The sequence below is a fragment of the Pseudomonas sp. M2(2023) genome, assembly GCF_030263955.1.
In the GTDB taxonomy this organism is placed as follows: domain Bacteria; phylum Pseudomonadota; class Gammaproteobacteria; order Pseudomonadales; family Pseudomonadaceae; genus Aquipseudomonas; species Aquipseudomonas asiatica.
On the sequence record NZ_CP127114.1, the window covers coordinates 530,001 to 585,885 of the forward strand.

The 55,885-nt window shown below is 59.5% G+C and carries 59 protein-coding genes, 5 tRNA genes and 2 rRNA genes (2 of these 66 only partly in view); 63 read left to right on the forward strand and 3 right to left on the reverse strand.

What is annotated here, in order from left to right; translation table 11 throughout:
- From QN085_RS02355 to bfr, 52 genes are all read left to right on the forward strand, one after another.
- Positions 1-249: ribosomal RNA gene (locus QN085_RS02355) — 23S ribosomal RNA — on the forward strand (it extends 2,643 nt beyond the left edge of the window).
- A 131-nt stretch (positions 250-380) separates the two neighbouring features.
- Positions 381-496, forward strand: a 5S ribosomal RNA gene (gene rrf / locus QN085_RS02360).
- Between the two features lie 285 nt (positions 497-781).
- A complete protein-coding gene (gene birA, locus QN085_RS02365) occupies positions 782-1,741 on the forward strand; it encodes a bifunctional biotin--[acetyl-CoA-carboxylase] ligase/biotin operon repressor BirA (RefSeq protein ID WP_013970623.1) in 960 nt (319 codons plus the stop codon).
- Positions 1,731-2,480, forward strand: coding sequence for a pantothenate kinase (locus QN085_RS02370; protein WP_013970624.1), 750 nt, complete (start codon positions 1,731-1,733; stop codon positions 2,478-2,480). The genes birA and QN085_RS02370 overlap by 11 nt, the downstream gene beginning before the upstream one ends.
- A 7-nt stretch (positions 2,481-2,487) precedes the next feature.
- Complete coding sequence (locus tag QN085_RS02375) at positions 2,488-2,913, forward strand: hypothetical protein (protein ID WP_023662661.1); 426 nt, start codon at positions 2,488-2,490, stop codon at positions 2,911-2,913.
- A gap of 152 nt (positions 2,914-3,065) precedes the next feature.
- Positions 3,066-3,149: transfer RNA gene (locus QN085_RS02380), tRNA-Tyr, on the forward strand.
- A gap of 24 nt (positions 3,150-3,173) precedes the next feature.
- A tRNA-Gly gene (locus QN085_RS02385) sits at positions 3,174-3,247 on the forward strand.
- A 29-nt stretch (positions 3,248-3,276) separates the two neighbouring features.
- Positions 3,277-3,352, forward strand: a tRNA-Thr gene (locus QN085_RS02390).
- Between the two features lie 78 nt (positions 3,353-3,430).
- Positions 3,431-4,624 (forward strand): elongation factor Tu, encoded by a 1,194-nt coding sequence (gene tuf / locus QN085_RS02395; protein WP_013970626.1) that lies wholly within the window; start codon positions 3,431-3,433, stop codon positions 4,622-4,624.
- A gap of 54 nt (positions 4,625-4,678) precedes the next feature.
- Positions 4,679-4,754: transfer RNA gene (locus tag QN085_RS02400), tRNA-Trp, on the forward strand.
- A 44-nt stretch (positions 4,755-4,798) separates the two neighbouring features.
- Positions 4,799-5,167 carry a preprotein translocase subunit SecE gene (secE, locus tag QN085_RS02405; protein ID WP_003257081.1) on the forward strand — a complete coding sequence of 123 codons (369 nt, stop codon included), beginning with the start codon at positions 4,799-4,801 and terminating at the stop codon, positions 5,165-5,167.
- 9 nt (positions 5,168-5,176) lie between these two features.
- The gene (gene nusG / locus QN085_RS02410) at positions 5,177-5,710 is read left to right on the forward strand and encodes a transcription termination/antitermination protein NusG (RefSeq protein WP_003255501.1); all 534 of its coding nucleotides are present in this window, start codon (positions 5,177-5,179) and stop codon (positions 5,708-5,710) included.
- A 119-nt stretch (positions 5,711-5,829) separates the two neighbouring features.
- Positions 5,830-6,261 (forward strand): 50S ribosomal protein L11, encoded by a 432-nt coding sequence (gene rplK, locus QN085_RS02415; protein WP_003255500.1) that lies wholly within the window; start codon positions 5,830-5,832, stop codon positions 6,259-6,261.
- Positions 6,261-6,956, forward strand: a complete 696-nt coding sequence (rplA, locus tag QN085_RS02420; protein WP_013970629.1) for a 50S ribosomal protein L1 — start codon at positions 6,261-6,263, stop codon at positions 6,954-6,956. The genes rplK and rplA overlap by 1 nt, the downstream gene beginning before the upstream one ends.
- Before the next feature lie 197 nt (positions 6,957-7,153).
- Positions 7,154-7,654, forward strand: a complete 501-nt coding sequence (rplJ, locus tag QN085_RS02425) for a 50S ribosomal protein L10 (RefSeq protein ID WP_003257082.1) — start codon at positions 7,154-7,156, stop codon at positions 7,652-7,654.
- A gap of 78 nt (positions 7,655-7,732) precedes the next feature.
- The gene (gene rplL, locus QN085_RS02430) at positions 7,733-8,104 is read left to right on the forward strand and encodes a 50S ribosomal protein L7/L12 (protein WP_013970630.1); all 372 of its coding nucleotides are present in this window, start codon (positions 7,733-7,735) and stop codon (positions 8,102-8,104) included.
- Between the two features lie 220 nt (positions 8,105-8,324).
- Positions 8,325-12,398, forward strand: coding sequence for a DNA-directed RNA polymerase subunit beta (rpoB, locus tag QN085_RS02435; RefSeq protein WP_013970631.1), 4,074 nt, complete (start codon positions 8,325-8,327; stop codon positions 12,396-12,398).
- A 64-nt stretch (positions 12,399-12,462) separates the two neighbouring features.
- A complete protein-coding gene (rpoC, locus tag QN085_RS02440; RefSeq protein WP_013970632.1) occupies positions 12,463-16,662 on the forward strand; it encodes a DNA-directed RNA polymerase subunit beta' in 4,200 nt (1,399 codons plus the stop codon).
- 211 nt (positions 16,663-16,873) lie between these two features.
- Positions 16,874-17,245 (forward strand): 30S ribosomal protein S12, encoded by a 372-nt coding sequence (rpsL, locus tag QN085_RS02445; protein WP_003257088.1) that lies wholly within the window; start codon positions 16,874-16,876, stop codon positions 17,243-17,245.
- 106 nt (positions 17,246-17,351) lie between these two features.
- Entirely contained in the window at positions 17,352-17,822 is a 471-nt protein-coding gene (gene rpsG / locus QN085_RS02450) for a 30S ribosomal protein S7 (RefSeq protein ID WP_003246741.1), read from the forward strand.
- A gap of 30 nt (positions 17,823-17,852) precedes the next feature.
- Positions 17,853-20,000 (forward strand): elongation factor G, encoded by a 2,148-nt coding sequence (gene fusA, locus QN085_RS02455; protein WP_013970633.1) that lies wholly within the window; start codon positions 17,853-17,855, stop codon positions 19,998-20,000.
- Positions 20,001-20,027: 27 nt separating this feature from the next.
- The gene (tuf, locus tag QN085_RS02460; protein WP_013970634.1) at positions 20,028-21,221 is read left to right on the forward strand and encodes an elongation factor Tu; all 1,194 of its coding nucleotides are present in this window, start codon (positions 20,028-20,030) and stop codon (positions 21,219-21,221) included.
- A 141-nt stretch (positions 21,222-21,362) separates the two neighbouring features.
- Positions 21,363-21,674: a 30S ribosomal protein S10 gene (gene rpsJ, locus QN085_RS02465; protein WP_003186070.1), complete on the forward strand. Its 312-nt coding sequence runs from the start codon at positions 21,363-21,365 to the stop codon at positions 21,672-21,674.
- An 80-nt stretch (positions 21,675-21,754) separates the two neighbouring features.
- Entirely contained in the window at positions 21,755-22,390 is a 636-nt protein-coding gene (gene rplC / locus QN085_RS02470; protein WP_003257089.1) for a 50S ribosomal protein L3, read from the forward strand.
- Between the two features lie 12 nt (positions 22,391-22,402).
- On the forward strand, positions 22,403-23,005 hold the full coding sequence (gene rplD / locus QN085_RS02475) for a 50S ribosomal protein L4 (RefSeq protein ID WP_008089819.1): 603 nt from the start codon (positions 22,403-22,405) through the stop codon (positions 23,003-23,005).
- Positions 23,002-23,301 (forward strand): 50S ribosomal protein L23, encoded by a 300-nt coding sequence (rplW, locus tag QN085_RS02480; protein ID WP_003255484.1) that lies wholly within the window; start codon positions 23,002-23,004, stop codon positions 23,299-23,301. Before rplD ends, rplW begins: the two co-directional genes overlap by 4 nt.
- 14 nt (positions 23,302-23,315) lie before the next feature.
- Complete coding sequence (gene rplB, locus QN085_RS02485) at positions 23,316-24,140, forward strand: 50S ribosomal protein L2 (RefSeq protein WP_015268750.1); 825 nt, start codon at positions 23,316-23,318, stop codon at positions 24,138-24,140.
- A 16-nt stretch (positions 24,141-24,156) separates the two neighbouring features.
- On the forward strand, positions 24,157-24,432 hold the full coding sequence (gene rpsS / locus QN085_RS02490; protein WP_003255482.1) for a 30S ribosomal protein S19: 276 nt from the start codon (positions 24,157-24,159) through the stop codon (positions 24,430-24,432).
- 11 nt (positions 24,433-24,443) lie between these two features.
- Positions 24,444-24,776 carry a 50S ribosomal protein L22 gene (rplV, locus tag QN085_RS02495; RefSeq protein WP_003103908.1) on the forward strand — a complete coding sequence of 111 codons (333 nt, stop codon included), beginning with the start codon at positions 24,444-24,446 and terminating at the stop codon, positions 24,774-24,776.
- A 13-nt stretch (positions 24,777-24,789) separates the two neighbouring features.
- Positions 24,790-25,476 carry a 30S ribosomal protein S3 gene (rpsC, locus tag QN085_RS02500; RefSeq protein WP_003255481.1) on the forward strand — a complete coding sequence of 229 codons (687 nt, stop codon included), beginning with the start codon at positions 24,790-24,792 and terminating at the stop codon, positions 25,474-25,476.
- A 12-nt stretch (positions 25,477-25,488) separates the two neighbouring features.
- Positions 25,489-25,902 carry a 50S ribosomal protein L16 gene (rplP, locus tag QN085_RS02505; RefSeq protein ID WP_003255479.1) on the forward strand — a complete coding sequence of 138 codons (414 nt, stop codon included), beginning with the start codon at positions 25,489-25,491 and terminating at the stop codon, positions 25,900-25,902.
- Positions 25,902-26,093, forward strand: coding sequence for a 50S ribosomal protein L29 (gene rpmC, locus QN085_RS02510; protein WP_002555481.1), 192 nt, complete (start codon positions 25,902-25,904; stop codon positions 26,091-26,093). The genes rplP and rpmC overlap by 1 nt, the downstream gene beginning before the upstream one ends.
- A 2-nt stretch (positions 26,094-26,095) precedes the next feature.
- Positions 26,096-26,362, forward strand: a complete 267-nt coding sequence (gene rpsQ, locus QN085_RS02515; RefSeq protein WP_003255478.1) for a 30S ribosomal protein S17 — start codon at positions 26,096-26,098, stop codon at positions 26,360-26,362.
- A 23-nt stretch (positions 26,363-26,385) separates the two neighbouring features.
- Positions 26,386-26,754 (forward strand): 50S ribosomal protein L14, encoded by a 369-nt coding sequence (gene rplN / locus QN085_RS02520; protein WP_002555479.1) that lies wholly within the window; start codon positions 26,386-26,388, stop codon positions 26,752-26,754.
- Positions 26,755-26,765: 11 nt separating this feature from the next.
- Positions 26,766-27,080, forward strand: coding sequence for a 50S ribosomal protein L24 (gene rplX / locus QN085_RS02525; RefSeq protein ID WP_013970637.1), 315 nt, complete (start codon positions 26,766-26,768; stop codon positions 27,078-27,080).
- A gap of 20 nt (positions 27,081-27,100) precedes the next feature.
- On the forward strand, positions 27,101-27,640 hold the full coding sequence (rplE, locus tag QN085_RS02530; RefSeq protein WP_003257095.1) for a 50S ribosomal protein L5: 540 nt from the start codon (positions 27,101-27,103) through the stop codon (positions 27,638-27,640).
- A gap of 13 nt (positions 27,641-27,653) precedes the next feature.
- A complete protein-coding gene (gene rpsN / locus QN085_RS02535) occupies positions 27,654-27,959 on the forward strand; it encodes a 30S ribosomal protein S14 (protein ID WP_013970638.1) in 306 nt (101 codons plus the stop codon).
- A gap of 209 nt (positions 27,960-28,168) precedes the next feature.
- Entirely contained in the window at positions 28,169-28,561 is a 393-nt protein-coding gene (gene rpsH, locus QN085_RS02540; protein WP_009681971.1) for a 30S ribosomal protein S8, read from the forward strand.
- A 12-nt stretch (positions 28,562-28,573) separates the two neighbouring features.
- The gene (gene rplF, locus QN085_RS02545; RefSeq protein WP_009681972.1) at positions 28,574-29,107 is read left to right on the forward strand and encodes a 50S ribosomal protein L6; all 534 of its coding nucleotides are present in this window, start codon (positions 28,574-28,576) and stop codon (positions 29,105-29,107) included.
- A gap of 10 nt (positions 29,108-29,117) precedes the next feature.
- Positions 29,118-29,468 (forward strand): 50S ribosomal protein L18, encoded by a 351-nt coding sequence (gene rplR / locus QN085_RS02550; protein ID WP_009397496.1) that lies wholly within the window; start codon positions 29,118-29,120, stop codon positions 29,466-29,468.
- A 3-nt stretch (positions 29,469-29,471) separates the two neighbouring features.
- Entirely contained in the window at positions 29,472-29,972 is a 501-nt protein-coding gene (gene rpsE / locus QN085_RS02555; RefSeq protein ID WP_003255465.1) for a 30S ribosomal protein S5, read from the forward strand.
- 2 nt (positions 29,973-29,974) lie between these two features.
- On the forward strand, positions 29,975-30,151 hold the full coding sequence (rpmD, locus tag QN085_RS02560; protein ID WP_003255463.1) for a 50S ribosomal protein L30: 177 nt from the start codon (positions 29,975-29,977) through the stop codon (positions 30,149-30,151).
- Positions 30,152-30,154: 3 nt separating this feature from the next.
- Entirely contained in the window at positions 30,155-30,589 is a 435-nt protein-coding gene (gene rplO, locus QN085_RS02565; protein WP_003257107.1) for a 50S ribosomal protein L15, read from the forward strand.
- The gene (gene secY / locus QN085_RS02570; RefSeq protein WP_003257108.1) at positions 30,590-31,921 is read left to right on the forward strand and encodes a preprotein translocase subunit SecY; all 1,332 of its coding nucleotides are present in this window, start codon (positions 30,590-30,592) and stop codon (positions 31,919-31,921) included.
- Positions 31,922-31,949: 28 nt separating this feature from the next.
- Positions 31,950-32,066, forward strand: a complete 117-nt coding sequence (gene rpmJ / locus QN085_RS02575) for a 50S ribosomal protein L36 (RefSeq protein ID WP_002555468.1) — start codon at positions 31,950-31,952, stop codon at positions 32,064-32,066.
- Positions 32,067-32,197: 131 nt separating this feature from the next.
- Positions 32,198-32,554, forward strand: coding sequence for a 30S ribosomal protein S13 (gene rpsM / locus QN085_RS02580; protein WP_003257112.1), 357 nt, complete (start codon positions 32,198-32,200; stop codon positions 32,552-32,554).
- A gap of 18 nt (positions 32,555-32,572) precedes the next feature.
- Positions 32,573-32,962 carry a 30S ribosomal protein S11 gene (rpsK, locus tag QN085_RS02585; protein ID WP_003255454.1) on the forward strand — a complete coding sequence of 130 codons (390 nt, stop codon included), beginning with the start codon at positions 32,573-32,575 and terminating at the stop codon, positions 32,960-32,962.
- A 15-nt stretch (positions 32,963-32,977) separates the two neighbouring features.
- A complete protein-coding gene (gene rpsD, locus QN085_RS02590) occupies positions 32,978-33,598 on the forward strand; it encodes a 30S ribosomal protein S4 (protein WP_003257114.1) in 621 nt (206 codons plus the stop codon).
- Between the two features lie 22 nt (positions 33,599-33,620).
- Positions 33,621-34,622 carry a DNA-directed RNA polymerase subunit alpha gene (locus tag QN085_RS02595; protein WP_003255452.1) on the forward strand — a complete coding sequence of 334 codons (1,002 nt, stop codon included), beginning with the start codon at positions 33,621-33,623 and terminating at the stop codon, positions 34,620-34,622.
- A gap of 42 nt (positions 34,623-34,664) precedes the next feature.
- Positions 34,665-35,051 carry a 50S ribosomal protein L17 gene (rplQ, locus tag QN085_RS02600; RefSeq protein ID WP_003255451.1) on the forward strand — a complete coding sequence of 129 codons (387 nt, stop codon included), beginning with the start codon at positions 34,665-34,667 and terminating at the stop codon, positions 35,049-35,051.
- Positions 35,052-35,222: 171 nt separating this feature from the next.
- A complete protein-coding gene (locus tag QN085_RS02605) occupies positions 35,223-36,662 on the forward strand; it encodes a catalase (RefSeq protein ID WP_013970641.1) in 1,440 nt (479 codons plus the stop codon).
- Positions 36,663-36,825: 163 nt separating this feature from the next.
- Entirely contained in the window at positions 36,826-37,290 is a 465-nt protein-coding gene (gene bfr / locus QN085_RS02610; protein WP_003257116.1) for a bacterioferritin, read from the forward strand.
- A 116-nt stretch (positions 37,291-37,406) separates the two neighbouring features.
- On the opposite strand, the gene uvrA is transcribed toward bfr, so the two are convergent.
- On the reverse strand, positions 37,407-40,241 hold the full coding sequence (gene uvrA, locus QN085_RS02615) for an excinuclease ABC subunit UvrA (protein ID WP_013970642.1): 2,835 nt from the start codon (positions 40,239-40,241) through the stop codon (positions 37,407-37,409).
- Positions 40,242-40,370: 129 nt separating this feature from the next.
- Between uvrA and QN085_RS02620 the strand changes: the two genes are divergently transcribed.
- Together QN085_RS02620 and QN085_RS02625 are read left to right on the forward strand one after the other, a co-directional pair.
- The gene (locus QN085_RS02620) at positions 40,371-41,765 is read left to right on the forward strand and encodes an MFS transporter (protein ID WP_015268752.1); all 1,395 of its coding nucleotides are present in this window, start codon (positions 40,371-40,373) and stop codon (positions 41,763-41,765) included.
- A gap of 9 nt (positions 41,766-41,774) precedes the next feature.
- Positions 41,775-42,317, forward strand: coding sequence for a single-stranded DNA-binding protein (locus QN085_RS02625; RefSeq protein ID WP_013970644.1), 543 nt, complete (start codon positions 41,775-41,777; stop codon positions 42,315-42,317).
- A gap of 143 nt (positions 42,318-42,460) precedes the next feature.
- Here QN085_RS02625 and QN085_RS02630 read toward each other — a convergent pair whose 3' ends face one another.
- Positions 42,461-43,840, reverse strand: a complete 1,380-nt coding sequence (locus tag QN085_RS02630; protein ID WP_023662682.1) for an aminotransferase-like domain-containing protein — start codon at positions 43,838-43,840, stop codon at positions 42,461-42,463.
- Positions 43,841-44,039: 199 nt separating this feature from the next.
- Here QN085_RS02630 and QN085_RS02635 point away from each other — a divergent pair, with 199 nt between their 5' ends.
- The 9 genes from QN085_RS02635 (at position 44,040) to QN085_RS02675 (ending at position 55,085) form a co-directional block, all read left to right on the forward strand.
- Complete coding sequence (locus QN085_RS02635) at positions 44,040-44,825, forward strand: TSUP family transporter (protein WP_031325527.1); 786 nt, start codon at positions 44,040-44,042, stop codon at positions 44,823-44,825.
- Positions 44,826-44,846: 21 nt separating this feature from the next.
- Positions 44,847-45,608: an SDR family NAD(P)-dependent oxidoreductase gene (locus QN085_RS02640; RefSeq protein WP_013970647.1), complete on the forward strand. Its 762-nt coding sequence runs from the start codon at positions 44,847-44,849 to the stop codon at positions 45,606-45,608.
- 272 nt (positions 45,609-45,880) lie between these two features.
- Positions 45,881-48,949 carry a formate dehydrogenase-N subunit alpha gene (gene fdnG / locus QN085_RS02645; RefSeq protein WP_143133120.1) on the forward strand — a complete coding sequence of 1,023 codons (3,069 nt, stop codon included), beginning with the start codon at positions 45,881-45,883 and terminating at the stop codon, positions 48,947-48,949.
- Positions 48,949-49,899, forward strand: a complete 951-nt coding sequence (fdxH, locus tag QN085_RS02650) for a formate dehydrogenase subunit beta (RefSeq protein WP_013970650.1) — start codon at positions 48,949-48,951, stop codon at positions 49,897-49,899. Before fdnG ends, fdxH begins: the two co-directional genes overlap by 1 nt.
- Positions 49,896-50,552 (forward strand): formate dehydrogenase subunit gamma, encoded by a 657-nt coding sequence (locus tag QN085_RS02655; RefSeq protein ID WP_013970651.1) that lies wholly within the window; start codon positions 49,896-49,898, stop codon positions 50,550-50,552. The genes fdxH and QN085_RS02655 overlap by 4 nt, the downstream gene beginning before the upstream one ends.
- Before the next feature lie 4 nt (positions 50,553-50,556).
- Positions 50,557-51,477 (forward strand): formate dehydrogenase accessory protein FdhE, encoded by a 921-nt coding sequence (fdhE, locus tag QN085_RS02660; RefSeq protein ID WP_024086174.1) that lies wholly within the window; start codon positions 50,557-50,559, stop codon positions 51,475-51,477.
- Between the two features lie 159 nt (positions 51,478-51,636).
- Positions 51,637-53,064, forward strand: a complete 1,428-nt coding sequence (gene selA, locus QN085_RS02665; RefSeq protein WP_013970653.1) for an L-seryl-tRNA(Sec) selenium transferase — start codon at positions 51,637-51,639, stop codon at positions 53,062-53,064.
- Positions 53,061-54,983, forward strand: a complete 1,923-nt coding sequence (gene selB / locus QN085_RS02670) for a selenocysteine-specific translation elongation factor (protein WP_013970654.1) — start codon at positions 53,061-53,063, stop codon at positions 54,981-54,983. The genes selA and selB overlap by 4 nt, the downstream gene beginning before the upstream one ends.
- 6 nt (positions 54,984-54,989) lie before the next feature.
- Positions 54,990-55,085, forward strand: a tRNA-Sec gene (locus QN085_RS02675).
- Between the two features lie 126 nt (positions 55,086-55,211).
- Here the strand turns inward: QN085_RS02675 and QN085_RS02680 are convergent.
- Positions 55,212-55,885, reverse strand: the 3' portion of a protein-coding gene (locus QN085_RS02680; protein ID WP_024086175.1) for an asparaginase. It continues 316 nt past the right edge of the window; only the last 674 of its 990 coding nucleotides appear in the window; its start codon lies beyond the right edge, outside the window; the stop codon is at positions 55,212-55,214.

The following is a 55,885-nucleotide window of genomic DNA, read 5'->3' on the forward strand; positions in this document are numbered from 1 at the left end:
TACGAGAGGACCGGAGTGGACGAACCTCTGGTGTTCCGGTTGTCACGCCAGTGGCATTGCCGGGTAGCTATGTTCGGAAGAGATAACCGCTGAAAGCATCTAAGCGGGAAACTTGCCTCAAGATGAGATCTCACTGGGATCTTGAATCCCCTAAAGGGCCGTCGAAGACTACGACGTTGATAGGTTGGGTGTGTAAGCGCTGTGAGGCGTTGAGCTAACCAATACTAATTGCCCGTGAGGCTTGACCATATAACACCCAAGCAATTTGCTAGCGCAGATTGCGGTGGTGAAGACGAAACAACCGAAAGTTCGCAACATCACAAATATCGCATATCCGGATTCGCTGGGCTGTCCATTTGGACATTCTGGCAACAGAATTTCTTGACGACCATAGAGCATTGGAACCACCTGATCCCATCCCGAACTCAGTAGTGAAACGATGCATCGCCGATGGTAGTGTGGGGTTTCCCCATGTGAGAGTAGGTCATCGTCAAGATTCATTTCGCAAAACCCCTATCTGCGCATGCAGGTAGGGGTTTCGTCTTTGTGGTGCAAAAAATCCCAAGCATACGCCGCCCCTGTGGGAGCGGGTTCACCCGCGAACGCCGGCAAGGCCGGTGCCATCCACCGCGTCGCCTGCTTTGCGGCGAAAGCCCATAAGTGCGGCGCGGGTCTTCAGGGTATGCTGCAGGATCCCCATCGCCTTGCCGGCGGGCCCTTTTCCTATGCAAGCCAACGGCCCATAGCTATCATGCCTGCCTTATTCCAAGTCGAGACTGGCATGCTGAAGTTGTTGAATCTCCTCAAGGATGGTCGGTTCCATTCCGGAGAAGCTCTGGGGGCGGCCCTCGGGGTAAGTCGCAGCGCCGTTTGGAAACAGCTGCAGCACCTGGAGAGCGAGCTGAACCTTAGTATTCACAAGGTTCGTGGGCGCGGCTATCAGCTGTCGGCGCCACTGGCTTTGCTCGATGCACATGCGATCTCCGAGTTTGCCGAAGGCGAGCATTGGCCCGTCTTCATCCACGAAACCATCGACTCGACCAATGCCGAAGGCCTGCGGCTAGCCGGGGAAGGGCAGGTCGCTCCATTTCTGGTCCTGGCCGAGCGCCAGAGCGCCGGCCGGGGTCGTCGCGGTCGGCAATGGGTCAGCCCGTTTGCCGAAAACCTGTATTACAGCCTGGTTCTCCGCGTAGATGGTGGCATGCGCCAGCTCGAGGGCTTGAGCCTGGTGGTGGGGTTGGCAGTAATGCGTACCCTGCAGGCTTTTGGGGTAAAGGATGTGGGGCTCAAATGGCCCAACGATGTCCTCGTACGCGGGCAAAAGATCACCGGTATCCTCCTGGAGTTGGTGGGCGACCCTGCAGATGTTTGTCATGTGGTGCTGGGTATCGGCATCAATGTGAACATGCAGACCAACGATCAGGTCGACCAGGTGTGGACCTCGATGCGTCGCGAAGTAGGTGCGGCAATCGATCGTAACCGGCTGGTAGCGTTGCTCAATCAGCAGTTGCAGCACGAATTGGCACGGCATCGTCGCTATGGGTTTGCCGCATTCCAGGAAGAATGGGAACAGGCGCACCTCTGGCAGGGGCGCAGTGTTTCTCTGGTTGCCGGTAGCATGCGTATTGATGGCGTGGTTCTTGGCGTCGACGGGCAGGGCGGCTTGCGCCTTGAGGTGGACGGGGTGGAGAAGAGCTTCAGTGGTGGTGAGCTCAGTTTGAGGTTGCGTGATGATTCTTGAGCTCGATTGCGGTAACAGCTTCATCAAATGGCGAGTAATCCATGTCGCTGATGCAGTGATTGAAAGCGGCGGTATCGTCGACTCCGATCAGGCGCTGGTGGCCGAAGTGGCTGCACTGGCTTCGGTGCGTCTCAGCGGTTGCCGCATTGTCAGTGTGCGCAGTGAGGAAGAAACCGATGCGCTTTGCGCGCTGATTGCCCAGGCGTTTGCCGTGCAGGCACGGGTGGCGCACCCGGCCCGGGAAATGGCGGGTGTGCGCAATGGCTATGACGATTACCAGCGCCTGGGCATGGACCGTTGGTTGGCGGCGCTGGGGGCCTTTCACTTGGCCAGGGGCGCCTGCCTGGTCATTGATCTGGGGACCGCTGCAAAAGCGGATTTCGTTGCGGCGGATGGCGAGCATCTGGGTGGCTACATCTGCCCGGGGATGCCATTGATGCGTAGCCAGTTGCGTACGCACACCCGGCGTATCCGTTATGACGATGCTTCCGCCGAGCGGGCATTGGCCAGCCTGGCGCCGGGACGCTCGACGGTCGAGGCGGTCGAGCGCGGTTGCGTGTTGATGCTTCAGGGTTTTGCGCGTACCCAGCTCGAACAGGCGCGTGCATTGTGGGGGGAGGATTTCACGGTGTTCCTCACAGGTGGCGATGCGCCGCTGGTAAAGGAGGCCGTCCCCCAGGCGCGTGTCGTGCCTGACCTGGTTTTCGTAGGCCTGGCCATGGCCTGCCCATTGGATTGAGGTGCCTATGCGTTGGTTGTTTCTGCTGTTACTGGTGCTTAACGTCTTCTATTACGTGTGGCACCAGCAGGAAGCCCCGCTGAAGGTCAAGGAAGTCGCGCCCTTGTCGCTGTACAAGGGCAATCAGCAAGAAATCCGCCTGTTGCGCGAAACAGGGGTGTCGGCACCGCCCAAGCGGCGGGACGAGTGCCTGGTGGTCGGTGGTGTGATGGGGCAGGGGCAGCTCGATGCGCTGCGTCAGCGTTTGGTGAGCTTGGATATTGCCACGCTGCCGGTGGTGGGGCAGCTGCCAGGGGCGGACGGTCGTTGGCTCAAGGTTGCCCCGGAAAGCGAGCGTTTGCTGGACCAAACCGTCCTTGCGACTCTTTCCAACGATTTCAAAGACTTAAAACACAAAATTATTTTCTGCCAGGGTATTGCAACTGGCGAATAGCTTGATAGAATGGCGCCCGCTTCACAGGGAACACCACTTAGGTGGCAGAACTGGAAGCAGTGTCAAAGCAGCTAAGTTTCAGATTTGATTGAAAAAATTTGAAAAAACGCTTGACACTGGGACGGCAGACAAATAGAATGCCGGCCACATCTGGAGGGATTCCCGAGCGGTCAAAGGGGACGGACTGTAAATCCGTTGCGAGAGCTTCGAAGGTTCGAATCCTTCTCCCTCCACCAGTTTTAGCGAGAGCCGCAAGCTCCGCGGGTATAGTTTAGTGGTAGAACCTCAGCCTTCCAAGCTGATGATGCGGGTTCGATTCCCGCTACCCGCTCCAAGTTTGCTGGATTTTGCGCAAAGTGTTTCGCTCTTGTAGCTCAGTTGGTAGAGCACACCCTTGGTAAGGGTGAGGTCAGCGGTTCAAGTCCGCTCAAGAGCTCCATATAAACAAGGCAGATATGAAAATATCTGCCTTTGTTTTATCAGCGCAAGACTATTTCTTCTGCGGAGGATTGTATCGATGGCTAAGGAAAAGTTTGATCGTTCCCTTCCCCACGTTAACGTCGGCACTATCGGCCACGTTGACCACGGTAAGACCACTCTGACCGCAGCTCTGACTCGCGTCTGCTCCGAAGTTTTCGGTTCGGCAGTCGTTGAGTTCGACAAGATCGACTCGGCTCCGGAAGAAAAAGCGCGCGGTATCACCATCAACACCGCTCACGTCGAGTACAACTCGAACATTCGTCACTACGCTCACGTTGACTGCCCAGGTCACGCTGACTACGTGAAGAACATGATCACCGGTGCTGCCCAGATGGACGGCGCGATCCTGGTTTGCTCGGCCGCCGATGGTCCGATGCCACAAACCCGTGAGCACATCCTGCTGTCCCGTCAGGTAGGCGTACCTTACATCGTGGTCTTCCTGAACAAGGCTGACCTGGTAGACGACGCCGAGCTGCTGGAACTGGTCGAGATGGAAGTTCGCGACCTGCTGTCCACCTACGACTTCCCAGGCGACGACACCCCGATCATCATCGGTTCGGCTCGTATGGCCCTGGAAGGCAAAGACGACAACGAAATGGGTACTACCGCTGTCAAGAAGCTGGTAGAAACTCTGGATGCCTACATCCCTGAGCCGGTTCGTGCCGTTGACCAGCCGTTCCTGATGCCGATCGAAGACGTATTCTCGATCTCGGGTCGTGGTACCGTTGTTACCGGTCGTATCGAGCGTGGTATCGTCCGCGTTCAGGATCCGCTGGAAATCGTTGGTCTGCGTGACACCACCACCACCACCTGCACCGGTGTTGAGATGTTCCGCAAGTTGCTGGACGAAGGCCGTGCTGGCGAGAACTGCGGCGTTCTGCTGCGTGGTACCAAGCGTGACGACGTTGAGCGTGGCCAGGTTCTGGTCAAGCCAGGTTCGGTCAAGCCGCACACCAAGTTCACCGCAGAAGTCTACGTTCTGTCGAAGGAAGAAGGCGGTCGTCACACTCCGTTCTTCAAAGGCTACCGTCCTCAGTTCTACTTCCGTACCACTGACGTGACCGGTAACTGCGAACTGCCGGAAGGCGTTGAAATGGTAATGCCAGGTGACAACATTCAGATGACTGTTACCCTGATCAAGACCATCGCAATGGAAGACGGTCTGCGCTTCGCTATCCGTGAAGGCGGTCGTACCGTCGGCGCCGGCGTCGTAGCAAAAATTATTGAATAAGTAGTTGATTTACTTGATCAGGCCGGTATAATGGCCGGCCTGATACAGCGTTACAGGTCAGTAGCTCAATTGGCAGAGCGACGGTCTCCAAAACCGTAGGTTGGGGGTTCGATTCCCTCCTGACCTGCCATTTCACCTCGGTGTGATGGCTTTCTTCTCACAGGATCCTCCTCGATGACTCCCAAAACTGAAGCCCAAGAATCGCGTTTTGATCTGTTCAAGTGGCTGGCTGTAGTGGCTTTGGTGGTTGTCGGTGTAGTGGGTAACCAGTATTACTCCGCCTCTCCGATCCTGTATCGCGTCCTTGCACTTCTCGTCCTGGCTGCTGTCGCGGGCTTTGTAGCTCTGCAGACTGCGAAGGGTAAGTCGTTCTTTGCGCTGGCGAAGGAAGCTCGTACCGAGATTCGTAAAGTCGTGTGGCCGACCCGCCAGGAAACCACCCAGACCACGCTGATTGTCGTGGCTGTCGTGCTGGTTATGGCACTGCTGCTGTGGGGTCTTGATTCCCTGCTCGGCTGGGCGGTCTCCTTGATCGTTGGCTAAAGGTGTCCCGTGGCTAAGCGTTGGTATGTTGTGCATGCTTACTCGGGTTACGAGAAGCATGTAATGCGCTCCCTGATCGAGCGCGTCAAGCTGGCTGGCATGGAAGACGGTTTCGGCGAGATCCTGGTCCCGACCGAAGAAGTCGTCGAAATGCGCAACGGCCAGAAGCGCAAGAGTGAGCGTAAATTCTTCCCTGGCTATGTACTGGTCCAGATGGAGATGAACGAAGGGACTTGGCACTTGGTCAAGGACACCCCTCGTGTGATGGGCTTTATTGGTGGCACCGCAGACAAGCCTGCGCCGATCACCGATAAAGAAGCAGAGGCTATCCTGCGTCGCGTTGCCGACGGTAGCGACAAGCCGAAGCCGAAGACGCTGTTCGAGCCGGGTGAAGTGGTTCGAGTCATTGACGGCCCGTTCGCTGACTTCAATGGTAGTGTCGAAGAGGTTAACTACGAAAAGAGTCGCCTGCAGGTAGCGGTGCTCATTTTCGGTCGCTCTACTCCGGTAGAGCTCGAGTTCAGCCAGGTCGAAAAGGTCTAGGCGGACGAAGCATCCCATACCCCGCAGCCCTGTGTGCTGCGGGGTTTTTTCGTCACTGGGATAAAACGCAAGTCATCCGGGGAGCCAGCAGGCGTTCGTACCCGATTTTGGAGTAGCTCATGGCTAAGAAAATTCAGGCTTACATCAAGCTGCAAGTTAAGGCCGGCCAGGCCAACCCAAGCCCACCCGTTGGTCCAGCACTGGGTCAACACGGTGTGAACATCATGGAATTCTGCAAGGCCTTCAACGCCCGTACCCAGGGTCAAGAAGCCGGCCTGCCGACTCCTGTTATCATCACTGTCTACAGCGACCGTAGCTTCACCTTCGAGACCAAGAGCACCCCTGCCTCGGTTCTGCTGAAGAAAGCTGCTGGCCTGACCAGTGGTTCGGCTCGCCCGAACACCGTTAAAGTCGGTACCGTTACCCGTGCTCAGCTGGAAGACATCGCCAAGGCTAAACAGGCTGATCTGACTGCCGCTGACCTGGACGCTGCTGTACGCACCATTGCTGGCTCTGCCCGCAGCATGGGCCTGAACGTGGAGGGTGTGTAATGGCTAAGCTGACTAAACGCCAAAAGGCAATCGCCGAGAAAATCGAAGCAGGCAAGGCCTACAACTTCGAAGAAGCGGCCACTCTGCTGGCTTCGCTGCCGGCTGCCAAGTTCGTAGAATCCTACGACATCGCCGTTAACCTCGGTGTTGACCCGCGTAAATCCGACCAGGTCGTACGTAGCGCTACCGTGCTGCCGCACGGCACTGGCAAGACCGTTCGCGTTGCTGTCTTCACCCAGGGTCCAGCTGCTGAAGCCGCTCTGGCTGCCGGCGCTGACCGCGTAGGTATGGACGATCTGGCTGCCGAAATGAAAGGCGGCGACCTGAACTATGACGTCGTTATCGCATCGCCTGATGCCATGCGCGTTGTAGGTCAGCTGGGTCAGGTTCTGGGTCCTCGCGGCCTGATGCCTAACCCGAAAGTTGGTACCGTGACCCCAGACGTAGCCGGCGCCGTCAAGAACGCCAAGGCTGGTCAGGTTCGCTACCGTACCGACAAGAACGGTATCATCCACACCTCCGTTGGCAAGGTCGGCTTCGAAGCCGGCAAGCTGAAGGAAAACGTTGAAGCCCTGATCGCTGATCTGAAGCGTATCAAGCCAGCTTCCTCGAAAGGTATCTACGTCAAGCGCGTTACCCTGAGCACCACCATGGGCCCAGGTCTGGTCATCGATCAGAGCTCGCTGAACGTGTAAGAACATGGTGGCGCGACCTGTCGCGCCACCAGCAAAAATTGGGGTCCCTGCCTGGCGGGGGCTATCCAAGACCGTAGGCGGCGCAAGCCTTAAAACACCAGCCCACGCAGATGGTGCTCCCGATTCGTTACCGAATCAGACACCAAAACGACATCCGGCCTCGGCCAGATGAAACGGTAAAAACCAGGAGTAAACCCGTGGCAATTAAACTCGAAGACAAGAAGGCCATCGTCGCTGAAGTCAACGAGGCTGCCAAAGTCGCTCTGTCCGCTGTCGTGGCTGATGCCCGTGGTGTGACTGTAGGCGCAATGACCGGACTCCGTAAAGAGGCCCGCGAAGCTGGCGTTTACGTACGTGTCGTACGTAACACCCTGCTGAAGCGCGCTGTTGAAGGCACCGAATTCTCGATCCTCAACGACGCGTTCAAAGGCCCGACCCTGATTGCTTTCTCCAACGAACACCCGGGCGCTGCTGCTCGTCTGTTCAAAGAGTTCGCCAAGGGTCAGGACAAGTTCGAGATCAAGGCAGCTGCGTTCGACGGCAAGTTCCTTGCCGCTAACCAGATCGACGTGCTGGCAACCCTGCCAACTCGCGACGAGGCTATCGCACAGCTGATGAGCGTAATCCAAGGTGCAACCAGCAAGCTGGCTCGTACCCTGGCAGCTCTGCGCGACCAGAAAGAAGCTGCTGCTGCCTAAGGCACGCGCAACTCTTTCAAAATCATACGTTTAATTTGATGGCTGCGTAGGCTGTCACCCCAATACAGGATTGAAGTCATGTCTCTGACTAACGAGCAAATCATCGAAGCAATCGGCCAGAAAACTGTTCTGGAAATTGTTGAACTGATCAAAGCGATGGAAGAAACCTTCGGCGTTACCGCTGCTGCCGCTGTTGCCGCTGGCCCAGCTGCTGGCGCTGCTGCCGCTGTTGAAGAGCAGACCGAGTTCAACGTCGTTCTGACCGAAGCTGGCGACAAGAAAGTAAACGTGATCAAGGCCGTTCGTGAACTGACCGGTCTGGGCCTGAAAGAAGCCAAAGAGAAAGTCGACGGCGCTCCTCAGGTTATCGCTGAAGGCGTTTCGAAAGAAGCCGCTGAAGACGCGAAGAAGAAGCTGGAAGAAGCTGGCGCTAAAGTCGAGCTGAAGTAATCTCGACCTTGCGACTCCAGTCCGAGCGTTGAGCGAAGGGCTGATGGCTGGTGGCTTATGCCACCGGCCTTTTTCCGTTATTGGTGGCCGGTCAGGCCGGCCCCGATAACAAGCTGCAAGACACCCATGTGGGTGGCGCAAACCAAGGGGTTTGCACGATTTTCTGGCTGCTCCCGCCGGGAGAAGCCAAACAAGCAGGTGACCAAGCTGGGGAACGCTGATGGCTTACTCATACACTGAGAAAAAACGTATCCGCAAGGACTTTAGCAAGTTGCCGGACGTCATGGATGTGCCTTACCTCCTGGCCATCCAGCTGGATTCGTATCGCGAATTCCTGCAAGCGGGAGCATCCAAGGATCAGTTCCGCGACGTCGGCCTGCACGCGGCCTTCAAATCGGTATTCCCGATCATCAGCTACTCCGGCAATGCTGCCCTGGAGTACGTAGGCTATCGCCTGGGCGAACCCGCCTTCGATGTGAAGGAATGTGTCCTGCGTGGCGTGACCTTCGCGGTCCCACTGCGGGTCAAGGTGCGCCTGATCATCTTCGACAAGGAATCGTCGAACAAAGCGATCAAGGACATCAAAGAGCAAGAAGTCTACATGGGTGAAATCCCCCTGATGACTGAGAACGGTACCTTCGTTATCAACGGTACCGAGCGGGTGATCGTTTCCCAGCTGCACCGTTCGCCTGGTGTGTTCTTCGACCACGACCGTGGCAAGACTCACAGCTCCGGCAAGCTGCTGTACTCCGCTCGCATCATCCCGTACCGCGGCTCCTGGCTGGACTTCGAGTTCGATCCGAAGGACTGCGTGTTCGTACGTATCGACCGTCGCCGCAAACTGCCGGCCTCGGTGCTGCTGCGTGCCCTGGGTTACAGCACTGAAGAAGTGCTGAATACCTTCTACACCACCAACGTGTTCCATATTTCCGGCGAGAAACTCAGCCTGGAACTGGTACCGCAGCGTCTGCGTGGTGAGGTTGCAGTCATGGATATCCATGACGAAACCGGCAAAGTCATCGTCGAGCAGGGCCGCCGTATTACCGCGCGCCACATCAACCAGCTCGAGAAGGCCGGCGTCAAGCAGCTAGACGTTCCTATGGAATACGTCCTGGGCCGCACTACCGCCAAGGCCATCGTGCATCCGGCTACCGGCGAGATCCTGGCCGAATGCAACACCGAGATGACCACCGAACTGCTGATCAAGGTCGCCAAGGCACAGGTCGTCCGTATCGAGACCCTGTACACCAACGACATCGATTGCGGTCCGTTCATCTCCGATACCCTGAAGATCGACACCACCAGCAACCAGCTGGAAGCCCTGGTCGAGATCTACCGCATGATGCGTCCTGGCGAACCGCCGACCAAGGATGCTGCCGAGACCCTGTTCAACAACCTGTTCTTCAGCGCCGAGCGTTACGACCTGTCCGCCGTTGGCCGCATGAAGTTCAACCGTCGTATCGGTCGTACCGAGATCGAAGGTTCGGGCGTGCTGAGCAAGGAAGATATCGTCGAGGTTCTGAAGACCCTGGTCGACATCCGTAACGGCAAAGGCATCGTCGACGACATCGACCACCTGGGTAACCGTCGTGTACGTTGCGTCGGTGAGATGGCCGAGAACCAGTTCCGCGTTGGCCTGGTGCGTGTCGAGCGCGCGGTCAAGGAACGCCTGTCGATGGCGGAAAGCGAAGGCTTGATGCCGCAAGACCTGATCAACGCCAAGCCGGTTGCGGCAGCGGTGAAAGAGTTCTTCGGTTCCAGCCAGCTGTCCCAGTTCATGGACCAGAACAACCCGCTCTCCGAGATCACCCACAAGCGCCGCGTCTCCGCACTCGGCCCAGGCGGTCTGACCCGTGAGCGTGCCGGCTTCGAAGTCCGTGACGTACACCCGACCCACTACGGCCGTGTGTGCCCGATCGAGACCCCAGAAGGTCCGAACATCGGTCTGATCAACTCCCTGGCAGCCTATGCCCGCACCAACCAGTACGGCTTCCTGGAAAGCCCGTATCGCGTGGTGAAGGAAGGCGTGGTCAGCGACGACATCGTGTTCCTGTCGGCCATTGAAGAAGCGGATCACGTCATCGCCCAGGCTTCGGCCGCGATGAACGAGAAGAAGCAACTGATCGATGAGCTGGTAGCTGTTCGTCACCTGAACGAATTCACCGTCAAGGCGCCGGAAGACGTCACCCTGATGGACGTTTCGCCGAAGCAGGTTGTTTCCGTCGCTGCGTCGTTGATTCCGTTCCTCGAGCACGACGACGCCAACCGTGCATTGATGGGTTCCAACATGCAGCGTCAGGCTGTACCGACCCTGCGCGCCGACAAGCCGCTGGTAGGTACCGGCATGGAGCGCAACGTTGCCCGTGACTCCGGTGTCTGCGTGGTTGCTCGCCGCGGTGGTGTGATCGACTCGGTCGACGCCAGCCGTATCGTTGTTCGCGTTGCCGACGACGAAGTGGAAACCGGCGAAGCAGGTGTGGATATCTACAACCTGACCAAGTACACCCGTTCGAACCAGAACACCTGCATCAACCAGCGTCCGCTGGTGAGCAAGGGTGACAAGGTTCAGCGTGGCGACATCATGGCCGACGGCCCGTCCACCGACATGGGTGAACTGGCACTGGGTCAGAACATGCGCATCGCGTTCATGGCGTGGAACGGCTTCAACTTCGAAGACTCCATCTGCCTGTCCGAGCGTGTGGTTCAGGAAGACCGCTTCACCACCATCCACATCCAGGAACTGACCTGTGTGGCGCGTGACACCAAGCTTGGCCCAGAGGAAATCACTGCGGACATCCCGAACGTGGGTGAAGCCGCACTGAACAAGCTGGACGAAGCCGGTATCGTCTACGTGGGTGCCGAAGTCGGCGCTGGCGACATCCTGGTCGGCAAGGTAACGCCAAAAGGCGAAACCCAGCTGACTCCGGAAGAAAAACTGCTGCGCGCAATCTTCGGTGAGAAGGCCAGCGACGTTAAGGACACCTCCCTGCGCGTGCCAACCGGCACCAAGGGTACCGTCATCGACGTACAGGTCTTCACCCGTGATGGCGTCGAGCGCGACAGTCGCGCCCTGGCCATCGAGAAGATGCAGCTGGACGAGATCCGCAAGGACCTCAACGAAGAGTTCCGCATCGTCGAAGGTGCAACCTTCGAGCGTCTGCGTTCTGCTCTGAACGGCCAGGTGGTCGACGGTGGCGCGGGCCTGAAGAAAGGCACCGTGATCACTGACGAAGTGCTGGATGGTCTGGAGCACGGGCAGTGGTTCAAACTGCGCATGGCCGAAGATGCACTGAACGAGCAGCTGGAAAAGGCTCAGCAGTACATCGTCGATCGTCGCCGTCTGCTGGACGACAAGTTCGAAGACAAGAAGCGCAAGCTGCAGCAGGGTGATGACCTGGCACCGGGCGTACTGAAGATCGTCAAGGTTTACCTGGCAATCCGCCGTCGCATCCAGCCGGGTGACAAGATGGCCGGTCGTCACGGTAACAAGGGTGTGGTCTCGGTAATCATGCCGGTCGAAGACATGCCGCACGACGCCAACGGTACTCCGGTCGATGTCGTACTGAACCCGCTGGGTGTACCTTCGCGTATGAACGTCGGTCAGATCCTCGAAACCCACCTGGGCCTGGCGGCCAAGGGTCTGGGCGAGAAGATCGACCGCATGATCGAAGAGCAGCGCAAGGCCGCTGAACTGCGCGTGTTCCTGACCGAGGTCTACAACGAGATCGGCGGTCGTCAGGAAAACCTGGACGAGTTCACCGACGAAGAGATCCTGGCCCTGGCCCACAACCTGAAGAAGGGCGTGCCAATGGCTACCCCGGTCTTCGATGGTGCCAAGGAGCGCGAGATCAAGGCCATGCTTAAGCTGGCCGACCTGCCAGAGAGCGGCCAGATGGTGCTGTTCGATGGCCGTACCGGCAACAAGTTCGAGCGTCCTGTGACCGTTGGTTACATGTACATGCTCAAGCTGAACCACTTGGTGGACGACAAGATGCACGCGCGTTCCACTGGTTCCTACAGCCTGGTTACCCAGCAGCCGCTGGGTGGTAAGGCGCAGTTCGGTGGTCAGCGTTTCGGGGAGATGGAAGTGTGGGCGCTGGAAGCATACGGCGCGGCATACACCCTGCAAGAAATGCTCACAGTGAAGTCGGACGACGTGAACGGCCGTACCAAGATGTACAAGAACATCGTGGATGGCGATCACCGTATGGAGCCGGGCATGCCCGAGTCCTTCAACGTGTTGATCAAAGAGATCCGTTCGCTCGGTATCGATATCGATCTGGAAACCGAATAACACGTGACGCGAAGGGGAGTGGGGCAGGTAATGCCCGCTCCCTGCTCCGCCAGGAGGAAAGGCCTTGAAAGACCTACTGAATTTGCTGAAAAACCAGGGTCAAGTCGAAGAGTTCGACGCCATCCGCATCGGTCTGGCGTCGCCTGAAATGATCCGTTCGTGGTCGTTCGGTGAAGTTAAGAAGCCGGAAACCATCAACTACCGTACGTTCAAACCTGAGCGTGACGGCCTGTTCTGCGCCAAGATCTTTGGCCCAGTCAAGGACTACGAGTGCCTGTGCGGCAAGTACAAGCGCCTCAAGCATCGCGGCGTGATCTGCGAGAAGTGCGGCGTTGAAGTTGCCCTGGCAAAAGTTCGTCGTGAGCGCATGGCGCACATCGAACTGGCCTCGCCGGTTGCCCACATCTGGTTCCTGAAGTCGCTGCCGTCCCGTATCGGCCTGCTGATGGACATGACCCTGCGTGACATCGAGCGCGTGCTCTACTTCGAGAGCTACGTCGTTATCGACCCGGGCATGACGACCCTGGAAAAAGGCCAGCTGCTGAACGACGAGCAGTACTTCGAAGCGCTGGAGGAGTTCGGTGATGACTTCGACGCCCGCATGGGTGCCGAGGCTGTCCGCGAGCTGCTGCACGCTATCGACCTGGAGCACGAGATCGGTCGCCTGCGCGAAGAGATTCCGCAGACCAACTCGGAAACCAAGATCAAGAAGCTGTCCAAGCGCCTGAAGCTGATGGAAGCGTTCCAGGGTTCGGGCAACCTGCCTGAGTGGATGGTCCTGACCGTCCTGCCTGTGCTGCCGCCGGACCTGCGTCCGCTGGTACCGCTGGATGGCGGCCGCTTCGCGACCTCCGACCTGAACGACCTGTATCGTCGGGTGATCAACCGTAACAACCGTCTGAAGCGCCTGCTGGATCTGTCGGCGCCGGACATCATCGTGCGCAACGAAAAGCGCATGCTGCAGGAAGCGGTCGACGCCCTGCTGGACAACGGCCGTCGCGGTCGCGCCATCACTGGCTCGAACAAGCGTCCGCTGAAGTCCCTGGCCGACATGATCAAAGGTAAGCAAGGTCGCTTCCGTCAGAACCTGCTCGGTAAGCGTGTGGACTACTCCGGCCGTTCGGTAATTACCGTAGGCCCGACCCTGCGTCTGCACCAGTGCGGTCTGCCGAAGAAGATGGCCCTCGAGCTGTTCAAGCCGTTCATTTTCGGCAAGCTGGAAATGCGTGGTCTGGCGACCACCATCAAGGCTGCCAAGAAGATGGTCGAGCGTGAGCTGCCAGAGGTGTGGGACGTACTCGCCGAGGTGATCCGCGAACACCCCGTGCTGCTCAACCGTGCACCGACCCTGCACCGTCTGGGTATCCAGGCATTTGAACCGGTTCTGATCGAAGGTAAGGCTATCCAGCTGCACCCGCTGGTCTGTGCCGCGTACAACGCCGACTTCGACGGTGACCAGATGGCTGTTCACGTGCCGCTGACCCTGGAAGCCCAGCTCGAAGCGCGCGCGTTGATGATGTCGACCAACAACATCCTGTCGCCAGCCAACGGTGAGCCAATCATCGTTCCGTCGCAGGACGTGGTACTGGGTCTGTACTACATGACCCGTGAGGCCATCAACGCCAAGGGCGAAGGTCGCGTGTTCGCCGACCTGCAGGAAGTCGACCGCGTATTCCGCGCCGGCGAAGCTGCCCTGCACGCGAAAATCAAGGTTCGTATCAACGAAACCGTGAAAGAGCGTGACGGTTCCGTGGTCAAGAACACCCGCATCGTCGACACCACCGTCGGCCGTGCGCTGCTGTTCCAGGTTGTACCGGCAGGTCTGCCCTACGACGTGGTCAACCAGCCGATGAAGAAGAAGGCGATCTCCAAGCTGATCAACCAGTGCTACCGCGTGGTTGGTCTGAAAGAGACCGTAATCTTTGCTGACCAGCTGATGTACACCGGTTTCGCTTACTCGACCATTTCCGGCGTTTCGATTGGTGTTAACGACTTCGTTATCCCGGACGAGAAAGCTCGCATCATCGGTACCGCTACCGACGAAGTGAAGGAAATCGAGAGCCAGTACGCCTCCGGCCTGGTAACCCAGGGCGAAAAGTACAACAAGGTCATCGACTTGTGGTCGAAGGCGAACGACGAAGTGTCCAAGGCGATGATGGCCAACCTCTCGAAAGAGAAGGTCATCGATCGCGAAGGCAAGGAAGTCGAGCAAGAGTCCTTCAACTCGATGTACATGATGGCTGACTCCGGTGCGCGGGGTTCCGCAGCCCAGATCCGTCAGCTGGCCGGTATGCGTGGCCTGATGGCCAAGCCGGACGGCTCCATTATCGAGACGCCGATCACTGCGAACTTCCGTGAAGGTCTGAGCGTTCTGCAGTACTTCATTTCGACCCACGGTGCTCGTAAGGGTCTGGCGGATACCGCACTGAAGACCGCCAACTCCGGTTACCTGACTCGTCGTCTGGTAGACGTTGCCCAGGATCTGGTTGTTACCGAGATCGACTGCGGCACCGACCAGGGCCTGCTGATGACCCCGCACATCGAAGGTGGTGACGTTGTAGAACCGCTGGGTGAGCGTGTGCTGGGTCGTGTCATCGCCCGTGACGTGTTCAAGCCAGGCACCGAGGACGTCATCGTTCCGGCCGGTACCCTGGTCGACGAGAAGTGGGTCGAATTCATCGAGCTGAACAGCATCGACGAAGTGGTCGTGCGTTCGCCGATCAACTGCGAAACCCGTTACGGCATCTGCGCCAAGTGCTACGGTCGTGACCTGGCTCGCGGTCACCAGGTGAACATCGGTGAAGCTGTCGGCGTTATCGCTGCGCAGTCGATCGGTGAGCCGGGTACCCAGCTGACCATGCGTACGTTCCACATCGGTGGTGCTGCAAGCCGTACCTCGGCTGCCGACAGCGTCCAGGTGAAGAACGGCGGTATGGTGCGTCTGCACAACCTGAAGCAGGTAGAACGTGCCGATGGCAACCTGGTTGCCGTATCGCGTTCGGGCGAGTTGGCCATTGCCGACGAGTTCGGTCGTGAGCGTGAGCGCTACAAGCTGCCTTATGGTGCGGTAATTTCGGTCAAGGAAGGTGAAAAGGTCGAAGCTGGCGCTATCGTCGCCAAGTGGGACCCGCACACCCACCCGATCGTTACCGAACTGAAAGGTACCGTGACCTTCGTTGGCATGGAAGAAGGCATCACCATCAAGCGTCAGACTGACGAATTGACGGGTTTGACCAACATTGAAGTACTGGACGTCAAGGATCGCCCTGCCGCTGGCAAGGAAATCCGTCCTGCTATCAAGATGGTCGACGCTTCTGGCAAGGATCTGTACCTGCCAGGTACCGACGTACCTGCCCAGTACTTCCTGCCGGCCAACGCCCTCGTCGGCGTGGCTGACGGTGCCCAGATCGGTGTTGGTGACGTTATCGCGCGTATCCCGCAAGAAACGTCGAAGACCCGTGACATCACCGGTGGTCTGCCGCGCGTTGCCGACCTGTTCGAAGCGCGCCGTCCGAAAGAGGCCTCGATTCTGGCTGAAGTCAGCGGCACCATCGCGTTCGGCAAGGAGACCAAGGGCAAGCGTCGTCTGGTCATCACCCCGACCGACGGTAGCGATCCGTACGAAGAGCTGATTCCGAAGTGGCGCCACCTGAACGTCTTCGAAGGCGAACAGGTAAACCGCGGCGAAGTTATCTCCGACGGCCCGAGCGATCCGCACGACATTCTGCGTCTGCTGGGTGTGAGCGCGCTGGCGAAGTACATCGTCAACGAGATCCAGGACGTTTACCGTCTGCAAGGCGTTAAGATCAACGACAAGCACATCGAGACCATCCTGCGTCAGATGCTGCGCAAGGTCGAGATCACCGAGTCGGGTGACTCCAGCTTCATCAAGGGCGACCAGATGGAACTGACCCAGGTACTGGTAGAGAACGAGCGTCTCGCCAGCGAGGACAAGTTCATCTCCAAGTTCTCCCGCGTGCTGCTGGGTATCACCAAGGCCTCGCTGTCGACCGAGTCGTTCATCTCCGCGGCTTCCTTCCAGGAAACCACCCGCGTACTGACCGAAGCGGCGGTAACCGGCAAGCGCGACTACCTGCGCGGCCTGAAAGAGAACGTGGTCGTGGGTCGTCTGATTCCGGCCGGTACTGGTCTGGCCTACCACAGCGAGCGTAAGCGTCGCCGTGATGCCGACAAGCCGCTGCGTGTGAGCGCCAGTGAGGTGGAAGCCGCACTGACCGAAGCGCTGAACTCCAGCGGTAACTAAGTACAGGGCAGGGCCCCGGCAAGCCCCGAGCGATCAGCGGCGACATGAAATGTTGCCGATGATCGGACGGGGAGGGCCGGGGCCTCGTCTTGACTGGGTGCAAGATCCTCTTTAGACTTTTGTACCCTTAAATTTGGTGAGGCTCCGTCTCGCCAATTTTTGGCTTTCTTGCAAGACAATAGCGTCGCAAGACAATCAGTGGAGCTAGTAGATGGCAACTATCAACCAGCTGGTACGTCAGCCGCGTAAGCGTACCGTCGAGAAATCCGACGTACCTGCGCTGCAGAACTGCCCGCAGCGTCGTGGCGTGTGCACCCGCGTGTACACCACCACGCCGAAAAAACCAAACTCGGCACTGCGTAAAGTATGCCGTGTGCGTCTGACCAACGGTTTCGAGGTTTCCTCGTACATCGGTGGTGAAGGCCACAACCTGCAAGAGCACAGCGTCGTCCTGATCCGTGGCGGCCGTGTAAAAGACTTGCCAGGTGTTCGTTACCACACCGTTCGCGGCTCTCTGGATACTTCGGGCGTTAAAGGCCGTAACCAGGGTCGTTCGAAGTACGGTACCAAGCGTCCGAAGTAATCGGCCGTTTGCAGACATCCATTTATTTGAGTCGATAAGAGTAAGGTCGGGCAGGGGTCGAAAGACCTGGTCCCGGGCTAACCTGAAGACCGTTTGAGGGCTTATCATGCCAAGACGTCGTGTAGCAGCAAAACGTGAGATCCTTGACGATCCGAAGTACGGATCCCAGATTCTCGCCAAGTTCATGAACCACGTGATGGAAAGCGGCAAGAAGGCCGTAGCCGAGCGCATCGTTTACGGTGCCCTGGATACCGTCAAAGCACGCAAGAACAGCGACCCCCTGGAAATCTTCGAGAAAGCTCTCGACGCCATCGCTCCGCTGGTCGAAGTTAAGTCCCGCCGTGTTGGCGGTGCCACTTACCAGGTTCCGGTTGAAGTTCGTCCGTCCCGTCGTAACGCTCTGGCAATGCGCTGGCTCGTAGACTACGCCCGCAAGCGCGGCGAGAAGTCGATGGCCCTGCGCCTGGCCGGCGAACTGCTGGATGCTGCTGAAGGCAAGGGTGCTGCAGTCAAGAAGCGTGAAGACGTGCACCGTATGGCCGAGGCCAACAAAGCGTTCTCGCACTACCGCTTCTAATTCAAGCATCAATCATTTTGCGAGGGCTTTATGGCTCGTACTACAGCAATTAACCGCTACCGTAACATCGGTATCTGCGCCCACGTTGACGCGGGCAAGACTACCACTACCGAGCGGATCCTGTTCTACACAGGTCTGAGCCACAAGATGGGCGAGGTGCACGACGGCGCCGCGACCACCGACTGGATGGTGCAGGAGCAGGAGCGCGGTATCACCATTACCTCCGCTGCCGTTACCACCTTCTGGAAAGGTTCCCGTGGTCAGTACGACAACTACCGCGTAAACGTCATCGATACCCCCGGCCACGTTGACTTCACCATTGAAGTAGAGCGTTCGCTGCGTGTACTCGACGGCGCGGTCGTTGTGTTCTGCGGTACCTCCGGCGTTGAGCCGCAGTCCGAAACCGTATGGCGTCAGGCCAACAAGTACGGTGTTCCGCGTGTTGTCTACGTGAACAAGATGGACCGTGCTGGTGCCAACTTCCTGCGCGTTGTCGGTCAGATCAAGAACCGCCTGGGTCACACCCCGGTTCCGGTCCAGCTGGCTATCGGTGCAGAAGACGACTTCCAGGGTCAGGTCGACCTGATCAAGATGAAAGCCATCTACTGGAACGAAGACGACAAGGGCACCACGTACCGCGAAGAAGAAATTCCAGCGGACATGGTCGAACTGGCTAACGAATGGCGCAACAACATGGTTGAAGCCGCCGCCGAAGCCAGCGAAGAGCTGATGAACAAGTACCTTGAAGAAGGTGAGCTGACCGTCGAAGAAATCAAGGCAGGTCTGCGTGCGCGCACCCTGGCCAGCGAGATCGTTCCGGCTGTCTGCGGTTCGTCGTTCAAGAACAAGGGTGTTCCCCTGGTTCTCGACGCCGTTATCGACTTCCTGCCTGCTCCGACCGAAATTCCTGCGATCAAGGGTATCCACCCTGATCTGGCCGAAGTGCCGAAGGATGAGATCACCGAAGAGCAGCAGGACGAGCGTCACGCCGACGACAACGAGCCGTTCTCGGCTCTGGCGTTCAAGATCGCTACCGACCCGTTCGTAGGTACCCTGACCTTCGTTCGCGTCTACTCGGGCGTTCTGAGCTCCGGTGACTCGGTCATCAACTCGGTCAAAGGCAAGAAAGAGCGCGTTGGTCGTATGGTGCAGATGCACGCCAACCAGCGTGAAGAGATCAAGGAAGTGCGCGCTGGCGACATCGCGGCCCTGATCGGCATGAAGGACGTTACCACTGGTGAAACCCTGTGCGACGCCGACAAGCCAATCATCCTTGAGCGCATGGACTTCCCGGAGCCAGTGATTTCGCTGTCTGTCGAGCCGAAGACCAAGCAGGACCAGGAAAAGATGGGTATCGCTCTGGGCAAGCTGGCTCAGGAAGACCCGTCGTTCCGCGTCAAGACCGACGAAGAGACTGGTCAGACCATCATCTCCGGTATGGGTGAGCTGCACCTGGACATCATCGTTGACCGCATGAAGCGTGAATTCAACGTTGAGGCCAACATCGGCAAGCCGCAGGTTTCGTACCGCGAGAAGATCACCAAGTCCGGTGTGGAGATCGAAGGCAAGTTCGTTCGCCAGTCGGGTGGTCGTGGTCAGTTCGGTCACTGCTGGATTCGCTTCTCTCAGCCGGATGAAGACGATAAGGGCAATATCACTGAGGGCCTGGTCTTCACCAACGAAGTCGTTGGTGGTGTGGTTCCGAAGGAATACATCCCTGCGATCCAGAAGGGTATCGAAGAGCAGATGAAGAACGGCGTTGTTGCCGGCTATCCGCTGATCGGCCTGAAGGCTACCGTGTTCGACGGTTCGTACCACGACGTCGACTCCAACGAAATGGCGTTCAAGATCGCTGCTTCGATGGCAACCAAGCAACTGGCCCAGAAGGGTGGTGGCGTGGTCCTCGAGCCGATCATGAAGGTCGAAGTTGTAACCCCGGAAGACTACCTGGGTGACGTGATGGGTGACCTGAACCGTCGTCGTGGTCTGGTCCAGGGTATGGATGAATCGGTCTCTGGCCGTGTCGTCCGCGCTGAAGTTCCGCTCGGAGAGATGTTCGGTTACGCAACCGACGTTCGTTCCATGTCTCAGGGTCGCGCAAGCTACTCCATGGAATTCTCCAAATACGCCGAAGCTCCGTCGAACATCGTCGAAGCACTCGTTAAAAAACAAGGCTAATCCCCTTTAGGCAAGAGGTTCACTGTCGTGGCTAAAGAAAAATTTGATCGTTCCCTTCCCCACGTTAACGTCGGCACCATCGGCCACGTTGACCACGGTAAGACCACTCTGACCGCAGCTCTGACTCGCGTCTGCTCCGAAGTTTTCGGTTCGGCAGTCGTTGAGTTCGACAAGATCGACTCGGCTCCGGAAGAAAAAGCGCGCGGTATCACCATCAACACCGCTCACGTCGAGTACAACTCGAACATTCGTCACTACGCTCACGTTGACTGCCCAGGTCACGCTGACTACGTGAAGAACATGATCACCGGTGCTGCCCAGATGGACGGCGCGATCCTGGTTTGCTCGGCCGCCGATGGTCCGATGCCGCAAACCCGTGAGCACATCCTGCTGTCCCGTCAGGTAGGCGTTCCTTACATCGTGGTCTTCCTGAACAAGGCTGACCTGGTAGACGACGCCGAGCTGCTGGAACTGGTCGAGATGGAAGTTCGCGACCTGCTGTCCACCTACGACTTCCCAGGCGACGACACCCCGATCATCATCGGTTCGGCTCGTATGGCCCTGGAAGGCAAAGACGACAACGAAATGGGTACTACCGCTGTCAAGAAGCTGGTAGAAACTCTGGATGCCTACATCCCTGAGCCAGTTCGTGCCGTTGACCAGCCGTTCCTGATGCCGATCGAAGACGTATTCTCGATCTCGGGTCGTGGTACCGTTGTTACCGGTCGTATCGAGCGTGGTATCGTCCGCGTTCAGGATCCGCTGGAAATCGTTGGTCTGCGTGACACTTCGACCACCACCTGCACCGGTGTTGAAATGTTCCGCAAGCTGCTGGACGAAGGCCGTGCTGGCGAGAACTGCGGCGTTCTGCTGCGTGGTACCAAGCGTGATGACGTTGAGCGTGGCCAGGTTCTGGTCAAGCCAGGTTCGGTCAAGCCGCACACCAAGTTCACCGCAGAAGTCTACGTTCTGTCGAAGGAAGAAGGCGGTCGTCACACTCCGTTCTTCAAAGGCTACCGTCCTCAGTTCTACTTCCGTACCACTGACGTGACCGGTAACTGCGAACTGCCGGAAGGCGTTGAAATGGTAATGCCAGGTGACAACATTCAGATGACTGTCACCCTGATCAAGACCATCGCAATGGAAGACGGTCTGCGCTTCGCTATCCGTGAAGGCGGTCGTACCGTCGGCGCCGGCGTCGTAGCAAAAATCATCGAGTAATCACTCGACCGATTGAAAAAACCCCCGCTCAGCGGGGGTTTTTTTTATTGGGTTGACACTAAATGGGGGCGTCTATAGAATCACGCCTCCTTTTAGCGGGCGTAGTGCGTCCGTTGGGAACAGCCTGGAGTCTGAAATCCAATGCAAAATCAGCAAATCCGTATCAGGTTGAAGGCTTTCGACCATCGCCTGATCGACCAATCCACCCAGGAAATCGTGGAAACCGCGAAACGTACTGGTGCACAAGTGCGTGGTCCAATTCCACTGCCTACCCGCAAAGAGCGTTTCACCGTTCTGGTTTCCCCGCACGTCAACAAAGACGCGCGTGACCAGTACGAGATCCGCACTCATAAGCGTGTTCTGGACATCGTCCAGCCAACGGATAAAACCGTTGATGCGCTGATGAAGCTTGATCTGGCGGCAGGTGTGGAAGTACAGATCAGCCTCGGCTAAGACTTCGGTCTGGTCGTGTAACGCTCTGAAATGGGCGGCCATAGCGGGTGAAAGCCCCGTACACTCATGAGGTTTACAACATGACTATTGGTGTAATCGGTCGCAAGTGCGGTATGACCCGCATTTTCACCGAAGAAGGTGTCTCCATTCCGGTCACGGTCATCGAGATCGAGCCGAATCGCGTCACCCAGTTCAAAACTGAAGAAACCGATGGCTACCGTGCAGTGCAAGTCACTGTCGGCGAGCGTCGTGCTTCGCGCGTGACTGCCGCTCAGGCAGGCCACTTCGCCAAGGCCAACGTTGCCGCTGGTCGCGGTGTCTGGGAGTTCCGTCTTGAAGAAGGCGATTTCCAGGCTGGCGATCTGATCAAAGCTGAACTCTTCACTGCAGGCCAGCTGGTAGACGTTACTGGTCAGTCCAAAGGTAAAGGCTTCGCCGGTACCATCAAGCGCTGGAACTTCCGTGGCCAGGACAACACCCACGGTAACTCCGTGTCGCACCGTGTCCCAGGTTCCATCGGCCAGTGCCAGACTCCTGGTCGTGTGTTCAAGGGCAAGAAAATGTCCGGTCACATGGGCGCCGAGCGCGTGACTGTTCAGTCCCTGGAAGTAGTTCGCGTAGACGCTGAACGCAACCTGCTGCTGGTCAAGGGTGCCGTTCCAGGCGCTACTGGCGGCGACGTGGTTGTACGTCCAGCTGTCAAGGCTCGCGGTTAAGGGGAAACTGACATGCAACTCAATGTAAATGACGCTCAGGCGATCGAAGTTTCCGAACTGACTTTCGGTGGCGAATTCAACGAGACGCTGGTACACCAAGCAGTCGTGGCCTACATGGCCGGCGGCCGTCAGGGCACCAAGCAGCAGAAGACCCGTTCCGACGTGGCTGGTGGCGGTAAGCGCCCATGGCGTCAGAAGGGTACTGGCCGTGCTCGTGCTGGTACCACTCGTGGTCCGATCTGGCGTGGCGGTGGTGTAACCTTCGCAGCTCGCCCTCAAGATCACTCGCAGAAGCTCAACAAGAAGATGTACCGCGCAGCCCTGCGCTCCATCCTCGCTGAGCTGGTGCGTAGCGACCGTCTGGTCGTGGTTCAGGACTTCGCTGTTGAAGCACCGAAAACCAAAGATCTGCTGAACAAGCTGAACGGCATGGGTCTGAACGACGTACTGATCGTTTCCGACGCTGTTGATCAGAACCTGTACCTGGCTGCTCGCAACCTGCCGCACGTCGATGTACGTGACGTGCAAGGTTCCGACCCGGTCAGTCTGATCGCATACGAGAAAGTGTTGATCACTGTCTCGGCCGTGAAGAAATTCGAGGAGCTGCTGGGATGAACCAGGAACGCGTATTCAAAGTCCTCCTTGGCCCGCACGTTTCCGAGAAGGCTACCGTTCTGGCTGAGAAAAAAGGCCAGTTCGTATTCAAGGTTGCTACCGATGCAACCAAGCTGGAAATCAAGAAAGCTGTCGAAGGCCTGTTCAACGTAAAAGTTGAAAACGTGTCGACTGTTAACGTTCTGGGTAAAACCAAGCGTACCGCACGTGGTCTGGGCAAGCGTAATGACTGGAAGAAGGCGATCGTCTCCCTTCAGCCAGGCCAAGATCTCGATTTCAGCAGCAGTGCTGAGTAAGGAAGGGGTGCATCATGGCAATCGTTAAATGCAAACCGACTTCCCCTGGCCGCCGTTTCGTGGTCAAGGTGGTCAACCAGGAGCTGCACAAAGGCGCTCCTCACGCACCGCTGATCGAGAAAAAATCGAAGTCTGGTGGTCGTAACAACAATGGCCGCATCACCACTCGTCACGTTGGTGGTGGTCATAAGCAGCATTACCGTCTGGTCGACTTCCGTCGCAACGACAAAGATGGCATTCCAGCCACTGTCGAGCGTATCGAATACGACCCGAACCGTACTGCTCACATCGCCCTGCTGTGCTACGCAGACGGTGAGCGTCGCTACATCATCGCCCCTAAAGGCGTGAGCGCTGGCGACCAGCTGATCGCAGGTGCCCTGGCCCCAATCAAGGCCGGTAACTCCCTGCAGCTGCGCAATATCCCAGTAGGTAGCACCATTCACGGCATCGAACTGAAGCCGGGTAAAGGTGCTCAGATCGCTCGTTCCGCTGGTGCTTCGGCTCAGCTGATCGCTCGTGAAGGCGTCTACGTGACTCTGCGTCTGCGTTCCGGTGAGATGCGTAAAGTACTGGCTGAGTGCCGTGCGACCCTGGGCGAAGTCTCGAACTCCGAGCACAGCCTGCGTTCGCTGGGTAAAGCTGGTGCCAAACGCTGGCGCGGCGTTCGCCCAACCGTTCGTGGTGTTGCCATGAACCCGGTTGACCACCCACATGGTGGTGGTGAAGGTCGTACCTCCGGTGGTCGTCATCCGGTATCGCCATGGGGCTTCCCAACCAAGGGTGCGAAGACCCGTGGTAATAAGCGTACCGACAACATGATCGTCCGTCGTCGCAAGTAACTAGAGGGATACGACAGTGCCACGTTCTCTGAAAAAAGGTCCTTTTATCGATCTTCACCTGCTGAAGAAGGTCGAAGTGGCGGTGGAGAAGAACGATCGCAAGCCAGTTAAAACCTGGTCGCGCCGTTCGATGATCCTGCCACAAATGGTCGGTCTGACCATCGCGGTACACAACGGTCGTCAACATGTCCCAGTTCTGGTGAACGAAGACATGGTCGGCCACAAACTGGGCGAGTTCGCCGGTACCCGCACCTATCGCGGGCACGTGGCTGACAAGAAAGCCAAGCGTTAAGGGGTAAGGAAATGGAAGTAGCCGCTAAGTTGTCGGGCGCTCGCATCTCCGCCCAGAAAGCCCGCTTGGTCGCCGACCAGATCCGCGGGAAGAAGGTGGGCGAAGCGCTCAACCTGTTGGCCTTCAGCAGCAAAAAAGCCGCTGAAATCATGAAGAAAGTCCTCGAGTCGGCCGTTGCCAACGCCGAACACAACGAAGGCGCAGACGTTGATGACCTGAAGGTCTCCACCGTCTTCGTCAACGAAGGGCGTTCGCTGAAGCGCATCATGCCACGTGCCAAAGGCCGTGCTGATCGCATCGTCAAGCGGTCTTGCCATATCACTGTCAAGGTTGCGGACAAGTAACGGAGTCGATCAGATGGGTCAGAAAGTACATCCCACTGGCATTCGCCTGGGAATCGTCAAGGAGCACACCTCCGTCTGGTACGCAGACGGTGCTACTTACGCAGATTACCTGTTGAAGGATCTGAAAACGCGTGAGTACCTCCAGGACAAACTAAAAAGCGCGTCCGTAAGCCGTATCGATATTCATCGTCCGGCTCAAACTGCACGCATCACCATCCACACCGCTCGTCCCGGTATCGTTATCGGTAAGAAAGGTGAAGATGTCGAGAAGCTGCGTCAGGACCTGACCAAGCAGATGGGTGTGCCTGTGCACATCAACATCGAAGAGATCCGCAAGCCGGAACTCGACGCTATGCTGGTTGCGCAGAGCGTAGCTCAGCAGCTGGAACGCCGCGTAATGTTCCGTCGCGCCATGAAGCGCGCCGTACAGAACGCCATGCGTATTGGTGCCAAGGGCATCAAGATCCAGGTGAGCGGTCGTCTCGGCGGTGCTGAGATTGCTCGTACCGAGTGGTATCGCGAAGGTCGTGTGCCTCTGCACACCCTGCGTGCCGATATCGACTACAACACCTACGAAGCTCACACCACTTACGGTGTGATCGGTGTGAAGGTTTGGATCTTCAAAGGCGAAGTTATTGGTGGTCGCCAAGAAGAACTGAAACCACAAGCACCAGCGCCTCGTAAAAAAGCTGCTAAGTAAGGGGTACGCCAAATGTTGCAACCAAAGCGTACAAAATTCCGCAAGCAGATGACTGGCCACAACCGTGGTCTGGCACTGCGCGGTAGCAAAGTCAGCTTCGGCGAATTCGCCCTGAAAGCTGTTGCTCGCGGTCGCCTCACCGCTCGCCAGATCGAGTCCGCACGTCGTGCGCTGACCCGTCACGTAAAACGTGGCGGTAAGATCTGGATCCGTGTGTTCCCGGACAAGCCGATCTCCAAGAAGCCTCTCGAGGTTCGTATGGGTAAAGGTAAGGGTTCCGTGGAATACTGGGTTGCCCAGATTCAGCCAGGCAAAGTCCTGTATGAAATCGAGGGTGTTTCTGAAGAGCTGGCGCGCGAAGCTTTCGCCCTGGCTGCTGCAAAGCTGCCTCTCGCCACCTCCTTTGTTAAGCGGACGGTGATGTGATGAAAGCGAATGAACTTCGTGAAAAATCGGCACAGCAACTGAATGAGCAACTGCTCGGCTTGCTGCGCGACCAGTTCAATCTGCGTATGCAGAAAGCAACTGGCCAGTTGGGGCAGTCGCACCTGCTCTCGCAAGTTAAGCGTGACATCGCTCGCGTGAAAACTGTGCTCAACCAGCAGGCAGGTAAGTGATCATGGCTGAAGCTGAAAAAACCGTCCGTACGCTGACTGGCCGTGTCGTCAGCGACAAAATGGACAAGACCATCACCGTTCTGATCGAGCGTCGCGTAAAGCACCCGATCTACGGTAAATACGTTAAGCGTTCGACTAAGCTGCACGCGCACGACGAAGCCAACCAGTGCAAGATCGGCGACAAGGTTTCCATCCGTGAAACCCGTCCGCTGGCCAAGACCAAGTCCTGGGCACTGGTTGAAGTCCTCGAACGCGCTGTTGAAGTCTAAGGGCTAGGGGTCGGAGAAATTTTATGATTCAGACTCAATCCATGCTCGATGTGGCCGATAACAGCGGCGCTCGTCGCGTCATGTGCATCAAGGTACTCGGCGGTTCGCACCGCCGTTACGCCGGCATCGGTGACATCATCAAAGTAACCGTCAAGGAAGCAATTCCGCGCGGTAAGGTCAAGAAAGGCCAAGTGATGACTGCTGTTGTCGTGCGCACCCGTCACGGTGTTCGTCGCGCTGACGGTTCCATCATTCGTTTCGACGGCAACGCTGCTGTTCTGCTGAACAACAAGCAAGAGCCGATCGGCACTCGCATCTTCGGGCCAGTGACCCGTGAACTTCGTACTGAGAAGTTCATGAAGATCGTCTCGCTCGCCCCTGAAGTGCTGTAAGGAGATCCGACATGCAAAAGATTCGTCGTGACGACGAGATCATCGTGATCGCCGGCAAAGACAAAGGTAAGCGCGGTAAGGTGCTGAAGGTTCTGGCTGACAACCGTCTGGTTGTTGGTGGTGTGAACCTGGTCAAGCGTCATACCAAGCCTAACCCGATGGCGGGCGTACAGGGCGGTATCGTCGAAAAAGAAGCGCCTCTGCACGCTTCCAACGTTGCCATCTTCAACGGCGAAACCAACAAGGCTGACCGCGTTGGTTTCAAAGTAGAAGACGGTAAAAAAATTCGTGTCTTCAAGTCGACCCAAAAAGCGGTTGATGCTTGAACACTGCTAGGTAGAAGACCATGGCACGACTGAAAGAGATTTACCGGAACGAAATCGCTCCTAAGCTTAAGGAAGAACTTAAGCTGTCGAACGTGATGGAAGTTCCGCGCGTTACCAAGATCACCCTGAACATGGGTCTGGGCGAAGCGATCGGCGACAAGAAAGTCATCGAGCACGCTGTTGCCGACCTGGAAAAGATCACCGGTCAAAAGCCGGTAGTGACTTTCGCTCGTAAATCCATCGCGGGCTTCAAAGTCCGTGAAGGCTGGCCGATCGGTGTCAAGGTGACCCTGCGTCGCGACAAGATGTACGAATTCCTGGACCGCCTGCTGGCGATCTCCCTGCCTCGGGTTCGCGACTTCCGCGGCCTGAATGCCAAGTCCTTCGATGGCCGTGGCAACTACAGCATGGGCGTGAAAGAGCAGATCATCTTCCCGGAAATCGACTACGACAAGATCGATGCTCTGCGCGGTTTGGACATCACCCTGACCACCACTGCTCGTTCGGACGACGAAGGCCGCGCTCTGCTGCGTGCTTTCAAGTTCCCGTTCCGCAACTGATTGGAGTAGGAAAATGGCCAAGAAGAGCATGAAAAACCGCGAGCTGAAGCGTCAGCTCACGGTAGCCAAGTACGCCAAGAAGCGTGCCGAGCTGAAAGCGACCATCGTCAACCTGAACGCCTCTCCTGAAGAGCGTTTCGCTGCCGTTGTCGCCCTGCAGAAGCAGCCACGTGATGCCAGCGCTTCGCGTCTGCGCAACCGTTGCCGCCTGACCGGTCGTCCTCACGGTGTATACCGTAAGTTCGGCCTGGGCCGTAACATGCTGCGTCAAGCTGCAATGCGCGGTGACGTACCAGGTCTGGTCAAGGCCTCCTGGTAATCGCTGCAGGCTGGATCCCGGCGGAAGGGGAGCAATCTTCCGACCGCCGGTGACCTCGCCAACAAACAAGCCCCTATATGGGGCTTGTTTCGTTTCTACCTTGTGTCTAGAATGACCGGCTCACCTGAGCCTGGGTTTTTTGCCCTGTCCGCTCGGGTGGTTGTGATAGCCGCAAGGCTAATAATTCTTGTATCAGGAGCATCTAGCCCATGAGTATGCAGGACCCGTTAGCGGACATGCTAACTCGCATCCGTAATGCCCAGATGGCTGAAAAGTCCGTCGTAAGCATGCCTTCCTCCACCCTGAAGGTCGCGGTTGCCAAAGTTCTGAAAGACGAAGGTTACATCGCCGGCTACCAGGTAACTGGTGAGGCCAAGCCTTCCCTGTCGATCGAACTGAAGTACTTCGAAGGCCGTCCGGTCATCGAGGAACTGAAGCGCTCCAGCCGTCCAGGCCTGCGCCAGTACAAGTCCGTCGCAGAACTGCCGAAAGTACGTGGCGGTCTGGGCGTGTCTATCGTCTCCACCAACAAAGGTGTGATGACTGATCGCGCTGCGCGCGCTGCCGGTGTCGGCGGCGAAGTTCTGTGCACAGTGTTCTAAGGGGAGATAGGCATGTCTCGCGTCGCTAAGAACCCCGTTAAGCTGCCAGCAGGCGTCGAAGTCAAATTCGCCGGCCAGCAGCTTTCGGTGAAGGGTGCCAAAGGCACTCTCGAACTGAACGTTCACTCGTCTGTTGAAGTTACCGAAGAGTCTGGCGAGCTGCGTTTCGTCGCTCGTAACGGTGACCAGCAAGCTCGCGCCATGGCCGGTACCACCCGCGCTCTGGTGAACAACATGGTCCAGGGCGTAAGCCAAGGCTTCGAGCGCAAGCTCCAGCTGGTCGGTGTTGGTTACAAGGCACAGGCCAAGGGCACCGTCCTGAACCTGGCCCTGGGCTTCTCGCACCCAGTGGACTACGAACTGCCAGCCGGTATCACCGCTGAAACCCCAAGCCAGACCGACATCCTGATCAAGGGTATCGACAAGCAGCTGGTGGGTCAGGTGGCCGCTGAAATCCGCGACTTCCGTCCGCCAGAGCCTTACAAAGGCAAGGGTGTGCGTTACGCGGACGAAGTAGTCCGTCGTAAAGAAGCCAAGAAGAAGTAGGGCCTAGCAAATGACCGACAAAAAAGTTACTCGACTGCGTCGCGCTCGCAAAGCACGTCTCAAGATGCACGAACTCGAAGTCGTGCGCCTGTGCGTGTTCCGCTCCTCGCAGCACATCTACGCCCAGGTCATTTCGGCCGACGGCAGCAAGGTTCTGGCAAGCGCCTCGACCTTGGACAAAGAACTGCGTGATGGCGCCACTGGCAACATCGACGCGGCCACTAAGGTTGGCAAGCTGGTAGCTGAGCGTGCGAAAGCCGCCGGTGTATCTCAAGTTGCCTTTGACCGTTCCGGCTTCAAGTACCATGGCCGCGTCAAAGCGCTGGCCGATGCTGCTCGTGAAGGCGGGCTGGAGTTCTAAGTTATGGCAAATAACGATCAAAAGCGCGACGAAGGCTACATCGAGAAGCTGGTTCAAGTTAACCGCGTTGCCAAAACCGTAAAAGGCGGCCGTATCTTCACCTTCACCGCGCTGACCGTGGTAGGTGATGGTAAAGGCCGTGTTGGCTTCGGCCGTGGCAAATCGCGCGAAGTACCTGCCGCGATCCAGAAAGCCATGGAAGCTGCTCGCCGCAACATGATCCAGGTTGACCTGAAGGGCACCACCCTGCAGTACGCCACCAAGGCTGCCCACGGCGCCTCGAAGGTTTACATGCAGCCTGCCTCGGAAGGTACCGGTATCATCGCCGGTGGCGCAATGCGTGCTGTCCTGGAAGTTGCTGGTGTTCAGAACGTTCTGGCCAAGTGCTACGGTTCGACCAACCCAGTGAACGTGGTTTACGCCACCTTCAAGGGTCTGAAAGCCATGCAATCTCCTGAATCCATTGCTGCCAAGCGCGGCAAGAGCGTCGAGGAGATCTTCTGATCATGGCAACCGTAAAAGTAACGCTGATCAAGAGCGTCTCGGGCCGTCTGCCTAACCACAAGCTGTGCGTTAAGGGCCTGGGTCTGCGTCGCATCGGTCACACTGTAGAAGTCCAGGATACTCCCGAAAACCGCGGGATGATCAACAAGGCTTACTACATGCTGAAGGTCGAGGGTTAATCGATGAAACTCAATGATCTGAGTCCAGCGCCGGGTTCCCGTCGCGAGAAGCATCGTCCAGGTCGTGGTATCGGTAGCGGTCTGGGTAAGACCGGCGGCCGTGGCCACAAAGGTCAGACTTCCCGTTCGGGTGGTTCGATCGCTCCTGGCTTCGAAGGCGGTCAACAGCCGCTGCACCGTCGTCTGCCGAAGTTCGGCTTCGTTTCCCTGAAAGCCATGGATCGCGCCGAAGTGCGTCTGTCCGAGCTGGCCAAGGTGGAAGGCGACGTGATCTCCGTGCAATCCCTGAAGGATGCCAACGTGATCGGCCAGAACGTACAGCGCGTGAAAATCATGCTGTCTGGCGAAGTCACTCGCGCAGTCACCATCAAGGGTATCGCAGCCACCAAGGGTGCGCGTGCGGCTATCGAAGCAGCTGGCGGCAAGTTCGAGGAATAAATGGCTAAGCAAGGTGCTCTCTCTTCGCTCGGTAAGGGCGGGATGTCGGAACTCTGGGCTCGTCTGCGCTTTCTGTTCATGGCGATCATCGTCTATCGGATAGGTGCGCATATCCCGGTTCCTGGCATCAATCCAGACCGTCTGGCGGATCTGTTTCGGCAGAATGAGGGGACCATTCTTAGCTTGTTCAACATGTTTTCCGGTGGCGCGCTTGAGCGCATGAGCATCTTTGCACTGGGGATCATGCCGTACATCTCGGCATCGATCATCATGCAGCTGATGACGGCGGTCAGCCCGCAACTGGAACAGTTGAAGAAGGAAGGTGAAGCTGGCCGTCGCAAGATCAGCCAGTACACCCGCTACGGCACCGTTATCCTGGCACTGGTTCAAGCCATTGGCATGTCCATTGGCCTGGCCAACCAGGGCGTGGCGTTTTCTGTAGGCCTGGGCTTCCATGTCGTTGCCGTCTCCACCTTCGTGGCAGGCGCGATGTTCATGATGTGGCTGGGCGAGCAGATCACCGAGCGCGGTGTGGGCAACGGTATCTCGATGTTGATCTTCGCGGGTATCGTTGCCGGTCTTCCGAGAGCAATCGGGCAGTCTTTCGAGTCTGCGCGCACAGGCGATATCAACATTTTCGCCCTGGTCGCTATCGGTTTGCTGGCAGTAGCGATTATCGGTTTTGTGGTGTTCATTGAGCGTGGTCAGCGTCGTATCGCCGTTCACTACGCCAAGCGTCAGCAGGGCCGCAAGGTCTTCGCTGCGCAGACCAGCCACTTGCCGCTGAAGGTGAACATGGCGGGGGTTATCCCGGCCATTTTCGCGAGCAGCATTCTGCTGTTCCCGGCTTCGCTGGGTGCCTGGTTCGGTCAGTCCGAAGGTATGGGCTGGCTGCAGGACATCTCGCAGTCGATCGCTCCTGGTCAGCCGTTGAACATTCTGCTGTTTAGTGCAGGGATCATTTTCTTCTGCTTCTTCTACACAGCGCTGATGTTCAACCCGAAAGACGTAGCGGAAAACCTGAAGAAGTCCGGTGCCTTTATTCCGGGTATCCGTCCTGGTGAGCAGTCGGCACGCTACATTGATGGCGTTCTGACCCGTCTGACCATGTTCGGTGCTCTTTACATGATGGCCGTCTGCCTTCTGCCCCAGTTCCTGGTGGTGGCAGCAAATGTGCCGTTCTACCTTGGCGGGACCTCGTTGCTGATTGTGGTAGTGGTTGTGATGGACTTCATGTCCCAAGTACAATCGCACCTCGTTTCGCACCAGTACGAATCCCTGATGAAGAAAGCCAACCTGAAAGGCTACGGTGGCAGCGGTCTGCTGCGCTGATACGCCCCTAAGGTTCGAGGAGTCGGTAATGAAAGTTCGTGCATCGGTGAAAAAGCTGTGCCGTAACTGCAAGATCATCCGTCGCGAAGGCGTCGTACGAGTGATCTGCAGCGCGGAACCGCGTCACAAACAGCGCCAAGGCTGAGTGTGATCTGCGCTTCAAACCCAGCAGCTAGTGTGCTGCTGGGTTGATTATTCGTTTCTACAGCGATATTATCTCGCGCCCTATTTCTTGGCTTCCGGGGCGTAGGTAGCTGTCAATTGGAGTCCCACTGAATGGCCCGTATTGCAGGCGTCAACATTCCAGATAACAAGCATGCTGTTATCTCGCTGACCTACATCTATGGTGTCGGTCGCACTACTGCACAGAAGATCTGTGCAGACGCTGGTGTAAACCCAGCCGCTAAGATCAAGGATCTGAGCGACGAGCAAATCGAAACCCTGCGTGGCGAAGTCGCGAAGTTCACCACCGAAGGTGACCTGCGTCGTGACATCAACATGAAGATCAAGCGCTTGATGGACCTGGGTTGCTATCGCGGCCTGCGTCATCGTAAAGGTCTGCCGGTTCGCGGTCAGCGCACCAAGACCAACGCACGCACCCGTAAGGGCCCGCGTAAGCCGATCCGCAAGTAATCGCCCAGGAATATAGACATGGCAAAACCTGCTGCTCGTCCTCGTAAGAAAGTCAAAAAGACAGTGGTTGATGGCATCGCCCACATCCATGCCTCTTTCAACAACACCATCGTGACCATCACCGACCGTCAGGGCAACGCTTTGTCCTGGGCGACCTCCGGTGGTTCGGGTTTCCGTGGTTCGCGCAAATCCACCCCGTTCGCAGCCCAGATCGCTGCTGAGCGTGCTGGTCAAGCTGCGCTGGAATACGGTCTGAAGAACCTCGACGTAAACGTCAAGGGTCCAGGTCCAGGTCGTGAGTCCGCCGTTCGTGCACTGAACAGCTGCGGCTACAAGATCGCCAGCATCACCGACGTGACGCCAATCCCGCACAACGGGTGCCGTCCGCCGAAGAAGCGTCGCGTGTAATCAGGAGACAGATAAATGGCACGTTACATTGGTCCAAAATGCAAACTGTCTCGTCGTGAAGGCACTGACCTGTTCCTGAAGAGCGGCGTTCGCGCTCTGGAATCGAAGTGCAACATCGAAGCAGCCCCAGGTATCCACGGCCAGCGCCGTGGCCGTCAGTCCGACTACGGTACCCAGCTGCGCGAGAAGCAAAAAGTTCGTCGTATCTACGGTGTTCTGGAGCGTCAGTTCCGCGGTTACTACCAGGCTGCAGCCTCGAAAAAAGGCGCAACCGGTGAGAACCTGCTGCAACTGCTCGAGTGCCGTCTGGATAACGTCGTCTACCGTATGGGCTTCGGCTCGACTCGTTCCGAGTCCCGTCAGCTGGTTTCGCACAAAGCGATCAGCGTCAACGGTAAGACTGTAAACATTCCATCCTACCAAGTTCGTCCGGGTGACGTGGTCGCGGTTCGCGAGAAGTCGCTGAACCAGCTGCGCATTGTTCAAGCCCTTGAACTGTGCGCCCAGCGTGGCCGCGTTGAGTGGGTTGACGTGGATGCTGCTAAAAAGTCGGGCGTTTTCAAGAACGTTCCTGCTCGCAGCGACCTGTCTGCCGACATCAACGAGAACCTGATTGTCGAGCTCTACTCCAAGTAAGGGCTAGAAAATAGGTGCATCCATGCAGATTTCGGTAAATGAGTTCCTGACTCCCCGCCACATTGATGTGCAGGTAGTCAGTCCGACCCGCGCCAAGATTACGCTCGAGCCTCTCGAGCGTGGTTTCGGCCATACCCTGGGCAACGCGCTGCGCCGCATCCTGTTGTCCTCCATGCCTGGCTGTGCAGTAGTCGAGGCCGAGATCGACGGCGTACTCCACGAGTACTCCGCGATCGAAGGTGTTCAGGAAGACGTCATTGAAATCCTGTTGAACCTGAAAGGCCTGGCTATCAAACTGCACGGTCGTGACGAAGTTACGCTGACCTTGTCGAAAAAGGGTTCGGGGGTGGTTACCGCTGCCGATATTCAGCTGGATCACGATGTCGAGATCGTCAACCCCGATCACGTAATCGCGAACCTGGCGTCGAACGGCGCCCTGAACATGAAGCTCACTGTAGCTCGTGGTCGTGGTTACGAGCCGGCCGACTCCCGTCAAACCGACGAAGACGAAAGCCGTAGCATTGGCCGTCTGCAGTTGGACGCTTCGTTCAGCCCGGTGCGTCGTATCGCCTATGTGGTCGAGAACGCCCGTGTTGAACAGCGTACCAACCTGGACAAGCTGGTCATTGATCTGGAAACCAACGGCACCCTGGATCCTGAAGAGGCTATCCGCCGCGCTGCGACCATCCTGCAACAGCAGCTGGCCGCGTTCGTCGACCTCAAAGGTGACAGCGAGCCTGTCGTAGTCGAGCAGGAAGACGAGATCGATCCGATCCTGCTGCGTCCGGTTGACGACCTGGAACTGACTGTACGTTCGGCCAACTGCCTCAAGGCGGAGAACATCTACTACATCGGCGACCTGATTCAGCGTACCGAAGTAGAGCTGTTGAAGACTCCTAACCTGGGCAAGAAGTCCCTGACTGAAATCAAGGACGTCCTGGCCTCTCGTGGTCTGTCTCTCGGCATGCGCCTCGACAACTGGCCGCCTGCAAGTCTTAAGAAAGACGACAAGGCGACCGCCTGATCGTCGTAATCACCGAACGTAGTGTTTGGTAAGGAATGAATCATGCGTCATCGTAAAAGTGGACGTCACCTGAGCCGTACCAGCTCTCACCGCAAGGCTATGTTCCAGAACATGGCAGTGTCGCTGATCGAGCACGAGCTGATCAAAACCACCCTGCCGAAAGCCAAGGAACTGCGCCGCGTTGCCGAGCCGCTGATCACCCTGGCCAAGGAAGACAGCGTAGCTAACCGCCGTCTGGCCTTCGATCGTACCCGTTCGAAGTCCGCTGTTGGCAAGCTGTTCAACGACCTGGGCAAGCGTTACGCCACCCGTCAGGGCGGCTACCTGCGCATCCTGAAGTGCGGTTTCCGCGCTGGCGACAACGCTCCTATGGCGTACGTCGAGCTGGTTGATCGTCCGGTCGGCGGTGCTGTAGAAGCTGCTGAGTAAGACGTTCTGTCTGCTACAAAGAACCGGGCCTAGTGCCCGGTTTTTTGTTTTAAGATGTATTGTTTATTTCTATTGATTCAAGTCATGTAATGCATTTGTTCTTGTAACCTTGCTCGTCAATACTCTCCCAGAGCCGATTAGCCGGCGCTTGAAGACCGATAAGGAGAGCCCATGAGCAAGATTCTCACCACCGCCAGCGGTGCACCTGTAGCAGACAACCAGAATTCCCGTTCCGCCGGCCCGCGCGGCCCGCTGCTGCTCGATGACTTCCACCTGATCGAGAAGCTCGCCCACTTCAACCGCGAGAACATTCCTGAGCGCCGCGTACACGCAAAAGGCTCGGGCGCCTACGGCACCTTTACCGTCACCCGCGATATCACCGATTACACCAGTGCCAAGTTGTTTGAACAGGTTGGCAAGCAGACCGAAACCTTCCTGCGCTTCTCCACCGTTGGTGGTGAGCGTGGCTCCGCTGATACCGAGCGCGATCCCCGTGGTTTTGCCGTCAAGTTCTACACCGAGGAAGGCAATTGGGACATCGTCGGCAACAACACGCCGGTGTTCTTCATCCGCGACCCACTGAAGTTTCCGGACTTTATCCACACCCAGAAGCGTCACCCACAATCCAACCTGAAGAACGCTCAGATGATGTGGGACTTCTGGTCACACTCTCCCGAGGCGCTGCATCAGGTCACCATTCTGTTCTCCGATCGCGGCATTCCGGACGGCTACCGCCACATGCACGGCTTCGGTAGCCATACCTACAGCCTGATCAATGCCAAGGGTGAACGCACCTGGGTCAAATGGCACTTCAAGACCCAGCAAGGCATCAAGAACCTCGCACCGGCAGATGCTGCGCGCCTGGCAGGTACTGACCCAGACTACGCCCAGCGCGACCTGTTCGAAGCCATCGAGCGGGGCGATTACCCACGCTGGACCGTATGCATCCAGGTGATGAGCGAAGCCGAGGCTGCCAGCCGCGACGAAAACCCCTTCGACGTTACCAAGACCTGGTCGCAGAAGGACTACCCGCTGATTGAAGTGGGCGTGCTGGAGCTCAACCGTAACCCGCTCAACTACTTTGCCGAGGTCGAGCAGGCTGCGTTTGGCCCGAGCAACATGGTGCCGGGTGTTGGCCTGTCGCCGGACCGCATGCTGCAAGGGCGGGTATTCGCCTACGCCGACGCGCATCGCTACCGGGTGGGTACCAACCACCAGCAGCTGCCGGTGAACGCACCACGCTGCCCGGTCAACAGCTACCAGCGTGATGGTTCCATGGCCGCTGGCAGTTACGGCAGCGCGCCGAACTATGAGCCCAACAGCTACAGCGATGCACCGAAGCAGTCACCAGGCCACGCCGAGCCTGCACTGGCCCTGAATGGTTCGGCAGATCGCTACGACCACCGCGAGGATACCGACTACTACAGCCACGCCGGCGCGCTGTTCCGCCTGATGAGCGATGAGCAGAAAGCCCTGCTGATAAACAACATAGCCGGCACCATGGCAGGCGTCAGCGAAGACGTGATCCAGCGTCAGCTGCAATACTTCTTCAAGGCCGATCCGGCCTACGGCGAAGGGGTTGCCAAGGCCTTGGGCGTCAATCTCGCCTAAGTCGAAGTGATAAGAAGAACCGCCCTCATTTGGGCGGTTTTTCAATGAATATCACTACTGTTTAACCGATTTTTTGCTTCTAATTGCGCGGTTTTCAGTGACCGCAGGCAAAAGCTGGTTCACACTGTGTGGCATAGACGTTTTCACATGGAGAAACAGGGCGATGCAAGGTCACCCGGACGTAATCAACTACCTCGTTACGCTGCTGAAGGGCGAACTGGCGGCTCGCGACCAGTACTTCATTCACTCGCGTATGTACGAAGACTGGGGCCTGTCCAAGCTCTACGAGCGCATCAACCACGAAATGGAAGAAGAGACGCAGCACGCCGATGCCCTGATGCGTCGCATCCTCATGCTCGAAGGCACCCCTGACATGCGCGCGGACGACCTGGAAGTGGGCAGCACCGTGCCGGAAATGATCGAGGCCGACCTCAAGCTCGAGTACAAGGTACGCGGCGCGCTGTGCAAAGGCATCGAACTGTGCGAATTGCACAAGGACTACATCAGCCGCGACATCCTGCGCGCTCAGTTGGCTGATACCGAAGAAGATCACACCTACTGGCTGGAGAAGCAGCAGGGGCTGATCAAGGCCATTGGCCTCGAGAATTACCTGCAGTCGCAGATGTAAAAGGCTGGGGCTGCTCTGCAGCCCTATCGCGACAAAAGGCCGCTCCCACAGGGAAATGCATTCCTCCTGTGGAGCGGCCTTTTGTCGCGAAAAGGGCAAAAAGCGCCCCCAAGGCCTTACGCCCGATCCCGCTCCAGCAACGGTTTCAGGTAGTGCCCGGTATACGACTGCTTCATCGTACTCAGTTCTTCCGGCGTACCGCAGGCAATGATCTGCCCGCCTTTCGAACCACCCTCCGGCCCCAGATCCACCAGCCAATCCGCGGTCTTGATCACATCCAGGTTGTGCTCGATCACCACCACGGTATTGCCGTGGTCGCGCAGGCGATGCAGGACGTCCAGCAACTGCTGAATATCGGCAAAGTGCAGGCCCGTGGTCGGCTCGTCGAGAATGTACAAGGTCTTGCCGGTATCACGCTTGGACAGCTCGCGCGACAGCTTCACTCGCTGTGCCTCACCGCCCGACAGCGTGGTCGCCGACTGGCCCAGCTTGATGTATGACAGCCCCACATCCATCAACGTCTGCAGCTTGCGCGCCAGCGCCGGCACTGCGTCGAAGAACTCGCGGGCATCCTCGATGGTCATTTCCAGCACCTCGTGGATGTTCTTGCCCTTGTACTTGATCTCCAGGGTTTCGCGGTTGTAGCGCTTGCTCTTGCACACGTCGCACGGCACATAGATATCCGGCAGGAAGTGCATCTCCACCTTGATCAGGCCATCGCCCTGGCAGGCCTCGCAACGGCCTCCCTTGACGTTGAACGAGAAACGCCCCGGACCATAGCCGCGCGAACGCGATTCCGGCACACCGGAGAACAGCTCGCGGATCGGCGTGAAGATGCCGGTGTAGGTCGCCGGGTTCGAGCGAGGGGTGCGGCCGATCGGGCTCTGGTCGATGTCCACTACCTTGTCCAGGTGCTGCAGGCCATCCATGCTGGCATGCGGCGCCGCTTCCAGGCTGCTTGAGCCATTCAGGGCGGTCGCGGCCAGTGGGAATAGGGTGTTGTTGATCAGTGTCGACTTGCCCGAACCGGACACCCCCGTCACGCAGGTCAGCAGGCCGATCGGGATTTCAAGGTCGACGTTTTGCAGGTTGTTGCCACGCGCGCCCTTGAGCTTGAGTTGCAGCTTCTTGTTGCGCGGCGTGCGCTTGGCCGGCACTACGATCTTCTTGCGCCCTGACAGGTACTTGCCGGTCAGCGAGTCGGGGTGCTCCATGACTTCCTGCGGCGACCCCTCGGCGACGATCTGACCGCCGTGCACGCCGGCCCCAGGGCCGATGTCCACCACGTAGTCAGCCAGGCGGATGGCGTCTTCGTCGTGTTCCACCACGATCACCGTGTTGCCCAGGTCGCGCAGGTGGTTGAGGGTGGCCAGCAGGCGGTCATTGTCACGTTGATGAAGGCCGATGGACGGCTCATCGAGGATGTACATCACTCCCACCAGGCCAGCACCGATCTGGCTGGCCAGGCGGATACGCTGCGCTTCGCCACCGGATAGGGTATCAGCGCTGCGGTCCAGGGTGAGATAGTCGAGACCGACGTTCACCAGGAACTGCAGGCGCTCGCAGATTTCCTTGAGGATCTTCGCCGCAATCTCGCCACGGCGTCCGGTCAGAGTCAGCTCGCCGAAGTAGTTGCTGGCTTCACCGATCGGCAGGTTGGTCACTGCCGGTAGCGTTTTTTCGCCCACCCACACATGCCTTGCCTCACGGCGCAGGCGGGTGCCGCGGCAATCGGGGCACGGCTGGGTGCCGAGGAACTTGGCCAGTTCTTCGCGCACGGTGGCCGACTCGGTCTCGCGGTAGCGACGCTCCAGGTTCGGCACGATGCCTTCGAACGGGTGCGAGCGCTTGACGATGTCGCCACGGTCGTTGAGGTACTTGAAGTCGACGCTCTGCTTGCCGCTGCCCTGCAGGATCACCTTCTGGTGCTCGGCCGAAAGCTGGCCGAATGGTTCCTCCAGGCTGAAGCCGTAATGCGCGGCCAGCGAGCCGAGCATCTGGAAGTAGTACACGTTGCGCCGGTCCCAGCCGCGGATCGCGCCTTCGGCCAAGGTGAGCTCGGCATTGACCAGGCGCTTGGTGTCGAAGAACTGCTTCACCCCCAGTCCATCGCAGGTCGGGCAGGCGCCGGCGGGGTTGTTGAAGGAGAACAGTTTCGGCTCCAGCTCGCTGATGGCATGGCCACAGACCGGGCAGGCGAAACGCGCGGAGAAGATCGTCTCCTCGCCTGGCTCGTCATCCATCGGCGCTACCAGGGCTATGCCGTCGGCCAGCTTGAGCGCGGTCTCGAACGACTCGGCCAGGCGCTGTTGCAGGTCGGCGCGGACCTTGAAACGGTCCACCACCACATCGATGCTGTGTTTTTTCTGCTTGTCCAGCTTGGGCAGTTCGTCGAGCTCGTAGAGCTTGCCGTTGACCCGGGCGCGCACAAAGCCCTGGGCCCGTAGCTCGTCGAATACCGCCAGGTGCTCGCCCTTGCGCTCGCGCACCACCGGCGCCAGCAGCATCAGCTTGCTGCCTTCCGGTCGCTCCAGCACCAGGTCGACCATCTGGCTGATCGTTTGCGCTTCCAGCGGGATATCGTGATCCGGGCAGCGTGGGGTACCCACGCGAGCGTACAGCAGGCGCAGATAGTCGTAGATTTCGGTGATGGTGCCGACCGTGGAGCGGGGGTTGTGCGAGGTCGACTTCTGCTCGATGGAAATGGCCGGCGACAGGCCTTCGATGGTGTCGACGTCGGGCTTTTCCATCATCGACAGGAACTGCCGGGCGTAGGCCGACAGCGATTCCACATAGCGGCGCTGGCCTTCGGCGTACAGGGTGTCGAACGCCAGGGACGACTTTCCGGAACCGGACAGGCCGGTGATCACGATCAGCTTGTCCCGGGGCAGGGTCAGGTCGATGTTCTTCAGGTTGTGGGTACGTGCCCCACGAATCAGGATCTTGTCCACTGCGGCCTCGCTCGGCGGGCATAAACAAGGAAGTATACGGCGCGCTGCCAGTACGCGGCAAAGCGTCGCGTAGATGCCGTCAAGCTGTCGGACTGATAGAATCGCCGCCGGTTCACACGAGGTTAATCCATGCACGACACCCACAACGAGCGCATGAGTGGCGGCGAAACCCGCGCCGCTGGCGGCCTGGCCCTGGTCTTTGCCTTTCGTATGCTGGGCATGTTCATGGTCTTGCCGGTGCTGGCTACCTACGGCATGGACCTGGCAGGTGCCACGCCTGCGCTGATCGGCCTGGCCATTGGTGCCTATGGCCTGACGCAGGCCGTATTGCAGATCCCGTTCGGGATGATTTCCGATCGCATCGGCCGCCGGCCGGTGATTTACCTGGGGCTGGTCATCTTTGCCCTGGGCAGTGTATTGGCGGCCCAGGCCGACTCCATCTGGGGAGTGATCGCCGGGCGTATCCTGCAGGGCGCCGGGGCGATTTCCGCTGCGGTCATGGCGCTGCTGTCCGACCTCACCCGCGAGCAGCACCGGACCAAGGCCATGGCCATGATCGGCATGAGCATCGGCCTGTCGTTTGCCGTCGCCATGGTCGTCGGCCCATTGCTGACTCGTGCCTTTGGCTTGTCAGGATTGTTCCTCGCCACGGCAGGACTTGCCCTGGTCGGCATCTTGCTGATCGCCTTTGTGGTGCCCAATACCCACAGCATCCTGCAGCACCGTGAGTCGGGTGTGGCGCGCCAGGCCATCGGCCCGACCCTGCGCCATCCGGACCTTCTGCGCCTGGATGTGGGCATCTTCATCCTCCACGCCATCCTCATGGCCAGCTTCGTCGCATTGCCACTGGCCTTTGTCGAGCGCGGCGGCCTGCCGAAGGAGCAGCACTGGTGGGTATACCTGACCGCGTTGTTCATCTCATTTTTTGCAATGGTCCCGTTCATCATCTATGGCGAAAAAAAGCGCAAGATGAAACGCGTGCTGGCCGGGGCGGTCAGTGTGTTGCTGCTGGTGGAGGTGTTCTTCTGGCAGTGGGCTGACGGTTTGCGCGGACTGGTGATCGGCACCGTGGTATTCTTTACTGCATTCAACCTGCTGGAGGCATCACTGCCTTCGCTGGTGAGCAAGGTGTCGCCTGCAGGTGGCAAGGGGACGGCAATGGGGGTCTACTCCACCAGCCAGTTCCTCGGTGCTGCCCTGGGAGGAATCCTCGGTGGCTGGTTGTTCCAGCACGGCGGGCTGAACATGGTGTTCCTCGGTTGTGCGGTACTGTGTGCCATCTGGTTGGTCGTCGCCTTGCGCATGAACGAGCCGCCCTATGTGACCAGCCTGCGCATGCCGCTGACGCCAGAGGCAGTCCGGGAAGCCGGCCTGACCGAGCGCCTGATGGCTGTACCGGGTGTGACCGACGCCGTCGTGGTGGCGGAAGAAGCCGCCATCTATATCAAACTGGATACGAAAATTTTGGACCGTACGACCCTCGAGCGCCTGGTGAACCCGGCCTCTTCGGCGTGCGAAGCCTAGGAGAACGTTATGGCCCGTGGGGTTAACAAAGTCATTCTGGTCGGCACCTGTGGCCAGGATCCCGAAGTCCGCTACCTGCCCAACGGTAACGCCGTGACCAACCTGAGCCTGGCTACCAGCGAGCAGTGGACCGACAAGCAGTCGGGCCAGAAGGTCGAGCGTACCGAGTGGCACCGTGTGTCGCTGTTCGGCAAGGTTGCCGAAATCGCCGGCGAATATCTGCGCAAAGGTTCGCAGTGCTACATCGAAGGCAAGCTGCAGACCCGCGAGTGGGAAAAAGACGGCATCAAGCGCTACACCACCGAGATCATCGTCGACATCAACGGCACCATGCAGCTGCTCGGCGGTCGTCCGCAGAACCAGCAGCAGGGCGGTGACCCGTACAACCAGGGTGGCGGCAACTACGGTGGCGGCCAGCCGCAGCAGTACAACCAGGCCCCACGCCAGCAGGCCCCGCGCCCGCAACAGGCTCCTCAGCGCCCGGCCCCGCAGCAGCCAGCCCCGCAGCCGGCGGCTGACTTCGACAGCTTCGATGACGATATTCCGTTCTGATCAGAACGGTTAGGCGTCTGGCAAAACCAGAAACCCAGGGCAGTTGCCCTGGGTTTTTTTATGGGCGGTGCCGCATACCTTTTTGTGGGCGGGTTTGCCCGAGAATGAATTGGTACCGACTGCCACTCCAGTAGCGAGCCTGATCAATAGAACAACCGCGGCTCCGGCGAGTCCAGCAAGCTGACCAGCTTGGTCAGGGCAAAGCCCAACTCCTGACGGCTGGGGGCCATCAAGGCGATGCGCACGCCGCAGCTGGCGTGGCTGCGCTCTGGCAGGAACTGGCTGCCACTGACTACAGTGACGCCGTTGCTACGCGCCAGGTTGGCGAATTCGTCGCTGGTCCACGGCTCGGGCAACTCCAGCCAGATGTGGAAGCTGTTGGGCTGGCTGCGGATCTTGTACTTGCCAAGGATCTCCTGGGCCATTTGCTGGCGCGCGGCCGCCTCTTCCTGTTGTTCTCGCACCAACTGGTCGGCCATGCCGCTGTTGATCAGGTTGCTGGCCAGTTGTGCCATCAACGGCGATGGCATCCAGACGCTGCTGCGTACCATCGACGATAGCCGCGAGAGGGTTTGCGGTGGGGCGTACAGGTAACCGATACGCAGCGCCGGCAGCACACTTTTGGACAGGCTGGTGAGATACACCGAACGTTCTGGCGCATACGCCGCCAGTGGCTGGTAATCCGGTGCGGGTTCAAGGAAGCCGTAGATATCGTCATCGACGATGAACAGGTCGAACTCGCGGGCGATCTCTGCGATGGCCTGGCGCCGTGCGTGGGGCATGATCGAGTTGGTGGGATTCTGGTGGGTGGTGACACACACCAACAGGGAAGGGCGATGCTCCAGGCAGGCCGCGCGCAATGCCTCGGGAATAAGGCCATGCTCGTCCATGGCCACGCCACGCAGGCGGCGGCCCATGCTGTGGGCCAGGGAGATGATGCCTGGGTAGCAGAACGATTCGCACAGCACCACATCGTCGCTCTTCGACAGGCTGCTGATGGCCACCAATAGTCCATGCTGCGCGCCAGAGGTCAGTACAACCTGTTGCCAGCGCGCATCAGGCAGCCAGCGCCGAATCCAGTCTGCACCTGCTTGTTTGTGGGAGGTGTGACCACCTTCTGTCACATAGTCGAGTACCTGTCCCAGGTCCGCAGAGGTGGCCAGCTCGCTGATCGCCGTACCCAGCCAACTCATGTGGGCGTCGTTGGGTTTGATGATCGAGAGATCGATCTGGCTGCTTCCGCCAGTAACTGGTGTAGGCACCGACGGGGCGGATAACCGCTGTCGCAACTGCCTGACAAATGTGCCACGGCCTACCTCTCCAACCACCAGGCCGCGCTTGGCGGCTTCGTCGTAGGCTCTTCCAACGGTGCCGGGGGTTACATTCAGTGCCTCGGCAAGGTCTTTGAGGGTGGGCAAACGATCGCCTGCTGCAAGCCGACCACTTTCGATGTCCTGTTCAAGGGCATTAGCGATCATCAGATAAACCGGCTGGGTTTGATCGCCGTATTGAGGGACCCACATGGAAATGGCACCAGATTCTGCAATTGCGCGCAGCCTAACATGAAAGCCAGGATGCGGGTAATGATGGTAATCTTCGCCATTGAGTCGATTTAATTCGATATTGCATCGATTCAATTTTCGTAATTACAATCATCGCGCTGATTGGGACATGCACACTTGCGTTGTGCTTGGCAGGACACTCCACTGGATGGACTTCGCTATGGAAATTCTGGGCGCTTTCTGGGCGGAACACTGGTTGCTGGCGGTGCTCATGCTTGGGGCTATCGCTTTCGTTGCCGGCTTCGTAGACAGCATTGCCGGTGGCGGCGGGTTGTTCCTGGTGCCGGGCTTTCTGCTGGTCGGCATGCCACCGCAGGTTGCCCTCGGCCAGGAAAAACTGGTCAGTACCCTTGGCACACTGGCAGCCATTCGCAACTTCCTGGCCAACAGCAAGATGGTCTGGCAGGTGGCGCTGGTCGGCGTGCCATTCTCGTTGCTCGGTGCCTACCTGGGAGCGCACCTGATCGTCTCGATCTCCCAGGAGGCTGTGGGCAAGATCATCCTGGCGCTGATCCCCTTCGGCATCCTCATCTTCCTCACCCCCAAGGACCGCTTGGTCGAGGAGCGCGAACTGTCATCGCGCATGGTCTTCACCGTGGTGCCGCTGACCTGCCTGGCCATCGGCTTCTACGACGGCTTCTTCGGCCCGGGTACCGGCAGCATGTTCATCATCGCGTTCCACTACCTGCTGCGCATGGACCTGGTCTCCAGCTCGGCCAATTCAAAAACCTTCAACTTCGCATCCAACATCGGCGCTTTGGTGGCCTTCGTCATTGCCGGCAAGGTCGTCTACCTGCTGGCGGTGCCGCTGGTGGCCTGCAACATCCTCGGTAACCACCTTGGCAGTGCACTGGCCCTGCGCAAGGGCAACGAAGTGGTGCGCAAGGCGCTGGTGTTCTCGATGCTCTGCCTGTTCACCAGCCTGGGCGTTAAGTATCTGGCCTGACCCTTCCATAGGAGACAACTGATGAAAACTGCATTCGTAACCGGCGCCTCCTCGGGCTTTGGCCGCGCCATCTGCCGTACCTTGATCGGCAAAGGCTACCGCGTGATCGGTGGCGCCCGGCGCATGGACAAGCTGCAAGCGCTGGCCGCCGAGCTAGGCGTCAATTTCATTCCGCTGGCGCTGGATGTCACCGACCCGGTGTCGCTCGAGAAGGTGGTCGAGCAGATTAGTGATGCGTCACTGCAGGTCGACCTGCTGGTCAATAATGCCGGGCTGGCGCTGGGCGTGGACCGTGCCCAGGCCAGTAGTGCGGAAAACTGGCAGCGGATGATCGACACCAACATCACTGGCCTGGCCATGGTCACCCACAAGATCCTGCCGCAGATGGTGGAAGCTGACAGCGGCATGATCATCAATATCGGCTCGATCGCCGGCACCTATCCCTACCCGGGCGGTAACGTGTATGGCGCCAGCAAGGCCTTCGTTCGCCACTTCAGCCTCAACCTGCGCGCCGATCTGGCGGGCACCCGCGTTCGAGTGAGCAACATCGAGCCTGGGCTGTGCTCGGGGACCGATTTCTCGGTGGTGCGCCTGAACGGCGATCTGGATGCCGTGCAGGCGCTGTATCGGGACGTGGAGGCCATCCTGCCCGAGGACATCGCGGCCACGGTGGCCTGGATTGCCGAGCAGCCGGCGCATGTGAACATCAATACCATCGAGATCATGCCGGTGGCCCAGAGCAGTGCGGCGCTGAACGTGGTGCGCAACCTGCCGGCTTGCTGATCGGCCGGTGGTGGATGGCACCGGTGTTGCCGGTGTTCGCGTGCACGCCCGCTCCCACAGGAATGGCGCCCTGCTTCGGGCATGTGCAGTAACTGTGGGAGCGGGTTCACCCGCGAATCAGGCAACACAGCGCCTTCAGCTGACCCATGTCATCGCACCTTCTCGATTCTTGGCTAGTCTTAACTGTTGGCGGCCATCAATTGGCCGCCACCGTGACTACCAAGAGGCGCCGGCCATGTTCCGTGCGTCCACCACCTGATCAGGAGTGCACGATGGACCTGAACCGTCGGCAGTTCTTCAAGGTCGCCGCCGTCGGCCTTGGAGGCTCGAGCCTTGCGGCGTTGGGCATGGCCCCGACACCAGCATTTGCCGAGCAGGTGCGTCACTTCAAGCTGGCGCATACCAAGGAAACCCGTAACACCTGCCCTTACTGCTCGGTCGGCTGCGGCCTGATCATGTACAGCCAGGGCGATGCGGGCAAGAACGTCAAACAGAACATCATCCATATCGAAGGTGACGCCGACCACCCGGTCAACCGCGGCACCCTCTGCCCGAAAGGCGCTGGCCTGCTGGACTTCATCCACAGCCCGAGCCGCCTGCAGTACCCCGAGGTACGCAAGCCGGGCAGCAAGGAGTGGGTGCGGGTCAGCTGGGACGAGGCGCTCGATCGCGTCGCCGACCTGATGAAGCAGGACCGCGACGCCAACTTCATCGAAAAGAACGCCCAGGGGCAAACGGTCAACCGCTGGCTCACCACCGGTTTTCTTGCTGCTTCCGCCGCCTCCAGCGAGGCCGGCTACCTGACCCACAAGGTCATCCGCGCAACAGGCATGCTGGGGTTCGATAACCAGGCTCGTGTCTGACATGGCCCGACGGTGGCAAGTCTTGCCCCGACGTACGGCCGTGGCGCCATGACCAACCACTGGTCCGATATCGCCAATGCGAATCTGGTCCTGGTGATGGGTGGCAACGCAGCAGAAGCGCATCCGTGCGGCTTCAAGTGGGTGACCGAGGCCAAGGCGCACAACAAGGCGCGGCTGATCGTGGTCGACCCGCGGTTTACCCGTACCGCTTCGGTGGCCGACTACTACGCACCGATTCGTACCGGTACCGACATCGCCTTCATGGGCGGGTTGATCAATTACTTGCTGAGCAATGACAAGATCCAGCACGAGTACGTGCGCAACTACACCGATGTGTCGTTCATCGTCAAAGAGAACTATGGCTTCGAGGATGGCCTGTTCAGCGGGTACGACGAGGCCAAGCGCGTGTATTCCGACAAGTCCGGCTGGGGTTACGAGCTGGGTGCAGACGGCTTTGCCAAGGTTGACCCGACGCTGCAGCACCCGCGCTGCGTGTTCCAGCTGATGAAGCAGCACTACAGCCGCTATACACCGGAACTGGCAAGCATGACCTGTGGCATGCCGCAGGACGCCATGTTGAAGATCTGGGAAGAGATCGCCACCTGCTCGGTACCGGGCAAGACCATGACGATCCTCTACGCGCTGGGCTGGACGCAGCACTCGATCGGTGCGCAGATCATCCGCAGTGCGGCCATGGTGCAGTTGCTGCTGGGTAACGTCGGCATGCCAGGTGGCGGGGTCAACGCCTTGCGCGGGCACTCCAACATCCAGGGCCTGACCGACCTCGGCCTGCTGTCCAACTCGTTGCCGGGTTACTTGACCCTTGCCGGCGATGCCGAGCAGGACTATGCCGCCTATATCGACAAGCGCGCCTCCAAGCCACTGCGTCCTGGCCAACTGTCGTACTGGCAGAACTACGGCAAGTTCCATGTCAGCCTGATGAAGGCGTGGTACGGCGCCAATGCCACGGCGGAGAACAACTGGGGCTACGACTGGCTGCCCAAGCTCGATGTGCCGGCCTACGACGTGCTGCGCATGTTCGAGATGATGGGCCAGGGCAAGGTAAACGGCTACATGTGCCAAGGTTTCAACCCGATTGCCGCGCTGCCGGACAAGAACCGTGTCACTGCCGCCCTGAGCAAACTCAAGTGGCTGGTGATCATGGACCCGCTGGCCACCGAGACCTCGGAGTTCTGGCGCAACGCCGGGCCGTTCAACGATGTCGACACGGCCAACATCCAGACCGAAGTGATCCGCCTGCCCACTACCTGCTTTGCCGAGGAAGACGGCTCGCTGGTCAACAGCAGCCGCTGGCTGCAGTGGCACTGGAAGGGCGCCGACGGCCCGGGCGAGACCCGCACCGACGTTCACATCATGAGCGAGCTGTTCCTGCGCCTGCGCCGACGCTACCAGGCCGAAGGCGGCGCCTATCCTGACGCGCTGATGAACATCAACTGGCCATACAAGGTCCCTGAAGAGCCATCCCCGGAGGAGCTGGCCAAGGAAATGAACGGCTGGGCGGTGACGGACGTCACCGATCCGACTGGCGCAGTGCTCAAGGCCGGCCAGCAACTGGCGGGCTTTGGCCAGCTCAAGGACGACGGCAGCACTGCGTCCGGTTGCTGGATCTTCGCCGGCAGCTGGACCGAGCAGGGTAACCAGATGGCTCGCCGTGACAACAGCGACCCGTACGGCATGCACCAGGTGCAGAACTGGGCCTGGGCCTGGCCGGCCAACCGCCGCATCCTCTACAACCGTGCTTCCAGCGACCCGCAAGGCAAGCCGTGGGACCCGGAGAAGAAGCGCCTGGTGTGGTGGAACGGCAAGGCCTGGACCGGGACCGATGTGCCCGACTTCAAGGTCGACTCGCCGCCCGAGGCGGGGATGAACCCGTTCATCATGAACCCCGAAGGCGTGGCGCGGTTCTTTGCCATCGACAAGATGGCCGAAGGCCCGTTCCCCGAGCACTACGAGCCGTTCGAGACGCCGATTGGCATCAACCCGCTGCACCCGCAGAACAAGAAGGCCACCAGCAACCCGGCCGGGCGGGTGTTCGACTCGGTGTGGGACACCCTCGGCAAGCACGAAGAGTTCCCGTACGCGGCGACCACGTACAGGCTGACCGAGCACTTCCACTTCTGGAGCAAGCATTGCCGGCTCAACGCCATTGCCCAGCCCGAGCAGTTCGTCGAAATCGGCGAGGTGCTGGCCAACGAGAAAGGTATCAAGGCCGGTGACCGGGTGCGGGTATCGAGCAAGCGCGGGCATATCGATGCGGTGGCGGTAGTGACCAAGCGGATTCGCCCGCTCCAGGTCAACAACCAGACCGTGCACCAGATCGGCATCCCGCTGCACTGGGGCTTCACCGGGGCTACGCGGCATGGCTACCTGACCAACACCCTGGTGCCTTTCCTGGGTGACGGCAATACCCAGACGCCAGAGTCCAAGTCGTTCCTCGTCAAAGTGGAGAAACTCTGATGGCCAGCCAAGACATCATCGCCCGCTCGGCCACCACCACCGTACCGCCTTCGGTACGCCAGCAGCAGGAAGTCGCCAAGCTGATCGACACCACCAAATGCATCGGCTGCAAGGCTTGCCAGGTGGCGTGTTCGGAGTGGAACGAACTGCGTGACGAGGTCGGCCACAACCACGGCACCTACGACAACCCCCAGGACCTCACTGCCGAGACCTGGACCCTGATGCGCTTTACCGAGCACGAGCGCGACGACGGCAACCTGGAGTGGCTGATTCGCAAGGATGGCTGCATGCACTGCGCCGAGCCAGGTTGCCTGAAGGCGTGCCCGAGCCCTGGGGCGATCATCAAGCACGCCAACGGCATCGTCGACTTCAACCAGGACCACTGCATCGGTTGTGGGTACTGCATCACCGGTTGCCCGTTCAATATCCCGCGTATTTCGCAGAAGGACCACAAGGCGTACAAGTGCACCCTGTGTTCCGACCGCGTGACCGTGGGCCTGGAGCCGGCCTGCGTGAAAACCTGCCCGACCGGGGCGATCGTGTTCGGCACCAAGGATGAGATGAAGGTGCATGCTGCCGAGCGCATCGTCGACCTGCAGTCGCGGGGCTACGACAAGGCTGGGCTTTACGACCCGGACGGCGTCGGTGGCACCCACGTGATGTATGTGCTGCACCATGCCGACACGCCGAAGCTGTACGCCGGCCTGCCGGACCAGCCGGTGATCAGTCCGCTGGTGGGGCTGTGGAAGGGCATTACCAAGCCGCTGGCGCTGCTGGCCATGGGGGCTGCGGTGCTGGCCGGGTTCTTCCACTATGTGCGGGTAGGGCCACAGCGGGTGGAGGAGGACGAACACCCGACACCCGCGGATGAAAGCGTGCACCAGGTGGACCCGTCGGTCCATGTCTATGATCCGACCAAGCCCGGTGGGCAAGGGGAGCAGCGACCATGAACGACAACAAACCCATCCTGCGCTACAACGCCAACGAGCGCAGTAACCACTGGGTCGTCGCGATCCTGTTCATCCTGGCTGGCCTGTCGGGGCTGGCGCTGTTCCATCCGGCGCTGTTCTGGCTCAGCAACCTGTTCGGCGGTGGCCCGTGGACACGCATCCTGCACCCCTTCCTCGGGGTGGCGATGTTCGTGTTCTTCCTCGGCCTGGTGCTGCGTTTCTGGCGCGCCAATTTCATCACTGCCAATGACCGACTGTGGCTGCGCCGGGTGGACCGGGTGATGCTCAACAAGGAGGAGGGTGTGCCACCGATCGGCAAGTACAACGCCGGGCAGAAGCTGTTGTTCTGGACCCTGCTGGTGTGCATGCTAGTTCTGCTGGTCAGCGGCGTGGTGATCTGGCGCGCATACTTCAGCCATTTGTTCGGCATCGAGGTCATTCGCCTGTCTGCGCTGCTCCACGCCCTGGCGGCGTTCGTGCTGATCCTCAGCATCATCGTGCACATCTACGCCGGTATCTGGATCAAGGGCTCGATCGGCGCCATGCTGCATGGCTGGGTCAGCCGCGCCTGGGCGCGCAAGCACCATGAGTTGTGGTACCGCGAAGTGACTGGTGACAAGACGCCGGGCAATCACGGGCGAAAAGAAGGATGAGCGCTTGAGCACGATACTCGAACCCGGGCAGATCGAAGCGTCGGCAGTGATGCCGCCGTTTCTGCACCTGCCTCCCGCCAACCTGTTCGAACTGCGCGCCGAGCGCCTGGAGCAGCTGGCCGAGGGCAATGCCCTTGGCGAATACCTGAAGCTGGTGGCTTGTTTGTGCCGTATCCAGCAGCAGCTTGTGGATAACCCACCCGCTGGCATGCCGGTGGCAGAGGAGCGTCAGCGCCTGTGCATAAGTCATGGTTTGCCGCCACTGGCGGCGGACAGCCTGGTGCGTGAAGGGCCGTGGCTGGTCTGGTTGCAGGCCTTGCTCAAGCACTTCAATGCGCAGACCAGCGGTCCATTAGGGGAGGCGCTGCAAGTCCTGCGCAGCAGTGATGACTGTCAACGCAAGGGTTGGGGCATCGCCTTGCTCGCCGGCCAGTACGACGCAGTGCCCGCAGCACTGGTGCCGTTCATCGGGGCGGCCTTGCAGGCGGCCTGGTCCAGCTGGTTGCTGGCGCTGCCCGCACCAGAGCTCAAGCCCGCCGACAGCCTGGCCCAGTGCCCGGCCTGCGGTTCGCCGGCGATGGCCGGGGTGGTGCGCAACCGCGGCAAGCACAATGGCCTGCGCTACCTGGCTTGTTCGCTGTGTGCCTGCGAATGGCATGTGGTGCGGGTCAAATGCGTGTACTGCGAGTCGAGCAAGGACCTGCGCTATACCAGCCTTGACGATGACCGCCATGCGCCGGGCAAGGCGCCGCTACGGGCGGAGTGCTGCCCGGAGTGCGAGAGCTACCTGAAGCAGAACTACCTGGAAAACGATGCGGCGGCCGAGCCGCTGGCCGATGACCTGGCCAGCCTGGCACTGGACATTCGCCTGGACGAGGAGGGCTTCCATCGGTTGGCACCGAACCTGATGCTCGCACCCGGGTAATGGAGAGTGTCTACACTGTAAGACCGAGTCGCCGTCTTCGCGGGTAAACCCGCTCCCACAGGGCCCGCGCAGCTTTTGAGGCTTGCGCGGCCCTTGTAGCAGCGGGTTTACCCGCGAAGAGGCCAGTACAGACAACGGATCAGTCCAAGGTAGTACCGCATGTCCTCCAGCCTAGCCAGCGACACCCCACGCCTGCCCTCCATCGACACCCTTTTGCGCCACCCAGCCTGCCTCCCGCTGATCGACCGCCACGGTCGCGACGCGGTCCTGGCCACCCTGCGGCAACTGCTCGACGACCTGCGCGACCCCGCCCGCACCGGCCAGCTCAGCACCGCCGAACTGGCCGCTGAAGTCCTGTTGGGCCGCACTGGCGAACGCTTGGCCACCCAGCAACGCAGCCAGGTCCGCCGAGTGTTCAACCTCACCGGCACCGTGTTGCACACCAACCTCGGCCGCGCCCTGTTGCCAGAGGAGGCCATCGAGGCCATGCAGACCGCCGCCCGCTACCCGCTCAACCTGGAGTTCGACCTGGCCACCGGCAAGCGCGGCGACCGTGACGACCTGATCGAGGGCCTGATCCGCGAGCTGACAGGCGCCGAAGCCGTCACCGTGGTCAACAACAACGCCGCCGCCGTGCTGCTGGCGCTCAACAGCCTGGGTGCGCGCAAGGAGGGGATCATCTCCCGCGGTGAGCTGATCGAGATCGGCGGTGCCTTCCGCATCCCCGACATCATGGCCCGCGCCGGCGTGAAGCTGCACGAAGTCGGCACCACCAACCGCACTCACGCCCGTGACTACGAGGCCGCCATCAGCCCGCGTACGGGCCTGCTGATGCGGGTGCATTGCAGCAACTACAGCATTCAGGGCTTCACTACCCAGGTGCCCACCGCCGAGCTGGCGCGTATCGCCCACCAACATGACTTGCCGTTGCTTGAAGACCTTGGCAGCGGCAGCCTGCTTGACCTTACCCGCTGGGGCCTGCCCGCCGAGCCTACTGTGCGTCAGGCCCTGGCTGACGGCGCCGATATCGTCACCTTCAGCGGCGACAAACTGCTTGGCGGGCCGCAAGCCGGAATCATCGTCGGGCGCAAGGAGCTGATCGCCAGAATCAAGAAGAACCCGCTCAAGCGCGCGCTGCGGGTCGACAAGATCACCCTTGCCGCACTCGAAGCGGTGCTGGCGTTGTACCGAAACCCCGACCGCCTGGCCGAGCGCCTGCCCAGCCTGCGCCTGCTGACCCGCAGCCAGGCAGAAATCCAGGCCCAGGCCGAGCGCCTGGCCCCTGAAATCAAAGCTCGCCTCGGCGAGCAATGGGCGGTCAGTGTGGAGCCGGCGTTGGGCATGATTGGCAGTGGCAGCCAACCGGTGGCCCGCCTGCCAAGCGCGGCATTGTGCCTGCGCCCGCAGGTGTCGAAGAAGTTGCGCGGGCGCAGCCTGCATGTAGTGGAGCGCGCCTTGCGCGGTCTGCCCGTGCCAGTGCTCGGCCGAATCGACGATGACGCCCTGTGGCTGGACCTGCGCCAACTGGATGACGAGGCCCAGTGGCTGGCTCAGTTGCCCGCCCTGCAATTGGGGCCGGTACAGTGATCGTTGGTACCGCCGGCCACATCGACCACGGCAAGACCGCACTGCTCCAGGCCCTGACCGGCCAGGCCGGTGACCAGCGCCAGGAGGAGCGCGCCCGTGGCATGACCATCGACCTTGGCTATCGCTATGCGGCGTTGACCGAGGGCGCAGCGCTGACCGGCTTCATCGACGTGCCCGGTCACGAGCGCTTTATCCACAACATGCTGGCCGGCGCCCATGGCATCGATCTGGTACTGCTGGTAGTGGCGGCCGACGACGGGGTAATGCCTCAAACCCGTGAGCACCTGGCGATCATCGAGTTGCTGGGCATCCCACAAGCCCTGGTGGCGATCAGCAAATGCGACCGTGTAGAGCCGGCCCGCCTGGCCGAAGTGCAGGCACAGGTCAGCGAACTTCTGGCGCCGGGCCCATATGCCGGTGCGCGGCAGTTTCCGTTGTCCAGTGTGACCGGTGAAGGTATCGATGCCTTGCGCCAGGCCTTGCTGGCCGCGCAACAGCGCGTGTGCCAGCGCAGCGTGCGCGGCGGTTTCCGCCTGGCCGTCGACCGCGCCTTTGCCGTTACCGGTGCGGGTGTGGTGGTCACGGGCACGGCGCTGGCCGGGCGGGTCAGTGCCGGTGACACCTTGTTACTGGGCAAGGCCGGCAAACCGGTGCGGGTGCGTGGCCTGCATGCGCAGAACCAGGCCGCACTGGTGGCCGAAGCGGGCCAGCGGGTGGCACTGAACATTGCTGCCGAACGCCTGGCGGTGGAGCAGGTGCGCCGGGGGGACTGGCTGGTGCCCGAGTGGCTGCATGCGCCTAGCGTGCGGGTGGATATCGAGCTGAACCTGTTGCCGGGCGAGACCCGTACCTTCGAGCATTTCAGCGCTGTGCACGTGCACCTGGGCACCCAGGATGTAACGGCCCGGGTAGCCTTGCTCGAGGGTGAAACCTTGGTGGCAGGCCAGCGCATGTTCGCCCAGTTGCTGCTCAACGCGCCGCTGCAGGCGGTGCACGGCGACCGCTTGGTGCTGCGCGATCAGCGTGCCCAGCGCACACTGGGGGGCGGCAAGGTACTCGATCCGTTCGCGCCAAGCCGTCAGCGTCGCAGTGATGAGCGCCTGCGCCAATTGCAGGTGCTGCGTGATGCCGAGGACCTGGAGCAGGCCTTGCCGGCACTGCTTGCCAGCGCACCCGGGGGTATCGACCCGCAACGTCTGGAACGGCAGTTCAATCGCCTGCGCGAAACCTGGCAGTTGCCGGAAGATGTGCTGGTGGTGGCCACGCGGCAGGGCCAACTGCTGTTTGCCAGTGCCCGGTGGCAGTCGCTCAAGCGCCAGGTGCTGGAGCAGCTGGCGCGGTTCCATGAACAGGAGCCCGACCAGCTCGGCCCGGACCGCGACCGCCTGCGCCGCTTTGCTGCCTTGCCGCTGGAGCGGCCCGCTTTTGTCAGCCTGCTGGATGAGTTGCTCGAAGACGGCGCCATTGCCAGCAGCGGGCCTTGGCTGCACCTGCCCGATCACAAGGTGCAGTTGAGCGAAGCCGACAGTGCATTATGGGCGAGTCTGCAACCGAAGTTGCTGGCGGGGCAATACGATCCGCCCTGGGTCCGGACGCTGGCGAGCGAGGAAAATTGTGCCGAAGCCGATGTGCGCCTGTTGCTGCGCAAGCTGGCCCGGTTGGGCCTGGTGCACCAGGTGGTGCGCGACCTGTTCTACCCCGAGGCGACGCTACAGCGCATGGCAGAGCTGCTGCTGGGGCAGGCCAGTGAAACGCCGATAGTGCAGGTTGCCGCGTTTCGCGATATGTTGGGCATCGGTCGCAAGCGCAGTGTGCAGATTCTGGAGTACTTCGACCGCATCGGCCTGACCCGGAGGGTGGCCGATCAGCGTCACATTCGCGCCGACAGCGCCCTGGCCCAGCAGCAGGCCAGGCACTGAGTTCAAGGAAGGCAATCGCGCCCGGTGGCGCGGCCGGGCTTCAAACCCGGTTGGGGACGGCAGCCGTTCCCGGGCAGGTTCGACTCCCGCTGCCTTCCGCCATTTTCTTTTGCCTGTCAGGGCCTATTCGCGGGTGAACCCGCTCCCACAGGTACCGTACAAGTCTCTGGAACTGTGACGCCCCTGTAGGAGCGGGTTTACCCGCGAAGAGGCCAGAGCAGGTAACAGTCAGGCCCGCTCGCCACACAGATCCAGGGCAAACCACCGCTCTGCCGTTTCGACATCCAGCCCGGCCCCCAGCAACGCAACCATCTTGGCCAGCGCCGCCTCCCGGGTCATGCCCCCGCCACTGACCAGCCCGGCCCCGCGCAAGCGGTTACCCGCCGCATAGGTATCGAACACCACCGACCCCTCAGGGCACTGGCTGATAGCTGCCAGCATCACACCCCGCTGGCGTGCCGTGCTCAGCACATCCAGCAACGCCTGGTCATCCGACGGCCCGGTTCCGCTGCCGTAGCATTCCAGCAGCAAACCCTGCACGCCGCTGCCCAGCAGTGCCTGCAAATGCCCGGCCTGCAGGCCCGGGAACACCGGCACTACCGCCAGGTTGACTGGCTGGCGCGGGTGCTTGTAGCCAAGCTCGGCAGGGATCGCCGTTGCGCGCTCACTGTCACGATGACGCGGCAGCGCGGCAAAGGCATCGAACGCCTCGCTGCGCAGCTTCGACGCCCGGCAGCCATGCAGCAGCTGCCCATGGAAGTACAGCTGCACGCCATCTTCCAGCCCTTGTTCGAACTGGCGCAGTGCGCCGCACAAGTTGCCCCAGGCGTCGCTGTCCGCGCTACCTGCCGGCAGCATCGAGCCGGTCAGCAGCACTGGCACCGGCAGGCCCAGCAGCAGGA

What these genes read in the sequence shown, in the direction of transcription:
- birA (WP_013970623.1), top strand. Translation starts at nt 782, where the DNA reads ATGCTGAAGTTGTTGAATCTCCTCAAGGATGGTCGGTTCCATTCCGGA.
- QN085_RS02370 (WP_013970624.1), top strand. Translation starts at nt 1,731, where the DNA reads ATGATTCTTGAGCTCGATTGCGGTAACAGCTTCATCAAATGGCGAGTA.
- QN085_RS02375 (WP_023662661.1), top strand. Translation starts at nt 2,488, where the DNA reads ATGCGTTGGTTGTTTCTGCTGTTACTGGTGCTTAACGTCTTCTATTAC.
- tuf (WP_013970626.1), top strand. Translation starts at nt 3,431, where the DNA reads ATGGCTAAGGAAAAGTTTGATCGTTCCCTTCCCCACGTTAACGTCGGC.
- secE (WP_003257081.1), top strand. Translation starts at nt 4,799, where the DNA reads ATGACTCCCAAAACTGAAGCCCAAGAATCGCGTTTTGATCTGTTCAAG.
- rplK (WP_003255500.1), top strand. Translation starts at nt 5,830, where the DNA reads ATGGCTAAGAAAATTCAGGCTTACATCAAGCTGCAAGTTAAGGCCGGC.
- rplA (WP_013970629.1), top strand. Translation starts at nt 6,261, where the DNA reads ATGGCTAAGCTGACTAAACGCCAAAAGGCAATCGCCGAGAAAATCGAA.
- rplL (WP_013970630.1), top strand. Translation starts at nt 7,733, where the DNA reads ATGTCTCTGACTAACGAGCAAATCATCGAAGCAATCGGCCAGAAAACT.
- rpoB (WP_013970631.1), top strand. Translation starts at nt 8,325, where the DNA reads ATGGCTTACTCATACACTGAGAAAAAACGTATCCGCAAGGACTTTAGC.
- rpsL (WP_003257088.1), top strand. Translation starts at nt 16,874, where the DNA reads ATGGCAACTATCAACCAGCTGGTACGTCAGCCGCGTAAGCGTACCGTC.
- rpsG (WP_003246741.1), top strand. Translation starts at nt 17,352, where the DNA reads ATGCCAAGACGTCGTGTAGCAGCAAAACGTGAGATCCTTGACGATCCG.
- fusA (WP_013970633.1), top strand. Translation starts at nt 17,853, where the DNA reads ATGGCTCGTACTACAGCAATTAACCGCTACCGTAACATCGGTATCTGC.
- rpsJ (WP_003186070.1), top strand. Translation starts at nt 21,363, where the DNA reads ATGCAAAATCAGCAAATCCGTATCAGGTTGAAGGCTTTCGACCATCGC.
- rplC (WP_003257089.1), top strand. Translation starts at nt 21,755, where the DNA reads ATGACTATTGGTGTAATCGGTCGCAAGTGCGGTATGACCCGCATTTTC.
- rplD (WP_008089819.1), top strand. Translation starts at nt 22,403, where the DNA reads ATGCAACTCAATGTAAATGACGCTCAGGCGATCGAAGTTTCCGAACTG.
- rplW (WP_003255484.1), top strand. Translation starts at nt 23,002, where the DNA reads ATGAACCAGGAACGCGTATTCAAAGTCCTCCTTGGCCCGCACGTTTCC.
- rplB (WP_015268750.1), top strand. Translation starts at nt 23,316, where the DNA reads ATGGCAATCGTTAAATGCAAACCGACTTCCCCTGGCCGCCGTTTCGTG.
- rplV (WP_003103908.1), top strand. Translation starts at nt 24,444, where the DNA reads ATGGAAGTAGCCGCTAAGTTGTCGGGCGCTCGCATCTCCGCCCAGAAA.
- rpsC (WP_003255481.1), top strand. Translation starts at nt 24,790, where the DNA reads ATGGGTCAGAAAGTACATCCCACTGGCATTCGCCTGGGAATCGTCAAG.
- rplP (WP_003255479.1), top strand. Translation starts at nt 25,489, where the DNA reads ATGTTGCAACCAAAGCGTACAAAATTCCGCAAGCAGATGACTGGCCAC.
- rpmC (WP_002555481.1), top strand. Translation starts at nt 25,902, where the DNA reads ATGAAAGCGAATGAACTTCGTGAAAAATCGGCACAGCAACTGAATGAG.
- rpsQ (WP_003255478.1), top strand. Translation starts at nt 26,096, where the DNA reads ATGGCTGAAGCTGAAAAAACCGTCCGTACGCTGACTGGCCGTGTCGTC.
- rplN (WP_002555479.1), top strand. Translation starts at nt 26,386, where the DNA reads ATGATTCAGACTCAATCCATGCTCGATGTGGCCGATAACAGCGGCGCT.
- rplX (WP_013970637.1), top strand. Translation starts at nt 26,766, where the DNA reads ATGCAAAAGATTCGTCGTGACGACGAGATCATCGTGATCGCCGGCAAA.
- rplE (WP_003257095.1), top strand. Translation starts at nt 27,101, where the DNA reads ATGGCACGACTGAAAGAGATTTACCGGAACGAAATCGCTCCTAAGCTT.
- rpsN (WP_013970638.1), top strand. Translation starts at nt 27,654, where the DNA reads ATGGCCAAGAAGAGCATGAAAAACCGCGAGCTGAAGCGTCAGCTCACG.
- rpsH (WP_009681971.1), top strand. Translation starts at nt 28,169, where the DNA reads ATGAGTATGCAGGACCCGTTAGCGGACATGCTAACTCGCATCCGTAAT.
- rplF (WP_009681972.1), top strand. Translation starts at nt 28,574, where the DNA reads ATGTCTCGCGTCGCTAAGAACCCCGTTAAGCTGCCAGCAGGCGTCGAA.
- rplR (WP_009397496.1), top strand. Translation starts at nt 29,118, where the DNA reads ATGACCGACAAAAAAGTTACTCGACTGCGTCGCGCTCGCAAAGCACGT.
- rpsE (WP_003255465.1), top strand. Translation starts at nt 29,472, where the DNA reads ATGGCAAATAACGATCAAAAGCGCGACGAAGGCTACATCGAGAAGCTG.
- rpmD (WP_003255463.1), top strand. Translation starts at nt 29,975, where the DNA reads ATGGCAACCGTAAAAGTAACGCTGATCAAGAGCGTCTCGGGCCGTCTG.
- rplO (WP_003257107.1), top strand. Translation starts at nt 30,155, where the DNA reads ATGAAACTCAATGATCTGAGTCCAGCGCCGGGTTCCCGTCGCGAGAAG.
- secY (WP_003257108.1), top strand. Translation starts at nt 30,590, where the DNA reads ATGGCTAAGCAAGGTGCTCTCTCTTCGCTCGGTAAGGGCGGGATGTCG.
- rpmJ (WP_002555468.1), top strand. Translation starts at nt 31,950, where the DNA reads ATGAAAGTTCGTGCATCGGTGAAAAAGCTGTGCCGTAACTGCAAGATC.
- rpsM (WP_003257112.1), top strand. Translation starts at nt 32,198, where the DNA reads ATGGCCCGTATTGCAGGCGTCAACATTCCAGATAACAAGCATGCTGTT.
- rpsK (WP_003255454.1), top strand. Translation starts at nt 32,573, where the DNA reads ATGGCAAAACCTGCTGCTCGTCCTCGTAAGAAAGTCAAAAAGACAGTG.
- rpsD (WP_003257114.1), top strand. Translation starts at nt 32,978, where the DNA reads ATGGCACGTTACATTGGTCCAAAATGCAAACTGTCTCGTCGTGAAGGC.
- QN085_RS02595 (WP_003255452.1), top strand. Translation starts at nt 33,621, where the DNA reads ATGCAGATTTCGGTAAATGAGTTCCTGACTCCCCGCCACATTGATGTG.
- rplQ (WP_003255451.1), top strand. Translation starts at nt 34,665, where the DNA reads ATGCGTCATCGTAAAAGTGGACGTCACCTGAGCCGTACCAGCTCTCAC.
- QN085_RS02605 (WP_013970641.1), top strand. Translation starts at nt 35,223, where the DNA reads ATGAGCAAGATTCTCACCACCGCCAGCGGTGCACCTGTAGCAGACAAC.
- bfr (WP_003257116.1), top strand. Translation starts at nt 36,826, where the DNA reads ATGCAAGGTCACCCGGACGTAATCAACTACCTCGTTACGCTGCTGAAG.
- QN085_RS02620 (WP_015268752.1), top strand. Translation starts at nt 40,371, where the DNA reads ATGCACGACACCCACAACGAGCGCATGAGTGGCGGCGAAACCCGCGCC.
- QN085_RS02625 (WP_013970644.1), top strand. Translation starts at nt 41,775, where the DNA reads ATGGCCCGTGGGGTTAACAAAGTCATTCTGGTCGGCACCTGTGGCCAG.
- QN085_RS02630 (WP_023662682.1), bottom strand. Translation starts at nt 43,840, where the DNA reads ATGTGGGTCCCTCAATACGGCGATCAAACCCAGCCGGTTTATCTGATG.
- QN085_RS02635 (WP_031325527.1), top strand. Translation starts at nt 44,040, where the DNA reads ATGGAAATTCTGGGCGCTTTCTGGGCGGAACACTGGTTGCTGGCGGTG.
- QN085_RS02640 (WP_013970647.1), top strand. Translation starts at nt 44,847, where the DNA reads ATGAAAACTGCATTCGTAACCGGCGCCTCCTCGGGCTTTGGCCGCGCC.
- fdxH (WP_013970650.1), top strand. Translation starts at nt 48,949, where the DNA reads ATGGCCAGCCAAGACATCATCGCCCGCTCGGCCACCACCACCGTACCG.
- QN085_RS02655 (WP_013970651.1), top strand. Translation starts at nt 49,896, where the DNA reads ATGAACGACAACAAACCCATCCTGCGCTACAACGCCAACGAGCGCAGT.
- selA (WP_013970653.1), top strand. Translation starts at nt 51,637, where the DNA reads ATGTCCTCCAGCCTAGCCAGCGACACCCCACGCCTGCCCTCCATCGAC.